Here is a 57671-nt window from a genome sequence, read left to right on the forward strand (position 1 = left end):
TTCCCATCAGCCATCGCATCAAGAAATGCGCCTGGAACGACGACTATCTCATCAATGCCATCACTCATATGCGATAGCCCTGCCCCTCGAGGGGGAGATGTCGCCGAAGGCGACAGAGGGGGTCGGTTCGACCGGGCTCGTCTTCCTGCAACGGATGGAGGCTGGCGCTCGACGCGCGGCGACCCCCTCTGGCCTGCCGGCCATCTCCTCCTCAAGGGGGGAGATCACAGCTTCACCGCCCCGCCGCTCCATAAACCGGCGTCGCAATGCCTTCCATCCTCGCCTTGATCTGCAGCGCGACGTACTTCGAATAGAAGCGCGACAGCGCCAGATTGCCGCCGTGGAACCACAGCGCTTCCTGTGCCGTCGGCTTCCACATGTTGCGCAATTCGCCTTGCCATGGACCCGGGTCGCCTTTCACGCCCGAGCCAATCCCCCAGCACGGGCCGACCTTGTTGGCGACTTCGCGCGAGACGATCGCCGCCACCGTTTCGTTCATCGAGAGATAGCCGGTGCAGGCGATGATTGCGTCGGCCGCCAGTTCGGTGCCGTCGTCGAAGAGGATGCCTGTCTGCGTCAGCGACTTGATCCCGACGCCGCTGCGGATGCCGATCTCGCCGTCGATGATCAGGTCGCAAGCGCCGACATCGATGTAGAAGCCCGAGCCGGTGCGGTAGGCCTTCATCAGGAGCCCGGTCTCGTCGTCGCCGAAATCGATGGCGAAGCCGGCGCCGCGCAAACGATCGTAGAAGGCCGCGTCGCGCGCCTTGATGATGTCGTAAAGCGCCCGCTGGCCTTGCGGCAGCAGCGCGAACGGCGTCGAGGCGACGATCATGTCGGCCTTCTCGGTGGTGATGCCGCGGGCCAGCGCCTTTTCCGAAAAGATCTCGAAACCGATCTCCATCAGCGTGTCCGACTTGACCACCGTCGTCGGCGAGCGCTGGACCATCGTCACCTCGGCGCCGCTCTCCCAGAGGTCGACGCTGACGTCATGGCCGGAACTTGCGGCGCCGATGACGGCGACCTTTTTGCCGCGGAATTTCTCGCCGCTGGAATACTGGCTGGAATGCAGGATCTCGCCGTTGAAGACATCGGCACCCGGCAGGTCGATGCGCCTGGGCGGGCCATAGGCGCCGGTCGCAAAGACGATATGCTTCGGCTTTAGCGTGATGCGCTCGCCGGCGCGATCGAGTTCGACCGTCCAGACCCTTTCGGTCTCGTCATAGGACGCGCTCACGCATGTCGTGGAGGTCCAGTAGTTGAGCTCCATGACGCGCGTATACATCTCCAGCCAGTCGCCCATCTTGTCCTTGGGCGTGAACACGGGCCAGTTCTCGGGAAACGGTATGTAGGGCAGATGGTCGTACCAGACCGGGTCGTGCAGCACGAGCGAGCGGTAGCGATTGCGCCAGGAATCGCCGGCCTGAGCGTTCTTCTCGATGACTATGGCCGGCACGGCCAATTGCCGGAGCCGGGCGCCCAGCATGATGCCGCCCTGGCCGCCGCCGATGACCAGGCAATAAGGCTGCTGGCCGGCGCCGAGTTCACGCGTCTCGCGCGCCCTCGCCTCCAGCCAGGTCTCGCGCTCCGGATCGGCCTTGTGGCGGACACCCAGCGGCCGCGCCGGGCCCTTGCGCTCCTCAAACCCCTTGAGATCGCTCATCGCGCTAAACAGTGTCCGGCATTTGCCGTCCCTGAGGCGCATGATGCCTTGGCCCCACGCCGATGACGTCTCGAAAGAAAACCAGGCTTCGATCGTGCCTTCGTCCGAAGTCGCTTCGCCGCTGAGCTGCCACCGGGCAGGTTTTGTCGTTGCCAGCGTCGCCGCCAGCATGTCGCGGATCGCGACGCGGCCCTCCATCGTCCTGACGTTCCAGGTGAAGGTCAAGAGATCGCGCCAGTAGCAGTCCTCGACGAACAAATTGGTTGCCGCCTCGACGTCGCCGGCCTCGAGCGCCCGGGCAAAGGAATCGAGCCAGGTGGCAGCCTGTTTCGTCGGTGCGATGTCGAGCATCTGTCTTGCCTAACTTCCAGTGGCCTTTGCGCTGACCTCATTCTTACCCTTTCCCGGTTCTTTGCGGGAGAGGGTAAGGGCCGTGCAAACAGTCCGGAAGCTAAGGGCGCAGCGTAGGCCGAAGCGACTGCCGCTGCCGTCAGGCCCGCGCGCGGGCCTGATCCGAACCGCTATCCAGCCATGCGAGATCGTGCGGCGAAAGTGAGATGTCGAGCGCCTGGAGGCTGTCTTCCAACTCGTCGAGCGTGCGCGGCCCGATCAGCGGGACGGACGGAAACGGCTGCGCCAGCACATAGGCGAGCGCGACGTGGATCGGGCTTTTGCCCAGCCGTTTGGCGAGCTCGATGGCGCGGTCGCGACGGCCGAAATTCCTCTCCGAATACCAGACCCGGACCAGCTCCTCATTATCGCGCCGGTCGCGCCCGGCGCGGTCGGTGAAGAAGCCGCGGCCCTGGCTCGACCAGGCGAAATTCGGCATCTGTCGGGCGGCGAGCCAGGCCTTCCATTCGTCGCTGGAGGAGGTGACGCAGCCTGCCCAGATCGGCTCCAGCATCTCGGCCAGCGAGAAATTGTTGGAAAGCGCGCCGGGCTTCTGCTTGCCGGTGCGCTCGGCATAGGCAATCGCCTTGTCCATGCGGTCCATCGTCCAGTTCGAGCCGCCGAACGGACCGCGAATGCGGCCGGCCTTGACCTCGCGGTCCATCGCATCGACGAACTCGTCGACCGGCACGTCCGGATTGTCGCGGTGCATGAAATAGACGTCGATATGGTCGGTCTGCAGCCGTTCGAGCGACTGAGTGAGCTGCTTGCCGATGACGTCGGGATAGCAGAGCGGCGAGTGCGCGCCCTTGCCGATGACCACCGACTGCTCGCGCACGCCGCGGTTCTTCAGCCACTGGCCGAGCAGCGTCTCGGTATAGCCGGAACCGTAGACGAAGGCGGTGTCGAACAGATTGCCGCCGGCCTCGAAATAGGCATCGAGCAGGATGGCGCCCGACGAAAAGGTGCGGAAATCCTCGAAGCCGAGCGCCAGGCACGAGGCCGGCCGCGGCAGGCCCGGAATGCTGCGCTTGGGGATGGCGGTTCCGCCGGAGCGCAGCTTCCGTCCGGAGATCGTGTTGACGCGCTTTGCCGGTTTCTCGATGTCGTATTCGAGCCCGATTGCGGCCCGCCATTTGTCGAGCACGCGCAGATTGCCGAGACTGTCGGCCCAGCCCATGCCGGGCCAGGCGAACTCCTGCTTTCCGCCGAGAATGGCCTCGCCGGCGGCGTCGACCTCAAATGCGTACAGCCAGCCGTCCTCCGTGACCTCGACCACCTCGGTGTCACCCGGACGGATGATGCGGATTTCGCCGGTGCCGCCTTGCTGGCCGCCGGCATACCAGAAATCCGCCACCTCGATGCGGCCTTTGCTGCCGAGAATACGCAAGACATTGTCCTGAGCGAGCGAGATGCTGCAGGACACTTCCGCGACGATGCCGCCCGGAAAATGCAACAGCGCCGACGCCCATTCGTCGACGCCGGATTGGCCGAGATGCGCAGCGCCGACGACTTTGTCCGGCTCGGCGAAGGGCTTTCCCACTGCTGCGCCGGCAATCAGCCGCGCCATCGAGACGGGATAACCGCCGACATCGAGAATGCCGCCGCCGGCGAGATCCTTGGCGTAAAGCCGGTGCTCCGGCATGAAGCCCGGCATGGCGAAGCCGAAGCTGGATTTGATCATCTTGATGTCGCCGATCGCGCCGGCCCTGATCAGCTCGACCAGCTTGGCCGTCTGCGGATGCAGCCGGTACATGAAGGCTTCGCCGAGAAAGGTGCCGGCCTTGCGCGCGGCATGGATCATGGCGTCGGCTTCGAATGCGGTCAGGCCAAGCGGCTTTTCGCAAAGCACGTGCTTTCCGGCCTCGGCCGCCTTGATCGCCCATTCGGCATGGCTCGGATGCGGCGTCGAAATATAGATCGCGTCGACATCCGGATCGCCAACCAAAGCCTCGTAGCCGTCCAGGATGCGGGCGCCGGGGAAAGCCTCGGTGAGCCCCGACTTGCCGGGATTGCGCGCCCCTAAGGCGACCAATGTGCCGGTGCGCGAATGGGCGACGCCCCCGGCAAAAGCCTTGGCGATGTTGCCGGGCCCGAGAATGCCCCAGCGAACTTTTTCTGGTTTGGACGTCATGTCAAATCTCCGTGGGGTGGCCGCGAGCAATCGCGATCGGACAAAAGAAAGATGGGTTAGCGAATGCGTGCGCCGGTGGCGTCGAAGAGAAGCGAGCGGTCGGCTTTGATCGACACCACCAGGTCGTCGCCGTTCGCGCGATGCCGCGAGGCCTCGCGCTCGATGATCAGTTCCTCGCGTCCGCCACCGGTACCGGAATTGGCATAGACATAGCTCACCGATCCCAAGTGCTCGGCGACGTCGGCCTTGAGGGTAAGGTCGCAATCGCCCTGGCCGGCGTCGAAGAAATGCTCCGGCCGCACGCCAAGCACAACATCGCCGCCTGTTGCAGGCAAGGCATCCGAAAGCGGCTTGCGCAGTCGCGCGCCGCGATGATTGACCAGTTGGACGACCGCCGCACCGTTGTCGGCCCCGACCATTTTTGCCGCCAGGAAGTTCATTTTCGGCGAGCCGACGAAGCCGGCAACGAAGCGGTTGGCGGGGTCGTCGTAGAGATCGAGCGGCGCGCCGATCTGCTCGATATTGCCGGCGTTGAGCACAACGATCCTGTCGGCCAGCGTCATTGCCTCGGTCTGGTCGTGCGTCACATAGACCATGGTAACGCCGAGTTCCTTATGAAGGCGCGATATCTCGACGCGCATCTGCACCCGGAGCTCGGCATCGAGATTGCTGAGCGGTTCGTCGAACAGGAACACTTGCGGCTCACGCACGATGGCGCGGCCGATGGCGACGCGCTGGCGCTGGCCGCCCGACAATTGCCGCGGCCGCCGCTTCATCAGCTCGGCGATACGCAGGATTTCGGAAGCCCGCTTCACCCGCCGCTCGGTATCTGCCTTGGGGTTGCCGGTCATTCTCAGGCCGAAGCTCAGATTCTGCTCGACCGTCATGTGCGGATAGAGCGCGTAGGACTGGAACACCATGGCGATGCCGCGATCGGCCGCCTCGACGTCGTTCACCACCTTGCCGCCAATGGCGATCTCGCCGTCGCTGATGTCCTCGAGTCCGGCGATCATCCGAAGCAGCGTGGACTTGCCGCAGCCGGAAGGGCCGACGAAGACGACGAATTCGCCGTCATCGATGTCGATATTGGCACCGTGGACGATCTCGAAGACGCCGAAGCGCTTGATGACGTTTTTGAGTGTGACTGCCGCCATGCTGATCCTTACTTGATGGCGCCGGCGGCGATGCCGGCAACGAAATGGCGCTGCAGAAGCACGAACACGACGAGCATTGGCGCCGTCAGCATCACCGCGCCCGCCATGATGCCGCCCCAGGACACCTTGGTGAGACCGATCAGCGTGCCGAGCGCCACGGGCGCGGTCATCGCGCCCGGCTTGGAATTGATCAGCAGCGGCCAGAGATAGTTGTTCCAGGAGGCAAGGAAGAGGATGATGGCGAGCGCCGCCAGCATCGGCCGCGCCAGAGGCAGTGCGACGAACAGGAATATCCGCCATTCCTTGACGCCCTCGACCTTGGCGGCGTCGAACAGCTCGTGCGGCATCATCGAAAAACTCTGCCGCATGAAGAGCACGCCCAGCGAATTGAACAGCGGCGGCACGATCAGCGCCACCCAGGTGTTGGCGAGCTTGAAGTCGCGCGCCACCATGATGAATTGCGGGATCAGCACGACCGCATAGGGCAGCGTGATGGTGCCGAAGATGATGGCGACGACCATGCCCTTGCCGAAGAAGTTGTAACGCGCCAGCGCCCAGCCGGCCATCGAGGTCAGCATCACCGACAGGAAGGTATAGGTCACCGCCACCGAGACGGAGATGCCGATGGCGCCGATGAAATTGGTGCCGCGCTGCAGATTGCTGACATTGTCGAGGAAATTGCCATGCGGCAAAAGCTCGATGTCGGGGCTGAAGATGCCGTTGTCGGGCATCGTCGAAAAAACCACCATCATCCATAGCGGAAACAGCCAGACCAGTGCCAGCGGCGTCAGGAACAGATGCAGCGCGATGCTGCGTCCCAATCTGGCCTGGGAGCGGCTGACTCTTGAGTGCGAGGTCATTTCGGTTCCCTCGTCAGCCATATCTGCACCAGCGAAATGGCGATCGCCAGCCCGGCCATGGTGTAGGCGACGGCCGAAGCGTAGCCGAAATTGAGCGACCGGAAGCCCTGGCGGTAAAGCAGCAGCCCGAGCGTTTCGGTGCCGCCGCCCGGCCCGCCGCGCTCGGTGATCAGGAAGGGCTCGGTGAACAGCTGCATGGTGCCGATGATCGACAGCACGGCGCAGAACACGATGATAGGCTTGAGCAGCGGCAACGTGATGTAGAAGAACTGTTTGACCTTGCTGACCCGGTCCAGGGTCGCCGCCTCGTAGACATCCTCGGGAATCGACTGCAGGCCGGCGAGCAGGATGATGGCGTTGTAGCCGGCCCAGCGCCACGTCACCGCCATCATGATCACCGCCATCGCCGGGGTGACGTTGGTAAACCAGTCGACACTGGGCAGGCCGATGCTGTTCAGCAATTTGTTGATGATGCCGTAGTCGAGATTGAACATCAGCCGGAAAACCGCCGAATAGGCGACCTCGCCGACCACGACCGGCGCGAAGAAGGCAAAGCGGAACAGGCCACGGGCCTTGAGCAGTGGCGAATTCAAAAGCACCGCCATCACAATCGCCAGCGAAATCATCACCGGCACCTGGATGACAAGGATCAGCAATGTGTTCTTCAAGGCATTGAAGAAGGCCGGATCGCCGATCAGCCGGCCCCAGTTGAAGGTCGGCGCGAAGCGCCACGGCACGGTGCGCGTCGCCTGGAACGAGATCAGGAAGGAATCGATGATCGGCCACAGCCAGAAGATCGAAAAAATCAGCAGATACGGCGCGAGGAAGCGATACGCCGTGGCGTTCTGGTAGCGCATCGTTTCCTCCTTTCTGCTTTCAAGTTCTTGCCTTCTCCCCTTGTGGGAGAAGGTAGATCGGCGCGTAGCGCCGAGACGGTTGAGGGGTGATGGCCGGAGTGCCGCCGGCGCCAAGCTGGAGCACCCCTCATCCGTCGCCTTCGGCTCCCCTTCTCCCACAAGGGGAGAAGGGGAGCCGCGCGCTCGGAGCCGCCTCGTCTAGATCACGACTTGACGGGCAGGCCGGTCGCCGCGGCGATCTGGCTTGCGGCATCGTCGAGCGCTGCCTTGGCGTCGGGATAGCCGCCGGCCAGATATTTGGTCTGCACCGCGCGGATGATGATTTCGGCGTCGCTCTGGAACGGCGTGCCGCGGCTGGGGACGACCTTGGGCAAGGTGCCGAGGATGTCCTTCCACACGGCTTGGCCACCCCAATAGGGCAGGCCCTCGGAGACATAAGGGTCGTTGAGCGCCGAGATCAGCGACGGCACCAGGCCGAAGCCTTTCAGCATGGTGATCTGGCCCTCATTCGTCGCAAGCGTGTATTTCAGATAGGCGTAGGCGGCTTCCTTGTTCTTCGACACCGAGGTGATGGCGAGCGAGGAGCCGCCGAGATTGGCGGCGCGCGGACCGTCGGCGGTCAGGCTCGGCATCAGATAGACGCCCCATTTGCCTGCCCCATCGGGCGATTCGGTGCGCACGGTGCCTTCATACCAGCCGCCATACATCTGCGTGGCGACCTTGCCGGCGGTGTTGTTGGTGATCTTGGTGCTCCAGTCGGCAGAGGAAATGATGCCGGCGTCCTTCATCTCCTTGATCTTGGTCATGGCATCGACGCATTTGGGCTGGTTGACCGTGATCGATTGCCCGTCGGCGGAGAAGTAGGCGCAACCCTGCTCGTTGGAGATCATGCGGAAGAATTCGGAATCGCCGTTGAAATCGGCGTTGGTCATCGTGACGCCGGGATTGGCGGCCTGGATTTTCTTGGCGGCGGCGATGAAGTCGTCCCAGGTCTTGATCGAGGACGGATCGACGCCAGCCTTCTCGTAGAAGTCGCGGCGGTAGAACATCGCCACTGGACCGGAATCCCAGGGCATCGCATAGGCCTTGTCGTCAACCTCGAGCTCGGTACGCTTGAAGTCGGGGAATTTTGCCTGGTCTTCCGCGGTGTAGCCGAGCGTATGCAGGTCGACGAAGCAATCCGGGAACTGGCTCCAGTAGTTTTCGGCTTCGCCGTTCTCGATCGTAACGATGTCAGGCAGCCCCTCGCCGCCGGCGGCACAGCCGGCGATTGATTTGTCGTAGGTCGGCTGGTTGCCAAGGTCCTCGACCGTCACCTTGATGTCGGGATACTGCTTGTTGAAGCCCGCTATGGTGGCCTTCAGCGACGAAGCGGCGATATTCCAGCTCCAGATCGTGATTTCACCGGACTGCGCAAAGGCCGGGCTGGAGCCCAAGGCAAGCGCGAGCGCGGCGCAGGTCAATTTTATGCGCATTGAAATCCTCCCATTTCAGTTGCTCTCTGTTTGCGAGCGTGGCTAGACTAGGCCTCGGGAAAGCCTTGTCCGCGACAAAGGGAATAAGAAATGAGCGGAAAGTAAGATGCCGGAAAGGCCGTTTTACCAGCCTGGCGCCAGCAGCGTGGAGGGCCTGCCGCTGCTGCTGCAGATGTTCCACACCCAGCCCCTGGTGATGCTAAAGCCGCATTGGCACGCCCAGGTCGAGGTGAATTTCATCGTGCGCGGCGCCGTGCATTACCGCATGGACGGGCACGGGCTTTCGCTTTCTGCGGGTGACATGTGCCTGTTCTGGGGCGGCCTGCCGCACCAGATGGACGAAGCGTCCGACGATGCCATCTATGCCGGCGCGCATTTGCCGCTGGTGCATTTCTTCCGGCTGCATTTGCCCGTCGATGTCCGCAACAGGCTGATGACCGGCGCGACGCTGGTGACCGACGCCACCGACCGGTCGGACGACCACAATTTCGAGCGCTGGAATCGCTATGCCCGCTCCGGCGACCCGGTCAAGGCCGAGCATGCCGTCAACGAGCTTTTGCTGCGGCTGGAGCGGGTGCGCTTCGAGCCTTACCGGCTGGTGCCCGAAACCCCGGTCGAACAGGAGATAGGCAGTCCCTTCGATCAGCAATCGCTGCGCAATGTCGGGCGCATGTGCGACTTCATCGCCGAGAATTTCCTCTACGAGATCGATTGCGTCGACATCGCCGCGGCGGCCGATATCCATCCCAAATACGCCATGAGCATATTCAAGAAATCGACCGGCATGACGCTCAATGAATATGTGAACTTGCTGCGCCTCAGCTACGCGCAGGCGCTGCTGATGCATCAGGATGCCAATGTGCTGCGCGTCGCCATGGAATCGGGCTTTGGCTCGCTCAGTGCCTTCAACAAGTCGTTCCGCAAGCTTTCCGGCATGTCGCCGTCGGATTTCCGCAGGGGCGTGGCCAGCGCCAGATAACGGCTGGATTCAAGCGATAATATCCAGGCGCCTCGGCAGGCGGTTCATCGGCGACGGCCCGTTGGCGGTGATCAGGAACTGGTCCTCGAGATTGAAGCTGGCGAGACCGTCGATGTAGAGCGGGATTTCGAATGCCAGCACCATGCCGGCCTCGATCACGACATTGCTGTCGGCCGAGATGAACGGCCATTGCTCGGAAAACACGGAATTGCCGACGCCGTGGCCGAAATGGCCGCGGCGATAGGAACGCAGGCCCTGGCGCGCCAGGCTTTCGCTGGCGGCGCGATGCACGGCGGCTAACGGCTTTCCGGGCATAAGCGCGGCAAGCCCGTCGGCGAAGGCGCGTTCGGCTATCGCATGCAATTCGGCCTGTTCGGGCGACGGCGGCCCGAAGGTGAAATTCCGCGACATATCCGAGGCATAGCCGTTCACGCTGCACACCATGTCGGCCTTCAGCGGATCGCCGGCGGCGGCGACGACGTCGGCGCCTTTTGGGCGAGCGCCCAGCGTGACGTATTCCGCCGTCGAGATTTGCTGCGACGACCCGGCGGCTGCATCCGCGACGCCTTGCCGGTAAAGCGCGACCAGCTCAGACTGACGCATGCCGGTCGTCGCATGCTGCTGCAGCCGCGACAGGCCGGCTTCCGACAGGGCGATGCCCTGCTGCAGAAGGTCGATCTCGCTCTGCGATTTGATTGCCCGCAGCCTGTCGAGAACCGGCGAGCCGTTGACCAGGGCAGTGCCCGGCAACATTGCCTGCATCGCGGAAAAATCGCTGGCCGAGACGAAATCCAGCTCGATGCCGAGCGTCGCACGCTCCAGCCCGAATTCTGCGAGGATCGTTTTCAGCTCGCGGACGGAGCGGGCAAGCTCGAAGGTCGCCGGACGTGAAAAACCGGGGGCGCGGCCAACCAGGCCGGCCTCGATGCGCTGCGCAACAGGCCGGTCGGCCGTCGCCGGCTCGAGCGACGCCGATTCGATCCAGATCGCATGCGTGCGCAGCACGGCGCCGGCCATCGCCGCCCGGAGCCGGGCAGCCTGGAAATCCGCCACCACGACGCCGAGCGGCAGGTCGCCTCGCTTGGAAATAACGACGAAACCGGCACCGGCCCGCCGGAACAGGCCGGCCGGGCCGATCCAGGCACCGGTGGCATATTGGAACGCCTCGGGCTCGCAAAGCACCAGCGCCTCGATGCCGGCGCGCTGCATCAGGTCAGTTGCGCGCTCGCGGTCGACAAAGCCGGCCATGGGATCTCCTCGAATGCACTCGAATCCGACGCCGATGCGGCGTCGTTTGGCCTTAGCGTAGCTTCAGTGCCGCCGTGGAGCAGCTTTTTTCTGGAAGCGCTGTTCACCTTGAGAGTTCGTCGTCGGGAAACGAAAAAGCCGCGGCGAACCACGGCTTTCAACGCGACAAGTGGTCTGTTTGGAATGCTTACTCGGTTTCGTCAGAGGTGTCGTCGGCAGTGTCTGCCGCGTCTTTCGCGGCCTTCCTGTCCAGCGCTGCCTGCAAGGCCAGCGTAGCCTGCGGTGAGGCCGGTGTCGTGGCAACGACCGCCATTGCATGAGCAACGCCGGTCGTCGACTTGTCCTTGGCCGCGGCGGAAGTGGCGGCTCCGTGTCCCTGCGAGCCGGCCCCGGCCGAGTTTCCGCCGTTACCGTTGCTGCCGCCATTGCCGTTGCCATTGCCATTGCCCCCGGGAGCAGCGAGTACCGGAGATGCGACAAGGGTGAGAGCGGCTACAGTCGCGAATAGACAGGTGCGCGTTTTCATAGTTCCTCCTTCGAGTCGCCCTCCCGCCAGGATGGGTTTCAGATGAAAAACGTCAGGACTTTCGAATCCGAAAGTCGGCTGTTACCTAGCTTTGTTCAAATACAGTATTCTACAAGACGGACCTTGGTCCGAAATCGATACGCAAAAGTCCTGGATTTTATCGACAGCGTACTTCGGACGACCGCAGCGGCGGGATTTTTGCTGCCGGCAGATCCGGCGCCGCTACAGCGCAGTGTGCGTCGGCTGACATCAGGCTAGGGTCGAGGAAACCTAGTTGCTCGACCATCGGTGAGATCATTCAAGGCGATTGAGAAACATTCCACATCTTCTGAAGTTGGGAGCGCAGGTGCGCTTTTGAGGTGCCAAAATGTTTGATGCCGGCGGGCTTTTGGGAGGAAGCCATGATCCGCGTCACGCCTGCATTTCGTGTTTCGCGCCGCCGCGCGTTGCAGTTTGGCCTGGGAGCAACGCTCGCTTCGGCCACCGGCCTTGCCCCGGTTTCCCGGGCCTATGCACAGGATGAGGTCAAAGGCGAAGACATTTTTTTCCGGTTCGCCCTCAATCTCGAATATATATGGAAGCCGAATATTACCTGCGCGGTACAACCGGAAAAGGGATCGAAGACTCGGATGCTGGCCCGAAGGCCGGCGCTGTCGTTGGCGGCAAACAGGTCAGCTTTGACACGCCTGCAATCGGCGAGTTCATGCGCCCATGGCGTCCAAAAAGCTAGTGAGTTCAATTGGCTCGCCCGAAAAGAGTCGAACTCCTGACCCCTAGATTCTGGTCTGAGAAGTCAAGATCTAGGCGGTTCGAACGCGTCCCCTACTCCGTCAACGCTCCGGCTTCCCACCGCCAAGGCACATCATGGTTTAGGAGCTTGGCTTAGACGCTCGAAGTGAAGTACCCAGCCCATATCTTATTCCATTCTGGAGTTTCCACGTTTTTCGCAGCGGTCAAGGCCGCCGAGAATCCGAGATGGTCAATACCAGTGAAATGATGCAGGTTCTTCTGGACCACGTGGCAAGCAGGCCGCTGAGCAGACGTAGCTTCCTGGTTTCAGCATATGGACCCTCTTTGTAATACGAATTGAAAATTGCGCCCTCATGTTTCAGAACAGGTCGGTAGACCCGCGAGGATGATTTCGAATCCTGCGGGTCGCTCACGGTCCTCAAGGCGAGAATTCTAAGAGACGTTCAACAATGACCCAGCACGCAGAAAACGCTCGAATTCTCATGTACAGCCACGACACGTTCGGGCTCGGCCATTTGCAGCGCTGCCGGACTATCGCGCATTCACTGGTCGAGGATTTCCGCGGACTTCAGGTGCTCATCATTTCGGGTGCGACTATAGCTGGCGCCTTCGATTACCGCGCCCGTGTCGACTTCGTGAAGATCCCCAGCGTCATCAAGCTGCGCAACGGCGAATACACCTCGCTGGAAAAGGACATCGATCTGCATGAGACGCTAAGGATGCGCCAGTCGATCATCCGCCATACAGCTGAGACCTTCCGGCCCGATATCTTCATCGTCGACAAGGAACCGCTCGGCCTGCGCGGTGAGATTGAGGACACGCTGTCCTACCTCAAGACGCGGGGCACCACGCTGGTGCTTGGCCTGCGCGAGGTGATGGATGCGCCGCATCTGCTCGAAGCAGAGTGGGCACGCAGAGACGTGATGCGCAAGATAGGCGTCTTCTATGACAAGGTCTGGGCCTATGGTCCGCCGGATTTCTACGATCCGTTGACGGGCTTGGATGTGCCCCCGGCTGTCAGGGCAAAGATGAGGTTCGTCGGGTTCCTGCAACGGAGCCTGCAGCGGAACGAGTTGCCCGGCCACCGGCCCGAGGGCGACTATATCCTCGTTACTACCGGTGGCGGCGGTGACGGCGCCGATCTGATCCACGACGTCATCGATGCCTATCAGCAGGATCCGCAATTGCAGCATAGAGCCCTGATCGTGCTTGGGCCTTACATGCCGGCGCGCAAGCGCAACAAGCTGCTCAAGAAGGGGTCCAAGATCCCTTACATCAAGATCATCGAGTTCGACAACCGCATGGAAGACCTGATTGCCGGCGCCAAGGCGGTAGTGGCGATGGGCGGCTACAACACCTATTGCGAGATACTGTCTTTCGACAAGCCGGCGCTGATCGTGCCGCGCGTCGAGCCCCGCCGGGAACAACTGATCCGCGCACGGCGCGCAGCCGAACTCGGCCTCATCGAGATGCTTTTGCCGGAAGAAGCCGAGGATTCCCGGCGGTTTGCTGATGCACTGAAGGTGCTGCCGGACCGGCCCCGCCCATCGCAGAGCAATCCGCATCTGACGCTGGAAGGGCTGCCTCATATTTCCGAAATCGTTGCGGAACTGCTCGACCGGCGGGCCGGCCATCACCTTTCGGTCATTGAAGGAATGACCTGAGTTGCAACATCGCAAGATCGTCGTGGTTCTGAAGGGTTATCCGCGGCTGTCCGAAACCTTCATCGCGCAGGAACTGCTCGGTCTTGAGCGTGCGGGGTTCGACCTGATACTCGTCGCGCTCAGGCGGCCGACCGACGAAAAACGCCACCCCGTGCATGACGAGATCAAAGCGCCCGTCCATTATCTGCCGGAATATCTGCATGAAGAGCCGCTGCGCGTGCTTCGCTCGCTGTTTGCCTATGTGCTGCGTCCGGGCTTCTGGCGCGCGCTCGGATCGCTGGCTGCCGATATGCCCCGCGACTTTACGCGCAATCGCGCGCGCCGCTTCGGGCAAGCGCTCGTGCTGGCGGCCGAATGGCCGGAAAACGCGGGCTGGCTGCATGCACATTTCGCGCACACGCCTGCATCGGTGACGCGCTATGCCAGCCAGCTTCGTGGCCAGCCCTGGACCTGCTCTGCCCATGCCAAGGACATCTGGACTTCGGCGGACTGGGATCTGGCCGGCAAGCTTTCCTCGGCGCGCTGGACGGTCACCTGCACGAAAACCGGCTTCGATCGTCTGAAAAAACTCGCTAACGGCAACTCGTCTGTGCATCTGAGCTATCATGGGCTCGACCTTGATCGCTTCGGCAGTTTCGGCGAGGCGCGAAAGCAGCATGACGGCTCGGCTCCGGACGAACCGGTTGTCGTTCTGAGTGTCGGGCGCGCCGTTGAAAAGAAAGGTTACGATACGTTGCTGGAGGCCCTTGCCCTGTTGCCCGGCGATTTGGCGTGGCGTTTCGAGCATATCGGCGGCGGCGAAGAACTGGAACGGTGCAAGGCGCTGGCGCAAAAGCTCGGCCTGGATGGTCGCGTCTCTTGGAAAGGCGCGCTTGCGCAGGAGGAGGTGCTTGAGCACTACCGCCGTGCCGACATCTTCGCCCTGGCCTGCAGGATCACCGCAACTGGCGACCGCGACGGTCTGCCGAACGTTCTGGTGGAGGCGGCTAGCCAGCGGCTTGCCTGCGTGTCGACCGATATTTCCGGCGTGCCGGAGCTTTTATCGCCGGATGAAACGGGGTTGCTGGTTCCGACGGAAGACCCGATTGCCCTGGCACAGGCGCTGGAGCGCCTGATCCGTGATCCCGTGCTCCGCGACCGCCTCGGCGACGCCGCAGAGCGGCGCGTGCGCGGCAATTTCGATCATATGGCAAGCATTGGACAGCTCAAGGAACTGTTCGAGCGGGAGTGGCGGGCCGCCGAATGAAGCGGCTGCGCGCTTTCTTCTATGTCCAGCACCTGCTCGGCATCGGCCATCTCGCGCGCGCCAGCCGCATTGCGGCGGCTCTGGTCGATGACGGGTTTGACGTTACCGTCGTGACCGGCGGAGCGCCGATCGCCGGGTTTCCGGGACTGGGTGTACAATCTGTAACTCTGCCACCTGTCACCTCCGGTGATGAAGGATTTTCGGGACTTGTCGACCTGCAAGGCAACCCGATCGACGATGATTTCAAGAAATGGCGTTCAGAGATGCTGCTGCAGGCATTCCGGGATTGCAGGCCTGATATCGTCATTGTCGAGGCGTTTCCATTTGGACGCCGGCAGATGCGTTTCGAACTCTTGCCGCTGATCGAGGCCATCGACGCGACGTCGCCCAGACCGCTGCTGGCGACGTCCGTCCGTGATATCCTCCAGGAGCGCGTCAAGCTGGGCCGAAACGAGGAAACGGTCGATCTCATCAACGGGCATTTCGATCTTGTTATGGTCCACGGCGATCCGGCTTTCGCAACCATCGACAAGACATTTCCACTGGCTGGGGCGATCAGGGCCGAGGTCACCTACACGGGGCTCGTTGCCGCGCCGCCGTCGCCCGCGGCCTCCGAGCGCTTCGACGTTCTGGTGTCAGTTGGCGGCGGGGCTGCCGGAAAGAGCCTTGTCAGATCCACCATCGCAGCGGCGCGGAATGCCAACAACGCTTGGAAATGGTGTTTGATCACCGGCCCAAACCTGCCGAAAGACGAGTTTGACGCGATCGCACGCGATGCCACGCCGGGCCTGTCCATCTTCCGGTTCCGCGAGGATTTCGCCAGCCTGCTGACCGGCGCCCGCCTGTCAGTCTCGCAGGCGGGTTACAACACGGTCTGCGATGTCCTGCGCGCGGGCTGTCGCTCCCTGCTCGTCCCATTTGCAGCCGGCGGGGAAACCGAACAGACGGTTCGCGCCCTGATGCTCGAAGAACTCGGTCTTGCAACGGTGCTGATGGAAAAGGACCTGACGCCTGAAGGTTTGGCGCAAGCGGTCGAACAAGCGCTTGTGGAACCGACGCCATCTGCGCATCGTCTCGATCTGGAAGGCGCGCGTCGCTCCGCGCAAATCCTGCGCGAGCGGCATCGAACATGGTCCCTAAACGTGGGGCCCGGTTTCGGAAAAGTTCATGATTAAACAGACGATAGATCCTAGAGCGGTTCATCGTTTCACGCAGAACCGCTCTGTCTCTTTGTTTTGACGCAATTCCGGACGGAAAGCCGTTTCCACACTTTCCTGCAAATGCCCTAACGCGCGTCGCGTCTGGTGAGATTCGTGCGACGCGCTTCAAGTCCTGTTTTTATGCGTGTCGTTGGCCCAAACCGCTACGCGCTTTTGGGCGAAATGCATTAAACAGTTCCAATCAGCATGAAGCGCGTATAATTTTTTGTCGGCAGTTCGCCGGAGAACCGCACCTCCCGTAGCGCCGCCATTTCCTCGAAGGCTGCAAGCGAAGCCACGCAGTTGATGTGCGTCGGCTCGCTGAAATAATCGTTCGATTGCAGCAGTACATTCGTGCCCGGCGGAAGCAGAGCAAGCCAGGCGCGCAGATCGGCTATGTGTTCGCAGCTCGTATTGATCATCAGATCGGGCCGCCCGGCCGCATAGTCGAGTGCGTACATATCTGCCGTCAGCGCCCGGAACCGGTCGCCGGCTTCCCGGTTGAGGGTCCGGGCGACCGGCGCGACTTCGGGATCGATGTCGATACTATCGACCGCCGCGATGTCGAAGCGGGCGTCGTTGAAAAGCATTGCCGGCAATACGCCGTACCATCCACCCAGAACCCATATGCGTCCGAAGCGGCCGCCGCCGCTTTCGAACAGCCTGTCGAGCGCCCACATCTTGCAGGCGACCTGCTTGTGGTTGAAGGCGTTGGCGATATCGGCCTTCGGATGCTTGGCGACGACCCGCGCCAGCCCTGCCACGAGAGGGCAGTTGACATAAGCAGCAATTCCCCGCGTGAGGTCTAAGGCTTGCTCGTGCCAGTCCATGGCATTGCGTGGTTGCGTGACATCCATCATAATTCGTCTTGTATGTTGGGATTTTGGGCGACACAACGCAATCTTGCCTCCCGCAAGACTGTTTGATTCCGCGGACGTGATCATGCTGCAAGCCGCTTGGCTATTGCCCGGTGCCGGAGAGAGCCTGTTGCATCTGTCCGGATCATCGGCGTCCATCCGCCAGCACCAGCCGCGCAGCTGCGGCCTCGTGCCGCTCGGCTGTTCGCCAAAGCCCTACGAAAGCCGCGGACCGTTTGGCCAGCCGCTGTCTTCGCCGATCAACAATGCCCATGTCGATGCCATCGACCATGCGTCGGAACTGGATCGCGCCGCCTCGCAGGTTTCTTGCATCGTTGAGCGCAGGACAATGTCCGTGCACAGCAGCTTCGAGCTTGTCGTTGGCGATGAAGAAATTGCCGATACGCCATTCGCCAGCAGGTGCTTTTACATCCTGCATCCTTCCAACTGAAGGGTCCACAGTCGCATATGGAAGCCAGCCTAGCCCGCTATATCTGGACGCACACCAAGAAGCAGCAACTCTGGATATTGATGATCGTCGTGCTTTCGATGATCCCGTATTTCATGTCCTTCGACCTGCCGAAGCTGATCGTCAACGGACCGATCCAAGGTCGCGGCTTCGAGCAACCGGGCGCGACCCAGCCATTCATGAGGCTACACTATAACCTGCCGTTCGTTGGAGAGGTCCAGTTCTTCTCCGGTTTTCAGCTCGACCGCAAGGAGACCCTGTTTGCCCTGAGCCTTGTGTTCCTCTTGCTAGTCGTCATCAACGGCCTGTTCAAATTCTACATCAACACCTACAAGGGCCGCCTCGGCGAACGCATGCTGCGGCGTATCCGCTTCGATCTGGTCGACCGTGTGCTGCGTTTTCCGCCGGTTTATTTCAAGCGGGTGAAATCCGCCGAAGTGGCGACCATGGTGAAGGACGAGGTGGAGCCGCTGGGCGGCTTCATCGGCGACGCCTTCCTGCAGCCGGTACTGCTCGGCGGCCAAGCGCTGACGGCCATGCTGTTCATCATGATCCAGAACGTCTGGCTCGGAATGATAGCGGTCGTGATCGTGGCGATCCAGATCGTGCTCATCCCGCGAATGCGGCGGCGGCTGATCGTGCTCGGGCGCCAACGGCAGTTGACGGCGCGCGCGCTTTCGGGCCGGGTTGGCGAAATCGTCGACGGCATCGGCGCGGTTCACGTCCACGATACATCAAACTACGAGCGCGCCGACATAGCTGCCCGGCTCGGGCTCATCTTCAAGATCCGCTTCGATCTTTACCAATGGAAATTCATGGTGAAGTTCCTCAACAATTTTCTCGCGCAGCTCACGCCCTTTCTGTTCTACATGATCGGCGGGTATCTGGTCCTTGAGGGGCGGCTGGACGTCGGCCAGCTCGTGGCCGTGATCGGCGCCTACAAGGACCTGCCCGGACCGATGAAGGAACTGATCGACTGGGATCAGGATCGGCAGGATGTCCAGGTCAAATATCAACAGGTCGTTGAACAGTTCACCGTCGAAGGTCTCATCGCGCCGAAAATCGGGGCATTGACGATCGACGATCCCGATCCGATGACCAAGCCGCTGTCGGCGATCAATCTGTCCGTAGCAGACGATGGTGGTGCAATGCTCCTCAACCGTATCTCCCTCCAGGTCAAGCCGGGTGAGACGGTGGCACTGGTCAGTACCGCAACAGGTGGAGCGGAGGCGCTTGCAGAAGCCTTCGCGCGGCTGACCTGGCCGGACAGCGGAAGGGTCGCTTCGGGCACCGACGACCTGCTTGAACTCCCCGAAGCAGTAACCGGCCGGCGCATGTCGTATGCCTCGTCGGATGTTTTCCTGTTCCAGGCAAGCCTCCGCGACAACCTGCTCTACGGGTTGAAGCATGCGCCGCTGACATCGGTGCCTTATGACGGTGCTGCGGCAGATCAGCAACGCTGGAACATTCACGAGGCGCGCCGGTCGGGCAATCCGGATCTTGATATCCACAGCGACTGGATCAACTATGCTTCCGCTGGCGCTACCGGCCCGCACGACCTCTTTGAAGCCGTGCGCCGGGTGCTCGACGCGGTTGTTCTGTCGCGTGACATTCTGGATCTCGGCTTGCGCTCTTCGGCCGACCTCACGCGTCACACGGAGCTTGCCAGGCGGATCGTCGAACTGCGTGCGGCGCTGCGGACCCGGCTGGAACAAGAGGGGCTGAGCGGACTGGTGGTTCCTTTCGAACCGGGCGCCTACAACAAGGAAGCAACGATCGGCCAAAACCTGCTCTTCGGCGCTGCCGCCGGCCCTGAACTGGCCGACAGGGCCCTGGCGGCCAATCCCTATTTTGCTTCCGTGCTGAGGCAAGCCGGCCTCGACCGAACGCTCTACGAAATGGGCTTGGAGATCGCCAAACAGGCGATCGAGCTGTTTGCCGACCTGCCGCCCGATCACCAGTTCTTCCAGCAGCTCGCCTTCATGAGCGCGGAGGAGATACCCGCCTACGAAACCTTGCTGCAACGGCTCAAGAACCGTCCCTACGAGGCGGTTTCGGAGAACGATCGCGCCATGATCGTTACCTTGAGCTTTGCCTACATCGAGCCCCGGCACCGCTTCGGCCTGCTGAGCGACGAGCTGATGAGCAAGATCGTCGCTGCACGCAACCGGTTCTATGAAGACCTGCCGCCCGAGCTGCACAATGCGGTCGAACGGTATGATCCTGCCAAATACATTGCCGCGGCCACCGTCATGGATAATGTCCTGTTCGGGCGTGTGGGCAACAATCATCCCGACGCGCCCGACCGCATACGCTCCATCGTCTATGACATTCTTGACGAACTTGGGCTTTATGGCGAACTTCTGGATGTCGGCCTGGACTTCAACGTCGGCTCCGGCGGCAGGCGGCTGACCGGTGGACAGCGACAGAAGCTCGATGTTGCCCGGGCCTTGCTCAAGCGTCCCGATTTTCTCATTCTCAACCGGCCGCTGTCGGCGCTCGACCAGCGCATGCAGGATAAGGTGCTGCGAAATGTGCTCGAGGAAGCCAGGCGCGACGGCCATTCGCCGGCAATTGTGTGGGTCGTGACGAATCCGGCAATGGCGATGATGTTCGATCGCGTTATCGTCTTCGACTCGGGTCAATTGGCGGAAGACGGAACACACGAGACACTTTTGGCAGGGAACGGTATCTTCAAGGAACTGTTGTCATAGAGCAACGGACATTCAGATGGGATCATTCTGCCGGTGCACGACATCGGGCTCGCCACCTTTCGCGTGGTTTGTCTCGCCATCCCGGAAAGAGAATTGATTCCATCTGGGCGTCCGTTGCTCTAGTCTGGCAAACGCGAATTTTGGAAGGTTTGCGACAATGCTGCTCAAGGATGAAGTTGGAATGCTGCAACGCGTTCCCTTGTTCTCTGCCATCGAGCCGACAAAGCTCAAGCTGCTTGCGTTCACATCCGATCGTGTGAGCTACAGCGCCGGCCAGATCCTTTTCCGGCAGGGCGACGAGGGAGACGCCGCCTATGTCATCCTTTCAGGCAGGGCGGATATTCTTGTCGATTCCGACAGCGGACCGATAAAAGTTGCCGAACTGGAGCCAAATTCGATCGTTGGCGAGATCGCCATATTGTGCAACAGCTCCCGCACTGCCACCGTCAGAGCGGCAAGTCCGCTGGAAGCCCTGAGAATCCGCAAGGATCATTTCCTGAGGCTTATGAGGGAGTTCCCGGAAATGACCATCGAGATATTGCGGGTTCTTGCCGATCGCCTAAGCCATACGACCGCGGATCTCATCGACGCACGAAGCGCCAAATAACGAAGGACGTGCGCTCGATCCTCGCCGTCGTGACGGCACTGTCCTCTCGCTGAGAAGATCACCCGGAGAAAGCCTGTCTCGCCTAGCAGCAGTTGTTTGGATATGATGGGCGAAGGGGTAGCATGGACGACAACGTTTTCCAGGTCAGGTTTTGGGGTGTCCGCGGCAGCATTTCGGTATCAGGGCCAGAATTCTCTCGCTATGGCGGCAACTCAATCTGCGTCGAGATGCGATGCGGCAAGCATACGCTTCTGTTCGACGCAGGCTCTGGCCTACGGCCTGCCGGCGCGGCGCTTCAGGCGTTGGGCGTGACCGATTTCGACCTGCTTTTCACCCATTGCCATTACGATCACATCATCGGGCTGCCGTCTTTTGCGCCGATCTATGACCGGGGCGCCAAGGTTACGCTTTGGTCCGGGCATCTTGCAGGACACATGACGACCCGGCAGATGGTCGATGAGTTCATGCGGCCGCCGTGGTTTCCGGTGAAATTGGAGGCCTGCAAGGCAAGCCTCGACTATCGCGATTTCGTATCCGGAGACGTGCTTCGCCCGCGCGAAGGGGTGGTGGTCCGAACCGGCAGTCTTATGCATCCGGGCGGCTGCATAGGCTACCGGGTCGAATGGGGTGGCGGCGTCGTGGCGGTGATCACAGACACTGAGCACGACCCGGACAAACTCGATCAGACGGTGCTCGGCCTGATCGAAGATGCCGACCTCGTCATCTACGATTGCACCTACACCGAGGAGGAAATGGAACGCCGCCGCGGTTACGGGCACTCGACGTGGCAACAGGGCGTCAAACTCTGTGAGGCGGCAGGTGCGCGGAGGCTTGCGCTGTTTCACCACGATCCGACACGCACCGACAAGGAACTGGACAAGATCCAGAAACTGGCCAAGGACAGGTTTACCGGCGCTTTTGCCGCGCGGGATGGCCAGACGCTCAACATTCCAGTCTCATTGCGCAAAAAGCGCTGAGCTATTTTCCTCTATCTCTTTGTCTTGACGCAATTCCGGACGGAAACCGTTCACACTTTCCTGGAATTGTTCCACCGGCGCTGCGCCCGATCAATGTCCTGATCGGAAGCCATGCGCAGGCTTCAGTCTGTGCGGTGACTGTGAACAGCCGTTCGAGGAAGAGCCAGGCCGATTCATCATGTACGAGATGGTGGGTGAGCAGGCCCACCGGTTCGCCCCTATCGAATGCATGCTGCAAGTGCGCGATGATAGCCTGAACCAACAGGCCATGATCGCGGCACCCGCGCGTGCCATGCCAATCCATGATGTCGACATTGCTGTTGATGACCGCAAGTGAAGCCGGCATTGGCGGCCCGTAGACCGACAATGCCGAAAATCCTATCGATCCAAGGTCGGATACCAAGCCGGCGTCGATCCTGTTCCAGGGTGGCACCAGCATCGGAACGGCACGTGCGCCGTGCAGGCCGGTTACGTGCGCCAGCCCGCGAGCCACATCATCGAGCACCGCCTCGCGTGGCCGATGCGCGCCGAGCTCCTGCTTCTTCTGGCCCTCGGGCGCATGATTTCGGTGCGCCCAGCCATGGATGGCGACCGTGGCATGCGGCGCCTCGTCAAGCCGAACGACAAGCTTCTCGTCAGTCAGGGCGGGAATGACGGCCAGAGTCACCGGAACCGCGAATTCACCAGTGAGGTCGAGCAACCGATCAAGCGCAGGCGTCGGATCCACGGCGTCATCGTCGCGCAGCCAGAACTCTGCCTTACGGTCCGCCCGTTGCCGGCTCGCCAGTTCCTCCACCAAGGGTTGCCAGATCTGATCGGATGTCATGAGACCGGGATCTTTGCAAGAAGTTCGGCCAGACGCGCCGCCGCAGCACCGATAGAACGTTCTTCGAGGATGAAACGTCTGGCTTCTGCGGCCATGATGGATCTTTCGTCGTTACGGGCCAGAAGCCTTTCAATGGCAGAAGCGAACGCCGCCACATCGCCCGGCGGGGTGAGAAACCCGGCCTGGCCATCCCGCACGACCTCCGGCACGCCGGCGATGTCCTGAGCCACAACCGGAAGGCCGGCGGCCTGTGCTTCAAGATAGGCAACGCCATAGGCCTCGCCGAAACCCGGCCAGACGTAAATTCCCCCACTGTAGAGGACATCCGGCACGGCGGCTGACTCAATCGCGCCAAGCCATTCGATACGGTCGGCGGGCAAGCCGGCGAATTGCGCTTTGATCTCCTCGCGGGCAGGTCCGTCCCCGACGACCGACATCGTCCAGGGCAGGTGACCGATCGAACCGAGCGCCTGCGCCAGCATGCCATAGCTTTCGACTTTGTCGCCCGGGCGCATCATGGCGACGGTAACGAGGCGCGACGGACAACCCCGCGCCGGCGTTTCCCGGAATAGCGATGTGTCGATGAAGGGCGAAAGCATGCCGAAAGCGGCGTCGGGTACCGCATCTGCCAGTCCCTGACGATCCCTTTGCGTGAAGCAGATGTTCAGCGCCGCCTGTTCGACGGCTCGCGCCACCAACGCTTGCGTATCGGCCCACAAACCGGTGTTGCGCCGCCTCGAATAGGAGGCTTCCGCTGTCACATAGGGGACACCAAAGGCCAACGCCAGTTCGGGCCCGATCAGGTCGGGTGCCTTGTAATAGGGATGATAGGTGAACCACAGATCGGGCTTGCCGTCACGATCCCAAAGCCTTGCCAGCCGCGCGGCTTCCTCCCGGGCCTCGATCTTGAGCGCATCGAAACTTTTCGAATCCGGTTCGCGTAGATAGAAGCGCAATTCGGATGCCAATTCGACGCTATGCCTTCCATGCTCCAGTGCCTTGACCAGCATCCGTGCCATCTGGCGGTCGCCGGAGGCAACGGGATGATTGGGCGACTTCAGCGGCGCGTAGAAGGCAATTCGCATCGCCGGACCCTATCATCGGAAAGCCTGCGCAAGTCAATTTCGAAGCATGATCGACTTCACCCTCAAGCACTGGAATGTGCTATTTGATGCTCATGGAAACAGCTGCCGCGTCCGATCCGTTTGTCGCTTCTCTGCCGGTCTTCGCAAAGTTCGAAAGCGTTGCCGATATCGATAACTATCGGCCTCTCCCCGATGGCTGGGCGCTGGCCACCGCAGACATCGTCGGCTCGACCAAGGCGATCGAGGCGGGGCGCTATAAAACCGTCAATATGGCCGGTGCCAGCGTCATTTCGGCGCTGCTCAATGCGCTGGGTAGGCAAGATCTTCCCTTTGTCTTCGGCGGCGACGGTGCGCTCGTGGCGTTTCCCGGCTCGGCGCTGGAGATCACCCGCAACGCGCTGGCGGCTGTCCAGAGATGGGTGGCGGACGAACTGGACCTGACCTTGCGTGCCGCAATCGTGCCGATAAAGGATATAAGAGCGCAAGGCCTCGACGTTCGCGTGGCGAGGTTCCAGGCCTCCGATGCGGTCTTCTATGCCATGTTCGCCGGAGGTGGTGGCAGTTGGGCGGAAGCCGAGATGAAAGCGGGGCGCTACCGCATCGATCCTGCGCCGGCCGGCGCGCGGCCGGACCTGACCGGCCTCTCGTGCCGCTGGAACCCGATCGAAGCTCGCCATGGCGAAATCGTCTCGATCATAGCCATACCGGGGGCGTCGCGCGACTTGCGCGGTTTTCAGTTTCTGGTTTCCGACATCATCGCCCTTGCCGGCAGGCAGGAACGCGATGGCCACCCGGTGCCGGTGAACGGGCCGGACTACAGTATGCTGCCCGCCGGCCTCGATATCGAAGCGCGAGCCACGGCGCCGGCAGGACGGCGGTGGCTGTCGAAGCTGTGGATAGTGTTCCTAATGACTCTTACGGCTGTTACGGATAGATATGGCTGGACGATCGGCAGATTCGATCCGAAGATCTACAAACGCGAAGTGGCCAGCAATTCGGATTTCCGGAAGTTCGACGATGGCTTGAAGATGACCATCGACGTTGACGCGGATGTGTTGCAACGGATCGAGGACCGGCTGAAACAGGCGGAAGAGGCGGGCATCTGCAACTATGGCCTGCACCGCCAGAAATCGGCCTTGATGACATGCCTCGTCGCATCGCCGCTGCAGCGCGATCACGTTCATTTCATCGATGGCGCCGCCGGCGGCTATGCGATGGCTGCCGCAAGCCTTAAGGCGAAGGTGCCGGTCTGACGCTTGCGGACATCGATTTTCCGCAATATGCCTCGGGGCTCTTGTGAGCGGTGAGCCTCACCATGGAAGCGGACGGCCTGTCCGAATTGACGGGAAGCAGATTTTTGGACGCCTCACGATCGACATATGACCGTCTTCTGAACCGGATTTCGACGCGTGCCGCGCAAGTCGGCGTGATCGGACTGGGCTATGTCGGGTTGCCGCTGGCGGTTGCGATCGCACGCGCCGGCTTCCCGGTTTCCGGCTTCGACATCGAAGGCCAGAAGGTCGAGAGCCTGAACAACGGCCAATCCTACATCGAGGCGGTGACGTCGACAGCTCTTGCCGGCCAGGTGGCAAGCGGACAGTTCCGCGCCACTGCGGATTTTGCCGAACTGGCCGTCTGCGATGTCATCATCATCTGCGTTCCGACACCGCTGACGAAACACCGCGAGCCGGATCTCTCCTTTGTCAGGAACACCGCAGGCACCATCGCGAAGCATCTGCGTCTCGGCCAGCTGATCGTGCTGGAATCGACCACCTATCCCGGCACCACCGACGACGTGATCAAGCCCATCCTGGAAAAAACCGGCTTGCAGTCGAGGATAGATTTCTTCCTCGGCTTCTCGCCCGAACGCGAGGATCCCGGCAACCGCAGCTTTGAAGTCGCGACGATCCCCAAGGTCGTGGCAGGTGACGGCATTGAAGCGGCGACGCTCGTGCAGGCTTTCTACCATGGCGTGGTCAAGACCGTCGTTCCGGTTTCCACCACGGCGACCGCCGAGGCGGTCAAGCTGACGGAAAACATCTTCCGCTCGGTCAACGTCGCCCTCGTCAACGAGTTGAAGATCGTGCTCGGTGCGATGGGAATCGACATCTGGGAGGTGATCGAGGCGGCAAAGACCAAGCCCTTCGGCTACATGCCTTTCTATCCCGGCCCTGGACTTGGCGGGCACTGCGTTCCGATCGATCCCTTCTACCTGACGTGGAAGGCTCGCGAATACGAACTGCCGACCCGCTTCATCGAGCTGGCGGCAGAGATCAACACGGCCATGCCGCGTCATGTGGTCGATGAACTGGCGAAGGCGCTGGACCGGCGCTGCGGCAAGGCGCTCAGCCGCTCGAGCATTCTCATCATCGGGCTCGCCTATAAGAAGAATGTGCCCGACATCCGCGAAAGCCCCTCATTGCGGCTCATTGAACTCATCGAGGAATGGGGCGGCAAGGCGGAATTCCACGATCCGCATGTTACCGAAATCCCGGCCACACGGGAGCATATGGCGATCAAGGGGCGTCGCTCGGTCGAATTGACCGAGGTGGCCTTGAAGGATTTCGACGCTGTCGTCGTTGCAACCGACCACGACGCGATCGACTATCAGGCGATCGCGGATCACGCTCTACTGATCGTCGACACACGCAATGTTTTTGGCCGCCTCGGGCTAGCCCGAGAGACGGTGGTGAAGGCCTGACGGCGTCCGAGCCGGCGAATTTGTGGCGGATCAAGGAGATTTCGAGATAGCATGAGCACAGCGCAAGCAGAAATTTCTGCCATTCTCATGGATAAGGTTGCCGATTGGCTGACCCAATCGGCGTTGGCGGGCAACGACCTGGAAACATTGGTAAGGGGCTTTTGTGAACGGCTGGCTGCTGCCGGCCTGCCGTTGAAGCGGGTGCATTTGAGCTTTTCGATGCTTCATCCGCTTTATGACGCGCTCGGCTTCACCTGGCTCCGCGGCCAGGGCCTGGAAGTGGAAGGCTTCCGCAAGGAGAACGGCGTTCATTCCGACAGATTCCTGACCAGCCCATACTACCATCTGCTCAGCCATAAGCTGGACCATCTGCGGCGCCGGCTCGACCCGTCGGTGCCGTCGGAATTTCCTGTTTTCGATGACCTCAAGCTGATGGGCGTCACCGATTACATGGCTTTTGTCCATCCCTTCAGCGGCAACACCAGTCAGGGCATGATCGGGTCTTGGTCCACCGACAGTGCTGCAGGCTTCAGCGACAGCATGATTTCGGCGCTGCTGCGTATCCAGAACCATCTCGCTATCGCAACCAAGATGGCGGTGCTCACCAAGCTTGCCGACAACATGATGACCACTTATCTCGGCGGCGACGCCGGCAGGCGCGTGCTCGAAGGCCAGATCAAGCGCGGCGAGGGTGATACAATCCGGGCGGCACTGGTCATGGGCGACATGCGCGGGTCGTCAAGACTTGCCGAAACCTCCGGCCGCGAAGTCTATATCGATACGCTGAACCAGTTTTTCGACGCCGCTGCTGCACCTTTCAATCGCAAGGGTGGGCAGATCATGAGTTTCATAGGTGATGGCTTCATTGCCGTCTACCCTTGCGCAAGGCACCGTTCACAGTCCGAGATCGCCTGCCAGGCTGCTCTTGCAGCAGCGCACAAGGCCACCGCGCGCATGATGGATCTTAATCTGCGCAGAAAGCAGCAGGGATTGAGCGACATAAACTATGGTATCGGGCTGCATGTCGGCAATGTGATGTTCGGCAATGTCGGGCTTACCGACCGGCTCACATTCTCTGTCTTCGGCTCGGCTGTAAACGAGGTCCAGCGCCTCCAGACCCTGACCAAGAAATATCCGCACAGCGTTCTCGCCAGCAAAGACTTCGCCAGCTATTGCGGCGCCAACAACTGGCTGGCGCTCGGCATGGAGGAACTGGCGGGCATCAGGCAGAAGCTAACGGTGCTTTCACCCGATTTGTCGGGTGCTCTGTCGCTCGACGAAGATGGTGCGCTGGAGCCGATTTACGACCGCATATCGGACGCCGAGCAGGTCATGCTGCTTCATCGCAATGCCGCGCGGCCGTCCGCGGGCGACCCGAGGAAGCTCCAGTAACCGCCACGCTCTGATCCGAACGCGTTTGGTATGCAGTCCGGTCGCCGGTTCCGCCAGGGAACTGGCGACTGTTCGAATCCAAGTTGCTCTAGGCTGGCAATGCGTTAGTCTCGCCTTCTGGACGTGCCAGAGTGGGGGCTGGTGTGAGAATGAATTTGGGCGTTGATCTGCTGCGGATCGAGGATGTTGGCATCTCTTTTGCCATTATAGGGGGACCGTTGCATGCTGTCAGGCGTGCAAATCTTCGCGTCCTGCCCGGCAAGGTTACCGCGCTTGTGGGCGAGTCCGGTTCCGGAAAATCGGTTCTCAGCCAGGCAGTGATGGGCATTTTGCCGAACACAGCCCATGTTCGCGGCCGTATCCTGTTTTCCGATCCAAAAAAGCCCGGTACGACGCAGGATATCCTGCAGATGCCGCGTGACGGAACCGAAATCCGGGCGTTGAGAGGCAGCCGCATCGGCAAGATATTTCAGGAGCCGATGACATCGCTGTCGCCGCTGCATACGATCGGCAATCAGGTCAGCGAATCCCTGCAGATTCATACGCCCATGGCCCGGGTGGAGCGCAAGGCGCGGACCGAGGAAATGCTCGGCCTTGTCGGCTTTCCCAACCCCAAGCGCGCCTATGACATGTATCCCTTTGAACTTTCGGGAGGATTGCGTCAACGCGCCATGATCGCCATGGCGCTTATCTGCCGGCCCGCCCTGTTGATCGCCGACGAGCCGACGACGGCGTTGGACGTGACCATCCAGGCGCAAATCCTGCAATTGCTGCGCGAGCTTCAGACGAAGCTGAACATGGCGATGCTGCTGATCACGCACGACCTTGGCGTAGTCGCCAATGTCGCCGACGAGGTGGTGGTCATGTACCATGGCGAGATCATGGAAGCGGGACCCGTGGAGGCGATATTCCGCCGGCCGGGCCACCCTTACCTGAAGGGCCTGATGGCAGCCGTTCCGCATTTCGACCTGAAGCCCGGCGAAAGGCTAAAGGCGCTCCGCGAGGTGCCGGTGAATGTCGGGAACCTGCTCGGCAAGCAGACGGCGCCGGCATCGAAGGGGCCGAACGACCTCCTGCTATCGGTCAGCGATCTGACAAAGACCTTCACGATCCGCAAGTCCGGATGGTTCGGCGGAGATCATCAAACCTCTGTTCGCGCCGTGGACGGCGTGAGCTTTGATATCAGGCGGGGTGAGTGCCTGGGTCTTGTCGGCGAAAGCGGCTCCGGCAAAACCACCGTCAGCAAGATCCTCATGCGGGCTGTCACCCCTACCGGCGGCTCTGTGATCTTCAATGGCCGCGATGGTCCGATCGACGTCTTGGAAGCCGAGGGAGACGCCCTGCGCATGCTGCGCGCGAAAATCCAGATGGTATTCCAGGATCCGGTTTCGTCGCTTTCACCCCGCATGACGGTGGAGAACATTTTGAGCGAGCCGCTGGAAATCCATCGACGTGGCAATGCCGCGTCCCGACTCGCCACGGTCAAGAGCCTGATGCAGGCAATCGGGCTCGACCCGCGCTTCATAAAGCGTTATCCGCATAGTTTCTCCGGCGGGCAGCGTCAGCGTATCGGCATCGCGCGCGCGTTGGCGCTGGGGCCTGAACTCCTGATCTGCGACGAGCCGGTTTCGGCACTCGATGTCTCTGTCCAGGCGCAGATCCTGAACCTTCTGAAGGACCTGCAGAAAGAACTGGGCCTGACCTACCTGTTCATATCCCACAACCTCGCGGTGGTGGACTACATGGCAGACCGTATCGCGGTGATGTGCGGCGGGCGTATCGTCGAGCTCGCGCCGCGCGAAATTCTGCTTAGGAAACCGGTCCACCCCTACACGCGCTCATTGGTCGCCGCAGTACCTTTCCCCGATCTCGACAGGCCGATGGATTTCAAGACGCTGAAACTCAGCGGCGCTTCCGACACCAGCGCATGGGGACCGCAATTCCGCGACGAGAGCGACGAGGATATGCTGTCGCCGCTCGATCTTGGCGGCGGCCACCTCGTGCTGGCCCGACGTTCGGCCGATTTCAGCGAGCTACGCCATTGATCAGCCGGCGCACCGTCCTTGGACTCATGGCTTCGGCATTTCTGCCGGGCACGTTGCGCGCCGGCGATCTGGAGCCGGAATTTCTTGAGCCGCAGCTGAAGGCCAGAGCGCTGCCGGCACTCGCCGAACGCCTGCCAAAGCGCCCGCGCGCGTTGAATCTCGCTGCGATGGGCCGGCAGCCCGGCCAATATGGCGGCACGCTGCGCACGATCATCGGCAGCCAGAAAGATATCCGGATGATGACGATCTACGGGTACGCTCGCCTGGTCGGCTATGACGAAAAGCTTAACCTGCAAGCCGACATTCTCGAAAGCTTCGATGTAGCGGATGATCGTGTCTTCACTTTCAAGATACGAGAAGGACATAAATGGTCTGACGGTAGCCTGCTGACGTCGGAGGATTTTCGCTATTGCTGGGAAGATGTCTGGCTGAACGATGAGCTTTCGCAAGGCGGGCTCGCCCCGGCCCTGCTGGCGGACGGCAAGCCGCCACGCTTCGAGATCGTCGATCCGTTGACAGTCCGCTATAGTTGGGATGCGCCCAATCCCGACTTCCTGCCCAAGCTCGCCGCTGCTTCGCCCCTATCGCTTGTTCTGCCGGCCGCCTATCTCAAGCAGTTCCACAAGAAATACCAAGATCCATTCCGGCTCGCCGGCCTAATGAAGGAGAACCGGGCCCAGAAATGGACGCTCTTGCATATCCGCATGTCGCGGCAGTATCGCCCGGAGAACCCGGAACTGCCGACGCTCGATCCCTGGCAGAACCGGACCAAGCCGCCGGCTGAGCAGTTCGTCTTCGAGCGGAACCCGTTCTTTCATCGAATAGACGAGAATGGCCGGCAACTGCCTTATGTCGACCGGATTGTCATGAATGTCAGCTCGTCGGCGATCATTTCCGCCAAGACCGGTGCGGGCGAGAGCGACCTGCAAGGCATGGGAATTGACTTCACCGATTACTCCTTCCTGAAGGATGCGGAGAAGCGCTACCCGGTGAAGATGCATCTCTGGAAACGCACACAAGGTTCGCGGCTGGCGCTGCTGCCCAATCTGAATTGTGCCGACCAGGTGTGGCGTGGCCTTTTTCGTGACGTGCGCGTGCGCCGCGCACTTTCGCTCGCTGTGGACAGGCGCGAGATCAATTTGGCTGTGTTCTACGGATTGGCGCAGGAAAGTGCCGATACGGTCCTGCCGGAGAGCCCGCTCTACCGGCCGGAATTCGCGAAAGCCTGGGTCGCCCATGATCCCGACCAGGCCAATGCCCTGCTCGACGAGGTCGGGCTTCAGGCGCGTGACGATGACGGCCTGCGGATACTCCCCGACGGACGCCCGGCGCAGCTCGTAGTGGAAACGGCCGGCGAAAGCACGCTGGAAACGGACGCGCTCGAGCTCATCACCGATCACTGGCGCAAGATCGGCATCGCCCTGTTCATCCGGACTTCGCAGCGCGACATCTTCCGCAGCCGCGCGCTTGGTGGCCAGATCATGATGTCGATGTGGTCGGGCATCGACAATGGCGTGCCGACCGCCGACATGAACCCCTACCAACTCGCCCCCACCGTCGATGACCAGCTGCAATGGCCGCTCTGGGGTGCTCACTACTTGTCCCGTGGCAAGGTCGGCGAAGCGCCCGATCTTCCGCCCGTGGTCGAGTTGATGGCTTTACTCAAGCGCTGGAACGCATCGACCGAAGCCACGGAGCGCGCCGAGATCTGGAATTCAATGCTGTCGATCTATACCGATCAGGTGTTTTCGATCGGCACGGTAAACGGAACGCATCAGCCGATTCTGGCATCCTCGCGGCTGCGCAATCTGCCTGACAAGGCGCTCTACGGCTACGACCCGACCGCCTATTTCGGTGTCTATATGCCGGATACATTCTGGCTTGGAGAGTCCTGAGCGTGCTTCGATATTTTGTCTGGCGTATCGCCGTGATGGTTCCAACGCTGCTGGTCATATCGGCACTGGTGTTCACGATCATCGAACTTCCCCCAGGCGACTATTTCGACAGCTATGTTGCCGAGCTTCGGGCTCAGGGCGAAGCGGTGGATTCCGATCGCATCGAGATGATGCGCAAGGAATATGGTTTCGACAAGCCACCGGTCATTCGCTACTTCTACTGGGTCGGCGGGATGCTGCACGGCGATTTCGGCTATTCCTTCGAATATGAGCTGCCGGTTCGCGACGTCGTCGGGGACCGAATGTGGCTGACGGTGCTGGTTTCCTTCGTCACGATCATCTTTACCTGGCTCATCGCCTTTCCGATCGGCATGTACTCCGCCACGCATCAATACAGCTGGGGCGACTACGGCCTGACTTTCTTCGGCCTTCTCGGCCTTGCGATTCCGAACTTCATGCTGGCGCTGATCCTGATGTATTTCGCCAACATCTGGTTCGGAACGTCTATCGGCCATCTCATGGACCAGCAATATCTCGGCGAGCCGATGAGCTGGGCCAAGGCGAAATCGATCCTCGCCCATCTCTGGATTCCGGTCTTGATCATCGGCACCGGGGGCACGGCAAGCATGATCCGGCGGCTGCGCGCCAATCTGCTCGATGAGCTACATAAGCAATATGTCGTGACCGCGCACGCCAAAGGCCTTCATCCCTTCAGGGCGCTGGTCAAATATCCGCTGCGCATGGCGCTCAATTTCTTCATTTCGGATATCGGCTCTATCCTGCCGGCCATCATCTCCGGTGCCGAAATCACGGCGATCGTGCTGTCTTTGGAAACGACCGGGCCGATGCTGATCAAGGCGCTGCAAAGCCAGGACATGTATCTCGCAGGGTCGTTCCTGATGTTCCTCGCCTTCCTGACGGTCATCGGCGTCCTGATTTCCGACCTGGCGCTGGCGCTACTTGATCCGCGAATTCGTTTGCAAGGCGGCAGCACCAAATGAACACGCAATCGCCGCTGCCCGCTCCGGGTGCCCCACTGCAACACTACGTTTCCATCGAGCCCTTTGACCTGCAGTCGGTCGAGGCGATGACGCCGGAGCAGGAGAAGGTCTTTCAGGCGTCGCAGTTGCGGCTGATGTGGTGGAAATTCCGTCGGCACCGGCTTGCCCTTGTATCCGGCATATTCCTGGCAGCGCTTTATTTCGGGATACTGATCTGCGAGTTCCTGGCGCCCTACGATCTGCACACGCGCAACATGGACTACATCTATTCGCCGCCGCAGCGGGTGCACCTGTTCCACAACGGCGAGTTCGTCGGGCCGTTCGTCTATGGCCGCCAGATGACGCTGGATATGGACACGCTCAAGCGGAACTACATCGAGAACCAGGATGATGTTCAGCGGATCCGTTTCTTCTGCAAGGGCGATAAGTACCGGTTCTGGGGCCTGATCGAAGGTGACAGGCATTTTGTCTGCCCCGCCGAAAACGGCCAGCTCTTTCTGGCCGGCACTGACAGGCTGGGGCGCGATGTGCTCTCGCGCATCATCTATGGCGCCCGCATTTCACTGACAATCGGCCTCGTCGGCATCAGTTTCAGCTTCCTGCTCGGCATTGTCATCGGCGGACTGGCCGGCTATCACGGCGGTATCTTCGACCTGATCGTCCAACGGATAATCGAAGTTCTGCAATCGATCCCCAGCATTCCGCTATGGCTGGCTCTGGCGGCGATCATGCCGATAACCTGGAGTCCGATCCTGATCTATTTCGGCATCACCGTCATCCTCGGGCTGCTCGACTGGACCGGACTGGCGCGGGCCGTGCGTTCAAAGCTTCTAGCTTTGCGCGAGGAGGATTACGTTCTGGCCGCGCAATTGATGGGCGCCAGAAGCAGCCGCATTATCGGGCGGCATCTCATTCCCGGCTTCATGTCGCATCTGATCGCGACGGCGACGATCTCCATACCCGGCATGATCCTGGGCGAGACGGCGCTGAGCTTCCTCGGGCTCGGCCTGAGGGCACCGATAACCAGCTGGGGCATCCTGCTCACCGAGGCGCGCAGCGTCAGCGTGATCGCGTTCTATCCATGGCTGCTTTTGCCGATGCTCCCCGTCGTTCTCGTCATCTTGGCGTTCAACTTCCTGGGCGACGGGTTGCGGGACGCCGCGGACCCCTACAAATGACATCGCTGTTCCGCCGCGCGCTGCGCCGCCGATTCCACCCGGTATGATCCTTGTCGGCAGCCTGTTCGCTTGTTGCAGTGTTCATCGTTCGCCTCTACACGCGGCAAGACTCGATCGGGGTTTAGCTCGTCGGCCTGGGTTTCAGCCGCGAAACGCTCTGGTCGGGGGCAGTTGATTTCGTGAACTGGTTCTGGACATACAATCGCACATGAGTCGCCTTGACAGTTTCATCCGGAGGATGACCGCACAGCGCGACATACTCGATCATGTCTGCGCCGAGGTTGCGAAGATGGAGGGCCCCGTGCTCGAGCTCGGCCTCGGCAATGGCCGGACGTTCCACCATCTGCGCGAGCGCCTGCCCGGACGCCGGATCGTAGCGTTCGATCGCGCACTTGCCGCACACGCCAGCTCAATTCCCGAAGCTGAAAACCTCGTGCTCGGCGAAATACGCGAGACGGCGAGCAGGTTCATTGGCATCGACGCCGCTCTTGTTCATGCCGACATCGGCACCGGCTATGAAGATCGCGATGCAGTGACCTCTACCTGGCTTCCCGATCTGACCGCGCGCCTGCTTCGCGTCGGCGGCATCGCGGTCAGCGGCACGCCGCTCGATCACCCGCAGTTGCAACGCCTCTCGCCGCCACCTTCGATTGCCGCCGATCGTTATTTTATCTGTAGGCGCGTGTGAGGGGCCGGGACGAGCCAACTCTTCAGGGGCCAAGCCTTCAGGGGATCGTGTATACTGCTATCTCCCGGTCAATGCCTCGCAGCGAGACCTCGTGGGGCACGGGCGTCAGCGCGTTCCTATGTAAGAGATCGGCGGTGAGATTGTCGTCGACCACCGCTCGAGTGGCGAAGATCGCCTGTGCGTTGGCAAGGTTCTGCACCCGCGAAGCAATGTTGACCGTCTGGCCGAAATAGTCCTGTCGCTCATTCATCGACACGGCGATGCAGGGGCCGGCATGGACTCCGATCTTGAGCAGCAGATCCTCGCGGCCGCTCTTGTCGTTGAGCGTACGCATGGCATCGCGCATCCTGAGGGCTGCAGCAATCGCACGATCAGGCGTCGCGAAGGTCGCCATCACCGCATCACCGATCGTCTTCACCACCGCGCCTGCCTCCGCCGTGACGATCTCGTGCAGAACCTGGAAATGCTCGCGCACGAGATCGAAGGCTGAAAGGTCGCCCACCCGCTCGTAAAGCTCGGTCGATCCGCGCAGGTCGGTGAACAGGAACGTCAGGCTGGTGATCTTCAGGCGCTGGTTGATGTCGAGTGTATCCGTGCGATAGAGATCGCGGAACGTCTGGTTGGTGAGCAGGCGCTTGGCGGTCAGGAAGGGCCGGCGTTTGCCCAGGAAATCATGCAATGTCTGGCCGGCGATGAAGACTGTCGGCAGCACGCGGGTGTCGGTCCGGTTTTCCAGCGAAATGCGCAACGGGCCGGGTTGCATCTCCAGCGTCTGGTTCTGGACATGGTCGCGGTCGAAGGCCAAAGAGAGGCTCCGGCGCTCCTTTGTTGGTTCGCCCTTCCCGTCGATGAACTGCGCTGAATGGGTGACCGGCTCGAAGACGATGATGAATTCAGACGGAAGCTGTATGGTCAGAACCGCCTTTTCACCGGGCGCAAGCTCGATATCCTCCAGCGAGAACGCTTCCAGCTTTTTCACGAAATCCTCTTCCGGCAGATCGACGCCGGACGCCCAGTAGATCTGGCGGAAATATTCCGCCACCGGCAGTTCGTGTGGATTGTGTGCGGCAATCCTGCGCACGCGGGGACTGACGGTGAATGTCACCTCGACCATCTCGTCGAGAGTCGGTGAATAGCCCTCGGAGCACAGCGCGCAGGTGTATTCGTCCTTTTGCAGGGTTTTCAGCGTGGCGTTGGTGTCGAGCACACCGCCGCAGCCGGGGCACAGAACATTCCAGGAAATGTCGAAGATGCCCACCCGCGCCGCATGGAGAAAGGCGCCTATTGCGCGCTCCTCGTCGAGGTCATGCTTGCTGGCGAAGGCTGGCGCATTGATGCGGCAAAGTTCGCGGTCCTCGCCCTCCGCGATGGTTCGCTTCATCGCGTCAATCGCCTGCGGATCGACATCGGCCGATTGTCGCAGAAGTGAGAATAGATCCTGAGCTTCGTTCATCGTGCAGGCTCCGGAAAATGCACCTCGAGGCGTTTTGACCGGACCGATCTTTGGTCCGAGTGTTCCATCTTACTTCGAAACGGACCGTACGGCCATTCGAATGGATAAGCCTGGTGACCGTTCAATTTCCATTCGGCGGATTTTAACCGGCCGCAAGCAGCACTATGATGGTCCATGGAGCATTCATCTTTGGGATTTTCTTCCATGCCGACATCAGACAATCCGCCATTTCCCGCGGTCCTGCGCCTTTTTTCTGCGGGGGTCATCGTCGTCCTGATCGTAGGCGCCGGCCTGTTTTTCATGCCTGCGCTGGTGAAACCGGGCTGGCCTTGGGCCGTCACGCCGTTCAATGCGCGCTTCCTCGGTGGCTTCTACACCGCCGAAATGGTCGTGATGGCGGCACTGCTGGTCTGGAATCGCTGGTCGCCCGGCAGGCTCGTGCTCGTCATGGCCTTCATCTTCACCGTCATCGTGTCGGTGGCTTCGTTCATCAATCTCGGCTATTTCAACTTCGAGCGCAAAGCGCCTTGGCTGTGGTTTTTGGTCTATCTTGCTTCGGCCGCGCTATCCGGGCTGTTCCTGTGGCGGGCCAGGGCCCGTCCTTCCGCAAAAGGCGTGACCTTAAATCCCGCATGGCGCGGCTACATGCCGGCGGAATCCGCGATCCTTGGGCTCTATGGCGTCGGCCTGTTGCTGTTTCCCCTGACATTCAGTGGCATCTGGCCATGGCCGATCGATGCCTTCCACGCTCAGGTCTACAGCGCCATCTTCCTCGCCGGTGCGGGCGGTATATATCTCGTCTGGAGAAGCGCGCCGCGCGAGGAACTGCTGGTGATCGGGTTGGCGCAGTTTCTGGTTGGCCTGCTTGCCATCCTCGGCGTCGTCATCACCGACGCTGCGGTGCACCGGATCGACTGGACGGCGACCGGGACATTGTGCTGGCTCGCCCTTTTCGGCTGGATAGGCATCAGCGGCGTGTTCAAACTCTACGCTGCCTCCCGGTATTTTTAGCCCGCAATCGGTATCATAGGTCAGAGACGGCTGGATTTTCAGGTGGCGTCCGGTGCATCGTACCGGGCCGATTGCCTTCGCCGGGAACGCCATGACCAGCACGACCTCGCCACCCGCCGAGAAAATCCAGCCGCTGCTGCGGTCCGTCCGGTCAAGCGATGCGGAGGCGCTTTGCGCTATCTTCAACATGCCGGGCTTCCGCTGGGGCACGCTCAGGATGCCTTTCGAGATGGTGGAGCAGGTGGCGCGGCGCATTGCCAAGTCCGGCCCGGAAACCACCTGGATCGTTGCCGAGCTGGACGGCAAGGTCGTCGGCCATGGCAGCCTGGTCGTGCAAGGTTCACCGCGCCGTTCGCACATCGGCGAGATCAATATCGGCCTTGACGATGCCTTTGTCGGCAAAGGTATCGGCTCTGCCATACTTGGCGCGCTGCTTGACGTGGCCGACAACTGGCGCGCCCTGAAGCGAGTCGAATTGACCGTCTATGCCGACAACGAAGCGGCCCTCCGTCTCTATAAGAGCCACGGCTTTGAGATCGAAGGCCGGCATGTGAAGGCCGGCTTTACCGACGGGCAGTACCACGACCTCCTGAGCATGGCCCGGCTGCGGTTCTAAGATCCGCTGTTTGCCTTAGCTGTTTGGCCAATCTGACAATTCGTGCCGAGGCAGCGAACAGGGGATTGCTCAAGGAGAACTGCGTAGGATACGGTCATTTCGTCTCACACCACCTTGATCGAATTGACGATCTATGTGGGCCGGCCGCATCCAGCAAGTCTGGTCTCGCTTGGCGTTTACACCGCAAGCGGCTAGACGGGACCAATGACCGCCGTCTTTGATCCAACCCCTACCCCTCCGCGGGAAATTCTGGCTGTGCTGTCGCTGCTCTGCCCGGAGGTCGTGCGCGACATCGAGCAGAACTGGAATGCACCGGTTTCCGATTACGCCCGCCATCTGTGGCGGCCGGTGGCAAGGCCTGCATCGGGCCCGGCGATCGCTGCCCGCTCGATCCTGCGCGAAGTCCTGCATCAGCGCCTCGGTAGGATCATGCAGCCTGAGGAGATCGGCAAAGCCCTCGACGAGTTCGAGCACAGACCGGTGATTCAGTCCGGCCTGCACTGCTTGCTTCTGATGGACCGGATCACCTTCGATGCCCTTCTGCTTGCCTGGCTCGGCGCGGTCGAAAACGGGCTGTCGGCCTTCGTCGGCTTCATGGGAACGACGATGACCATGGAGACAGTTGGCCGGGAGGGGCCGGGATGGCTCGATGTCGGCGACGACAAGGTCAACCTGTTTGGCATGGGGCGCCACAAACTGTGCCGCAAAAGCGCCTGCGTGGCCGGTCCCGTCTCCATCAACAAGCGCGCGCTCGAAGCGGTGGGCGATGAAACGGATGCCAGCCGCTGGCTGGGCACACTGCTTGCCAGCCGGGACAAGGTGTTTGAAACCGCCGCCGATGCGCTGACTGAACTGAATGAGGATCTGGTCGCCAATTGGGATCGTGCCGGCATGGCCCTGCCGGTTTTCGTCGATGATCGAGTCGCCGCGGCTGCCATGGCGCGGCATCTAGAATATGACGGCAGCCTTCTTTCCAGGCTGCTGATTGAACCCGCAAGACGCCAGCGTCTCGAACATGCCTGGCAAGAGGCCGCATCGAGCCCATTTGGCAGATTCCTGCCCAATGCCACGGACTATTTCTGGGGCATCCGCGAGGAGCGCGTGCGCAAGCTCGTTCTCGAGAACGGGCACCTGATCGAGCCCGACAGGCCGCAAGGTCTTTCCATCCCGTTCGAGCGGCCGTATCTCAGGCAGGCGCTGCTGGACGGCGTGCTGCTGCCGAACTTGTTCCTGACGTTCCTCGTCCTTGCCATATTGCCGCGCGTGCGGGTCGTGGGCGGCCTGAGACAGATTGGCTATGTAGCGCTTTTCCACTCGATCCTCCTGGCCGTGCTGGACGAAAACGTGCCGGAAGAGCGCGATCTGGCCGCGGAACTGCAGGTTCGGGAAAATGCCTGGGGCATGCGGGTCATCGATGAAAAGATCTCAGTCCGCGAGCAGCTTGCCGTCCTGCCGGAAGGAGCGCTCTTCCCGGACCTGCTCCGGCAATACCGATTGCGGACATTTGCCGAGACGACCGACGACCTGAAACTGGTTCGCGAAAACGCCAGATGGCGCAAGATCGGCCAGGCAGAGATCAAGCCGACCTGAGCCTAATTCGCAACCGCAAGCGACGGCGATCCATCGGGGAGCCTCTGGCGTCTGACCCCGCCGCACAGGCCTCACCTGTCATTGCACCACACCGCCCTTGCGGAGCCCATCCACCACGTGTTCGAAATCGACCGGTTCTTGTGGCAGACCAAGACTTTGTAGCGGTATCCAGCGAATAGTCGCGATTGACGCGAAGCACCTCCTGCCATGGCGCGCGGGCCTCGGCGAAGCGGCCCAGATGACCGTAGCTGGCGGCCAGAAACGCGCGCGAGACGTCGGTGACAGCGTTTGCGAGCCAGCCGTTGCATCAGAGGTCATGGGTAGCGGTCTGCCACCGGACCCACACGGATCGCCCGCTGCCGCTTGCCCGCCGACGGCTATCGGTGCATCCTTGTGAATAGCCTGGCCGTGAAGTGCGAGCGAGATCACGCCGTCACGGCCACTAGTGAGGTCTTGTTCGATGGACTGCTCGGGCTGCGGTTTCGAGATTGAGGGCGGTTACGCCTTCTGTCCGAGGTGTGGCAGGCGCCAGCCCGTGCCATGCGCCAGTTGCGGCTACACCTGCGCACCTGATTTCGAGTTCTGTCCGAAATGCGGGGCAAGCGTCGGTGCGCCCGCAAAAGCCGTCGAACGGCCTGCTCCGGCACCAAGCCGGACCATTGTGTCGCCTTCTCGAACTCCGTCGCTGCTTCCGAACATCGAAAGCGAAGAAGGGCTGCATCCCGTCTCTGACGCCGATCGCCGGACGGTAACGGTCCTGTTCGCCGACCTTTGCGGCTTTACGACACTCAGCGAGCAGCTCGACCCCGAGGTCATGCAAGCGCTGCAGAACAAACTGTTCAAGGAATTGACGGCGGCCGTGCGAAACTTTGGTGGGTTCGTCGACAAATTCATCGGCGATGCGCTGCTCGCTTTGTTCGGTGCGCCGGTCGCGCATGAGGACGATCCGGAACGCGCGCTTCGTGCCGCTCTCGACATGATCGCCCGGACGGCGCGGCTCGGCGAAAGCACCCCCCACTCCGGCTCGCCTCTGTTACTCCACATCGGCATAAACACTGGTCCGGTCGTTACTGGCGGATTGGGCATCGGCACCGCCAGATCCTATTCCGTGACCGGCGACACAGTGAATACGGCGCAACGCCTGCAATCGCTGGCCGCACCGGGTGAGGTGCTGGTAGGCGAGCTCACTCACAGGCTGACCCGGCATGCCTTCTCTTATGAGTCGCTGGGTGATGTCGTGTTTCGCGGCAAGGCTGGCAGCGTGCTCGTTCATCGACTGGACGCACCGCTAGCGGTGCCGCGTGCAGCGCGCGGGCTCGAGGCGCTCGGCCTCAGTGCGCCGCTAATAGGTCGTGGTGCGGAGCTCAATAGAATGATGGCGAGCCTTGACCAGGCGTGCGGCGGCTCGGCCCAACTTGTCCGCCTCGTCGGAGAAGCCGGCATCGGGAAATCGCGGCTGGTGAGTGAGTTCGTCGCCCGCGTCGGCGACGACGAGCGTTTTCGCAACGTCGCCGTGCGGCAGGCCACGTGCTCACCGCTGGGTGAACAATCTTTTGGCGCCTTGGGCGCAGTGGTGCGCAGCGCTGCCGGGATGATGCAAAACGACAATGGGGACGAAATGCGGGGGAAGCTCGCAGGCTTGCTTGCCGATCTCGGCCTGCAGGGCGAGGAGGCGAAGCGGCTGATGCCTTTGCTCTACCATGTGCTTGGCCTTGGCGACCCCGATGCCACCTTGCAGCATGTCGAGCCCGAGCAGCTGCGGCGGCAAATTCTCTACGCAGTCCGCACAATCATCGAACGGCGGCTTGCGTTGTCGCCGCTATTGATTGTCGTCGAAGACCTGCACTGGGCCGACGCCGTGTCGCTCGAGGCACTACGTTTCGTGATGGACAGGTTGGAACGCACGCGGTTGATGTTGCTGGTCACGCATCGTCCGGCGCCGGACAACGACCAGCTCGACTCAAGTCGGGTCAGTCACACAGCGCTCAGGCTTCCGCCACTCAACAATGATGACGGACGCAGCCTGCTGGCAGCGCTTTTCGGCGAGAGCTGGGTAAGCTCCGCGGGAGGGCTTCTCGACCAGATCCTCGAGCGCGCGGGCGGCAACCCCCTTTTTGTAGAGGAAATCGTTCGCGGCCTTATCGATCGCGGTGTACTGGTGCGAGAGGGCCAGCGATGGCGGACTGTGGCAGGCGAAGTCGCAACCGGCATCCCCGCCACTATCCAGGCAATGTTGCTTGCTCGCGTCGACCGGCTGCCCCAAGAGGTGCGCCGGTTGGCCCAGGAGGCCGCGGTAATCGGCCCGCGCTTCGATGCCACACTTCTGAAAACCGTGACAGCCGACCCCGGCCGGCTCGAAGCCGGCTGCGAACTGCTTTGCGATGCGGAAATCATCGAGGAAGTTGCCGGATCAGGCTCGGTCTCGTCTCAAAGCTACCGCTTTACGCAAACATTGCTGCAGGACGTGATCTACCAGAATCTGCTCCTGCAACGCCGGACCGAAATCCACGGGCGGATCGGTGCTGCCTTGGAGCAACTGTGCGGCGACGAGCCGGAACGGCTCGAGGATTTGACCGTGCTCGGTCATCATTTTGCACAGAGCGCCGAGCGGGAGAAGGGCGCGCATTACCTGCAGGCGGCAGGCGATCGCGCTCGCATGATATATGCCAACGACGACGCCCTTCGTTTCTACGAGCGAGCACTGACTGCGTTGGGCGCGATCGGGCAAACACCGCTCAAACTGGCAATTGCAGAGCGCATTGCCGATTTGAGCGGCCCGGCAGGCCGCCGCGAGATCGCGCACCACCACTATGAGACGGTGTTGCAGGCATACCGCGAGTCAGCCAATCGCGTCGCCTCGGCGCGAGTTTTGCGTAAGATCGGTCGGCTACTCTGGGATGTCGGCAAGCGGGACAAGGCAGAACCCCGCTATGCTGAGGCGGCAGCGCTCCTCGATGGAGCGGATGCCCCGATCGAGCAGGCGCATCTGTGGCAAGAACGTGGCCGACAGGCGTTCCGTAGCGGAGATCACGCTCTCGCGGCAAAATGGGCAGACGCGGCGCTGGATTGCGTAGGCACACTGACAACGGAGCATGTCTCCGAGATAAGGTGTGATGCCACTCTTGTGACCGCCGAGGCACTCAATACCAAGGCTGTCGCGCTGGCTCGCCTTGGGCGAAACCGTGAGGCCGTGCGTCAGGTTGAGCGTAGCATTGAATTGGCCGAAGCCGCCGGTCTGCTGGGCGCGGCCTGCCGCGGCTACACCAATCTCGGCGTGCTTTACACGACCATCGATCCCGCAAAGGCGATGGAGGTCTGTCGGCGCGGTCTTGAAGTGGCGCGCCGTATTGGTGATTTGGGTTTCCAGGCGCGCCTCCTCGCCAATCTGGCGGTCGCTTGTTGTACTTTCACGGATCGCTGTCCAACGGAGGGCGTACCCGCTGCCGAGAAGGCCATCGAGATCGACCGGGCGCTCGACCAGCGCGAGCACCTGCCGGTGCCTTTGATCGTGCTTGGGCAAATCCACCAGTGCAACGGCCGTCCGGACCTGGCGGTTGGGTTGTTCCACGAAGCACTGGACGTAGCTCGCGAAACGGGCGAACCCCAACTGCTGTTTCCGTGTTATGATGGTCTCGCAACGCTTAATCTCGATCTCGACAATCTGGCCGAGGCCGAACGCTACTTTTCCCTGGCGCAGGGTATATGCGCCCAGCACGGGCTCGACCCGGAAGCGCTTGTGGTGCTGCCTTTTCTCGACTAGCCGGGGTTGGAGGTTGGAAATGTCCGCGCGTAGTGACTTGGTGCCGCTTCAACCGGGCGACCGTGCGCCAAACGTGGTACTCGACGCCATTACCCAGGAAGGCAAGATCGCGCTTGACGATTTTCGCGGCCAAAAACCGGTGCTGGTCGGCCTGTTTCGAGGTCTGCATTGCGCGTTTTGCCGGCGCCATATCGCCGCCCAGGCGCGGCTTGATCCGGAGCTGCGCGAAAGGGGCGTGGAGAGCCTGACGGTGGTCAACACGCCGATCGAACGGGCGCGTCTCTATTTCCGCTACCATCCGATGCCGAATCTGCTTGCGGCCTCCGATCCTGAACGCGCTTCACATCGTGCTTTTGGACTGCCCAATCTCGAATTCACCCAAAACGAGACGAACTGGCCGTACAAGGTCTCGATGGCAGCGGCAAAGGATATGCGGGTCGACATACCAGGCGAGTTGCCCGGTCCTATGGATCCTCTTGCGGCCAGTGAAATGCTCAACAAGAGGGACCATTACGAGCTGACCGAAGCCGACGAGCAGATGCTAGCAACGGGACACGGACAATTGGTCGGTCAGTTCCTGCTGGACCGGCAGGGGATCGTCCGCTGGAGCTTCACGGAGGTTCCAGAGGGTGGGCGATACATGTTTGGGGCGCCAAGCCCGCAGGAGCTGATGTCAGCCGTATCGCAAGTCGCCCAATAGACTTGCGAACGAGGTAAGCGGGCGGGACACGGAATAAAAAGCGGAACCAATTTGTTACGAATCTAGACACTGACAAGTTCACGGTTCATGCGAGCACGGCCTCGACAACGGCAACAAAGTCATCGAGCGAACGATCCCCACGAATCTCGATGCGCGGAAGGTCGATGGGATCGCAATCGAGGTCCGCCGGTCCGTGTCTGCCGCCGAAGCCGATTCGATAGCCGCACTCCTTGGCCAGCCTGCCAAGCCGTCGGTCGGTGACAGAGAAGGGTGCCGCGAACGCCGCGGTTGGCCGACCGGTCCACCGTTCGATGAACATACGAGAGCGCAGGAGCTCGGCGGCCAAGTCAGAGCTCGACAGACCATCGATCGCGCGATGCGTCGCCAGATGGCTTCCGAAGAACGCACCTTCGCCGGCGAGGCGTCGCACCGTCCCGGCGTCCATAAGCTGCGTCGGCGGGCCGCTGTAGGCGTCCCACTGTGCACTTTCACCCACCAAGTCCGTCACCAGGAACACTTCCGCAGTCAGGTCGTTCGCGCGCAAGGCCGGCCAGGCATGGTCGGCAAAGTTCTGGAAGCCGTCATCGAAGGTGATGAGCACTGGGCGGCCAACGAAAGGCTGACGGTTGGCGATGAACCATTCCAGCTGCTCGGAGCTAATCGCGTGAAAGCCATTGGCGCGCAGCCATGTCATTTGGCTGGCGAATGCGGCGGGCGCGAGCCGAAAACGGGCGAGCGCGGCCGGACCTTGATCGGAGACACTGTGATACATGAGGACAGGGATACGCTGCCGCCGCTCGCTATGTGCGACGTCGCGGCGCAAGGCCCGCGCCCCGCCCCAGACGATATTTCGCGCGACTCCGATTTCGATGGGGGCGCGGATTGGCACATGATCTATCGTCGGTTCCGTCGCCACGTCGCCTGGTGACAGGCGGCGGAAGCGGTCTATGCGGTAGAGCTCGGTCTGGATCGATTGCTCGAGAACGAGGCCGTGGGTCGCTGCCAGCGTCTCTGAGATCGCTTGTGCACCGAATGTGTTCCAGTCGAAGCCCGTCCTTTCAACATTGTCTCGTAGCACGAATGCGTGTGCGCTGATGAAACTGCCACCAGGCGCCAACGCCTCAACAAGTTTTTTGGCGATGCGCCGCAACTCGGTGAGATCGTCCAGGTAGTAGAGCACTTCCGAACAGACGATCAGATCCATCTCGCCCGGCAGCGTGTCCGCAGAAAAATCCAGTACGCCGAACTCAACGTTCGGCTGATCACTGCATCGCGCGCCCGCCCGCCCGACGGCTACGGCGGAGATGTCAGTTGCGGTCAAATGGCCCACGCGCGGCGCCAGCTGCCGCGTGAAGTGGCCCTCCGCGCAGGCCAGCTCAAGCGCCCGTCCGATGGGACCGGCAGGCAGAATTTCGAGCTGCCGCTCATATTTTTCCTGCTCATAGGGCGAACCGTAGTTCCAGGGATCCTCGATCGCAAAATGGCGATTCCAGAAAGATGTGCGGTCATTGTCGCGCCCATCCGCGGCCCGTGCACGGCGCGGCGCTGCAAAAGGCTCTTTAGTTTCGGCGCTCGACCGAACCAGCGCCTGCGCTTCCGCGGCCAATCCCGCAAGTTTGCCGAAATGGCTGTCCTGATCAGACCGGCGTCCCGCCATGGACAACAATGCCTCGGCTGCAGACATGTTTGACTTGTCGGCACCGGCGCCCTTTTGCGGTGCATCTACAGGCGATCGCCTCGCAAGTCGCGCGGCACTGTGCATAGGCCGCTCAGAGGGCAGGAAATTCAGGATCAATTCAATCCAATGACGCCTCGTCACTCTCCCGAGTACGCCGAACTGCACGAGAGCCTCGATCTGGCCATCCATCATCAGATGGGCATAGATTTGATCGATTCCTTTCGGTACTTCGATCGAGGCCGGATTTCGCACGTCGACACGAATTCCAAGTGTCCGCGCCAGCCTGCGCGGCGCGGCAAGATCGTCGACATCGAGCAGCATTTGCTCAAAGTGATACTGCACGCGGCGAGCCGCGTCCGGATTATTCCAGACCTTGCCGAGTTCGAGGATCAACTCGGTGAGGGAAGCGCCGAACCTGTCCCACCTGGCAGCCAATTGCGCTGGCACCGACAGGCTTCCTACCATAAGGCCATCGACGGCCACCTTGGCGATCTCACGCGCCCACTTACGTCCTGCTGGGAGCGCGCGCAGGGACTGCGGGTTGATCGAGCGCGAGCCGCAGCCGCAATCCGATGCGGCGTTCCACAACGCGAACCACGCGAGTGCTTCTGAAGCGGTGTGGCCGTTCGCGTCGGTCGCTCCATTGGCGTGAGCCGATGGCGGGTGTTTGACCCTGGGATCGGCGGAAAAGCCGCGAGCGATCACGACTTCGCCATCTGCCAGCATCTGCGCCGAATTGCGGCTGAGCGCGTTGGGGCTGGCCCGATAGAAAGCGAGCGGCTCGTCGACCATCACCCAATTTTTGCCTAGACGTGCGAGGCGCTGCCACAGATCCCAGTCCTCGCAGGTGCGCAGCGACACGTCGAAACCGCCCAACTCGACAATTATCTCCCGATCGACCAGCAGCGCGTGAGTGCGGACGGCACACCGGCGGGCGAACGTTTCGAAGGGTTGAATCGCAACCTCCGTTGCGATGCTCGACGCCGTGAGTTCGCCATCGGGCATCACGCGTCGGGAACCGCAATAGGCAGCCACTGCATCGGGAGCGGATTTCAGTGCGGCCAGCATTTTGGCAAGGAAGCTGGCATCCACCCAATCGTCCGCATCCAGAAACATGAGCCAGTGGCCGCGCGCCTTCGAAATCCCGCTATTGCGCGCGCCGGCGGGGCTATGCGCGCAAGAGCTCAACATCCGAAATCGGGCATCGTGCTCTACATAACCGGCGATGATCGCAGGGGTGCGGTCCGTGGAGGCGTCGTCGACGATGATCGCCTCCCAATCCACTATTTCCTGATCAAGAAGGCAATCGAGTGAGCGCGCCAGCGTTACCTCCGCGTTGTGCGCAGGAACCACGATTGAAACCAAGGGATCATGCGCCACGCCGTCTTACCCGCGCCTGGTTCGAGGTAGAACAAGATGTGTTGATCTTTCTCGGCGTAGGCCGTCACAATCGACGCCGATCAGTCCGTCGACCCATCGTCCATCACCACTATATCCAGTATCTGGCAGGTCTGCCGGCGGATGCCGGCACGCATTGTGCCGACGGTTTGCTCGGCATTGAGCATCGGTACCACACCGCCCTGCGGTAGCATCCTGGATCATCGAGCTTTCGTTTTCTTCGGCAAGAGTTGGCAAATGTCAAAACCGGATGACGGCATCGGCTGGCAGCACTGCCCTGTCAAGATAAGGGCGAATTGGAGGCGGGCAAAAAAGACTTGAACACAGGCTGAATGGCAGCGCGCATGCCCGACGGCTTGGAGCTGGGGTCGATGCGCCAGGGCATCTCCGCTCTCGCATTTCATCTGCATAAAGATGATCGCGGGCGAAGACGCGAGCGCGAGCTGATCCGGATCGAGCCGCATGTCGAAATCTACCCGAATGGGGACGTTCGAACCGACTTAAGCCGCGAAGATTCCGGCTTGCGGGTCGACAATTTTACTGGCAAGTTTACCAGTTGCTAAATTAGCGCTGTGGCAATGTTCAAAAGAAGGGGCATGGGATGGCCAAGGAATCTTCGAGTACCGCTTCTTCGGCAAATAAAGCGGACGCAAATCTGATAAGTAATGCAGACGGAAGCGGGCTGACCTTCATGGCGGGCCAGGCTCGCGAGAGCGGAGCCCCCGGCGACGCTGTAGGTGTCGACAAGATACGTGATCTGCTGTTCGGCAACCAGATGCAGGACTATGACCGCCGCTTTTCCAAGCTTGAAGAACGGGTCTTGCAGCGCTTCAAGGATGTCGAATCCGAGGCCAAGCGCAATCTTGAAATGTACGAGTCAAATGCAAAGAAGCAGGTTGACTCGCTTGCGGCGCAATTGCGGAACGAAAAAGACGCGCGAGCCGACGCCGATAAGGAGATTGATCGGAATCTTCGCGAGCAAAATCAGGCGCTCGAAAAGCAGGTGCGCGCGTTGTCGGATCAGTTGAGCGAGCTTGAGCGGGAAGTTGCGGACCGGATAAATCGAAACGATCATTTGCTGCGTGAGGAAATCAAGCAAAAGAATGAAAGCATTCAGATGCTGATGGAGAAAATGTTTTCCGATCTTGGCAATGTCAAGACCGACCGAAATCTTTTGGCTGGCCTGTTTGTTGAGGTTGCAAAATGTCTAAATCAGGATCCCGTCGGCAGCAAGAACAACTCGGAGCGTACCTGGAAAGTGAGTTGATCGGAACTTGACGTCGACTGTCGACCCAATCAGCCTCCCTCAAAGAGCAGCTTCGAACGATACAGAGATTGATCGCGAGGCGCTGGCTCGCCTTTTGATCGAAATTGCCCGGAACGTTGATCCGGACTATCGTGCGCGTCTCGACGGAATCCCAACCGCCGACCCTCGCATGGAAACGCTGCGCCAGTTGCTGGTCGGCCGCGAAATTTCGGAGCTTTCACGAGTTACGCACCTGCTCGACGAACCCGAGCAGCTTGCGGCTGCAGTGGGGAGCGTTCTCCCCAGTGCAGCCGCACGTGCGCCTCATGCGCAACTCGGAGAGGCCCTTGCGCCAGCTGTCGAGAGGGCCGTGCAACGGTCCATCCAGAAGAGCCCGCGTACGCTGACGGATATATTGTACCCGGTGTTTCTGCCGGCTATTCGCAAGTCGATCGGCGAAAAGATCGACCAGACCTTTCAATCGTTGAATGAAACTTTAAGACATATATTTACCTGGCACGGGCTCAAGTGGAGACTTGAAGCGTGGAGAACAGGAGCAAGCTTCTCAGAAGTTGTTCTTAAGCATTCTCTTGTTTATCGTGTAGAACACGTCTTTCTAATCAATCGCAATTCCGGGCTTTTGATAGCGCATGTAACTGCCGCTAATGCAACTAGCGAAGATCCTCAACTCATTTCTTCTATGCTTAGTGCAATTCAAGATTTTGTAAAAGACTCATTTAACGAGAAAGAACAGAGCGGCCTAGATACCATTCGTTTCGGAGAGCTTCGTCTCTGGTCGGAAGTTGGACCGTTTGCGACCTTGGTTGCGGTGATCCGGGGAAATCCGCCGGAGGAATTACATGAAATAATTCGCGATGTATTGCTTCGCATCCATGATGAATGCTCACAGGCTCTAGAGCAGTTTGACGGCGACAGTTCGCAGTTGGCCGGCGTAGAGACGCAGTTGCAGACCTGCGTTGAACTGAAGCAGGAGGAATCAAACCAGGGATTTCCGTGGCTGGTCGTGGCTGCAGTCCTGCTGGTTTCGATTCCGGCAGGCGGTTGGTTCCTTCTTTCCTGGCAATCCGTGCAGCGCTGGCAGACCTATGTGTCGCGACTGGGGACCCAGCCGGGCATCATCGTTGCCGAACAAAAGGTGCGTGATGGCCAATTCTATATTGCCGGTCTGAGAGACCCGCTTGCCGCCGACCCGCAGTCGCTGTTGGCCGGAACGCAGGTCGATCCCGCCCGCGTTCATTCACAGTGGCAATTCTATCAGAGTCTTGATCCGGAGTTCGTATTGAAGCGGCTAACGGCGTCGCTGGTTCCGCCGGATTCAGTACGACTTTCGATCGTCAATGGTCGCATCGTTGCCGAGGGTGAGGCTCCCAACACCTGGATAGATCGGGCGCGCGCAGCGGCCCAACAACTTTCGGCAGGCGGACCGGAATTCGACATCTCCAGGGTTCGTGATGTGAGCCCCGAAGCACGCGCGGCGGAGCACTGGCAGACTTATGTGTCGCGACTGGAGGCCCAAGCGGGAATCATCGTCGCCCAACAAAAGGTGCGTGATGGCCAATTCTATATTGCCGGCCTGAGAGACCCGCTTGCCGCCGACCCGCAGGCTCTGCTGTCCGGAACGGAGCTAGATCCCGCCCGCGTTCATTCGCAGTGGCAATTCTATCAGAGCCTTGATCCGAAGTTCGTCCTGAAGCGGCTGATGGTATCGCTGACCCCGCCGGATTCAGTACGGCTTTCGATCGTCAAGGATCGCATCGTTGCCGAGGGTGAGGCTCCCGACATCTGGATAGACCGCGCACGCGCAGCGGCCCGACAGCTCTCGGCAGGCGGACCGGAATTCGACATCTCCAAGGTTCGTGATGTGAGCCCCGAGGCACGCGCGGCGGAGCACTGGCAGACTTATGTGTCGCGACTGGAGGCCCAAGCGGGAATCATCGTCGCCCAACAAACGGCGAGGGGGGGACATTTCTATATTTCCGGCCTGAGAGACCCGCAGGCCGCCGACCCGAAGGCTCTGCTGTCCGGAACAGGGGTCGATCCTGCTCGCGTTCATTCACAGTGGCAATTCTATCAAAGCCTTGATCCGAAGTTCGTGGTGAAGCGGCTGATGGCGTCGCTGACTCCGCCGGATTCAGTACGGCTTTCGATCATCAAGGATCGCATCGTTGCCCAGGGTGAAGCTCCTGCCGCCTGGATAGATCGGGCGCGGGTCGCCGCCCAACAGCTCTCCGCGGACGGACTCTCTCTAGAACTCTCCGAGCTGCGTGAGTTGACCCCTCCGCAACTCACTCATTTGAGGGAGGCTATTCAAGCGGTCAACATTTTCTTCGATTCTGGCAAGGCTGTACCGGGACCAGAGCAACTGCCGGTTCTCGACAAATTGGCGAATCAGTTGAAGGAATTGGCCGAGGACGCCCGCAAGGCAGGCGTAACAGCACAGTTCATGTTGACCGGCCATTCGGACGAGACGGGCCGTGAAACGGCCAAGTTGTCGATCAGCGCCGCGCGCGCGGAGACAGTTCGTGCGCTTCTCAAGAAGCGCGGCGTCAATCCGGAGTTGCTCTTGGTTCGCGGCGCGGGCACCTTTGAGCCAGCGGAGATTGAAAATAGCCGAACCGGGAACTCCGCCAACCGCAGAGTTTCGGTTACGGTAAACTTCCACTAGGCGGAGCCCAGGATATTGCAAAAGAAGATCTGCATGTTGGGCGGGTTCGCTGTCGGAAAGACGAGTCTGGTTCGCAGGTTTGTGCAAAGCATCTTTTCAGAAACCTACTTGACCACGGTGGGAGTGAAAATCGACAAGAAGAGTGTCGCATTCCCGGACAAAACCGTGGATCTGATTTTGTGGGATTTGGCCGGCGAAGACGATATCGGCTCATTCCGCGTCAGCTATGTGCGAGGTGCGAGTGGGCTCGTGCTTGTCGTCGATGGAACACGCGCTGCTACTCTTGCCGTTGCGCTCACGTTGCGCGAGCGGGCCGAGGCTGAATTCGGCGCTATGCCGTTTGTATTGCTGTTCAACAAATCCGATCTGGCCGATCGGTGGGCAATATCGGATAGTGAAATTGACGAACTGAGGCAACTTGGATGGCAAATCTATCTAACAAGTGCGCTTTCGGGCGAACATGTTGATGATGCGTTTCGTCAACTTGCTTCGATGGTCAGCAAATAAACCATGAATGTCTTGCCAAGAGAAGTTAAAAGCTGGATTTACGATTTCTTCTACAACGAGCGCTCGGTCGCATATCTGAAAATCGACGCCCAGCTTTGCATAGCTGCGAAGGGCGGTAACGTTAACCATTACGGACTCTCGTCAGTTCGCATAGGTAAGCCTGTTGCCGAGCAGCTTGAATTCATGGAAGGTTTGTTGCCCTGCCCGGAGCTTCCATATGATATGGCCATGGTCGAACTGCCCAGCGGGCGTGTCGCGGACCTCCATCTTTTTGCTGACAATGCCTGCGTGTGGCTGCTCTTTCTTGACGCCACTGCCGAACGCGACAATAGGCAGCGGCTTCAACAGAAGGCTTATGAAATGACGCTTCTGCAAGAGAGGGAGCGTCAACTCAACGAGAAATTACAATCGACAAACGAGGCGTTGAGGGCGAGCCAAGAGGGATTGTCGCGTGAATACCAGCGCGCCGAAGCCCTACTCCTCAACATTCTTCCGGCGTCGATCGCGGAGCGGCTAAAAGCGCACGAACAAATTGCAGACAACCATGCGGAGGTGAGTGTGCTTTTTGCCGACATCGTCGGCTTTACGGAAAGAGCGCGGAGCGTCGGAGCCGTGACGACGCTCGCTATTTTAAATTACTTCTTCAAGGCGGCGGATCTGCTCTCGGAGCGATACGGCTGCGAAAAGATCAAGACAATCGGCGATTGTGTGATGGTGGTCGCTGGCCTGCCCACCGCGCGATCCGATCATGCGGAAGCCCTTGCGCACTATGCACTTGAACTGCGGAACGCGGTTAAGCGCGAACGCTTCGCAGGAGAACCGATAAGACTCAGAATTGGAATTCACTCAGGACCAATCGTGGCGGGCGTCATAGGCAAAAGGCGGTTTGCCTATGACCTATGGGGCGACACCGTTAATCTCGCCGCACGTATCCAAACGTCCGCGGAGCCCGATGAAATCCGCATTTCGGATGCAACTCGTCAACTGCTTGGACCAAATTTTGCTTGCGACCCACTCCAGGAAACGGAATTGCGTGGTACAGGTCGTGTGCGAATGTGGCGGCTCCCGGCCTGATTTGCCGCATGGCAGTGCCGACCCGGAAGCGCATTGCATCTCAAGCAACATCATGGTTTCGAATGTCCGCAGCGGTGCGCGAAGCAGTTGACCACCGAGTGACCGCCAAAGGTCTGTCCTGGTCATCTCAGGAAATCAGTTCCTGAGATTTAACGTCGATGCCCAGTTCATAGAACGGCCGGAGGCCTGGGCCGAGGTCGGAATGCCCTGCCCCCGGCGGCTAAATAAACACCGCCACGTACCCGGCACAGCGGTCTGGCTCGGAACGATGACGTCTTGCACCGCAACATCGGTTTCTTCAAGGTGGGGCAACAACGGACATAGATGTCGTTGCTCGCCGATCTGATCGGAAGGTTAACAGCACGATGCCACTCATGACTCGACGATTGGGAGCCAGGAACCTGGCGCGCCCGGCACGGCGTCTCGGAGACCTGACTGCGATGTTTGCCCTGATTGCCAGGCCGCTCGTCTTTGGGATCGCCCTTTTGTTGGCTGGTCAGGCGCAAGCGCAGGCGCCGGCGACCGTCCCGCCTGAAAGGGTCAAACAATTGTTCGAGCTTCTCGACGATCCGTCAGTGAAGGCCTGGGTGGCCGAACAGCGAAATCAGGACGCCGGGTCAACGGGAGCGCCCGCCGAGAGAGGGGCTTCGCCGACCGACGCATCGTCCGGCGCCGTGGCCGCACCAGGCCAGATGAATACGATGGCATCCTCGACGCTCGATGGGATCAGGCATCATATCGAAAGAATCGTGCGAACTTTGCCCTTGCTGCCAGGCCAGTTCGCGCGCGTTCGGGCAGAGACGATGGAGGATATGTCCAGCAGGGGGCCCGCCGGCGTATTTGTGCTGATTGCAATGTTCATCGCTGCCGGCCTGGCACTCACTTGGGCAACGTTCAAGCTCACCCGTCCATTTCGTCTTTGGATTATCGCGCAACCGAAGGATACGCCCGTTGGGCGAGCCAAGAAGATTGGTGGCCGCCTGCTTTATTCCAGCATGCTGATAGTCTCTTTCGCACTGGGCAGCGCCGGCGCGTTCATGTTGTTCGACTGGCCGATGCTTATCCGCGAGATTGTACTGACATTTCTGATGGCGGCAGTCGTTACATGGGGTGTGCGCATGTACGTCATGGCCACGCTCGTCCCTTCCTTCATGAACGTCGAGAACGCCGTCGAGGTTCGTGCTTTGCCGATCACCAACGAAGCGGCTGACCATTGGTCCTATTGGCTACCCCGGATCGTCGGCGTCTTCGCCTTCTTCGGCGCCGCGTTTATCCTCTTGCCAGGTCTCGGCATCGATCAGGACGGAATGACGGTCCTGTCACTGGTCGCCGATTTCGTGCTGCTGCTGCTCCTGCTGCTCGCCATTTGGCGTCGGCCAAGAACGCAGCGAGACGGTGCGCGCCACATCGGTCACACGGAAGCGACATGGCTATTGACTGCTTATTTCGTCGTCCTGTTCCTGCAGCGTATCGCCGGCCTTTATACATACTTCTGGTTCACCTTCGCCGCATTCTTCCTGCCTTTGGCAATCGTGGTGACGCAGCGCGGGGTTAATTTCGTTCTGCGGCCAGGTTCGGAAGACGTCGGCCGGCCCACGATCCCGGCGGTGACGATCGCTGTCATCGATCGCGGAATCCGAATGATTTTCATCCTGGCGGCGGCTTACCTTCTCGCACGTGTCTGGGGTCTGGACATGCAATCCATGCGGGGCAGTGATACGACGACAACATTCATATTGCGCGGCTTGATCAATGTCGTGGTCATTGCCCTTGCCGCCGACTTCGGCTGGTCGATCATCAAAGCTTTGATCGAACGAAAGCTGGGCATCGAAACACCGCACCCTGTGATCAGCGACGAGGACGTCCCGATCCTCGATCCGCAGCAGGCGCGGCTGCATACGCTCTTGCCGATCCTCCAGAATATTCTGCTCGCATCGATCATCGTGATGGCGGTGCTTATGATGCTCGCCTCGCTGGGTATCCAGATCGGCCCATTGATCGCCGGCGCTGGCGTCGTCGGCGTCGCCGTGGGCTTTGGGGCACAAACCATTGTCAAGGACGTCATTTCAGGCGTGTTTTTTCTGCTCGATGATGCGTTCCGTGTTGGCGAATACATTTCATCGGGCAATTACAAGGGTACTGTGGAAAGCTTTTCGCTGCGCTCGGTGAAGCTGCGCCACCATCGTGGTCCGCTGTTCACAATACCTTTCGGTGAACTCGGGGCAGTCCAGAACCAGAGCCGTGACTGGGTTATCGACAAATTCAACATCACCGTTGGTTATGACACCGATATCGACTTCGCTCGCAAGCTGATCAAGCGGATCGGCCTCGAACTGGCGGAAGATCCCGAGTTCAAACACTGGGTGCTCGACCCGATCAAGATGCAGGGCGTACAGGAGTTCGGCGAATACGGCATCGTATTGAGGGTCAAGGCCACAACCAAGCCGGGAGGTGCCTTCGGTATGAAACGCAAATTTTATGTACGCCTCCGCCAGGTCTTCAAGGAACAGGGCATCGAACTCCCATTTCCGACCGTCCAGGTCCAGGGGCTACAGAACCAACATGGGGCAGAGAATGCACCGTTGGAGATCACGCCCGAGTTGAAAATGGCCGTCGCGCAGTCGCACACTATTCGGCGCAGAAAAAAAGCTAGCACAACGGAATAGAAGAGCTGTGACGCCTGCTGGTCACAGTGCGGCTTTCCGCGCATCGCTCATGGCAGGGACACTCTTTTCGCCACGTAAGCAAAAGGCGCCCCGAAAGGCGCCTCTTAATCGCTTGGTTCCCCTCAAGGAAACTGGAGCGGGTGAAGCGATTCGAACGCTCGACCCCAACCTTGGCAAGGTTGTGCTCTACCCCTGAGCTACACCCGCTCGCGCGGCTTTTGGGCCGCAAGCCGCGCCTATATGGCTGAAGAGCGCGGCGATTGCAACAGGGAATTCGCAGGCTTTTTGCTTCGTCGACAATGCGGACAAGCCTCCTGCGAGACGTCGCAAGGCAATCGCCCCCGCGTTGCGCGACGGGCTTGTCTTGGCAGCATCATTGGCCGTAAACGGCGTTAGTCGAACAAGCAGTTGAAAGCGGGCCATCAGAAGAAAGACCGATGCCGAAGACCGAAGCCGAACTTTTCGCCTTTCTCGCCGGACTCGGGATCGAGGTATCGACGCGGCGGCATCCGCCGCTGTTCACGGTCGCCGATTCGCAGGCGCTGCGCGGCGAGATTGCCGGCGGCCATACCAAGAACCTGTTCCTCAAGGACAAGAAGGACAATTTCTTCCTGGTCAGCGTCGGCGAGGAGGCGGTGGTCGATCTCAAGCACATACACCATCTGATCGGCGCTGGCGGGCGCGTGTCCTTCGGCCGGCCGGAGATGCTGATGGAGCTTCTCGGCGTCGTCCCGGGCGCGGTGACGGTGTTCGGGCTGATCAACGACACCGAGCGAAGGATCAAGGTCGTGTTGGACGAGGAGCTGATGAGCCATGCGGTGGTCAATGCCCACCCGCTGACCAACGAAGCGACGACTTCCATCGCTGCCGCGGACCTGGTCAAGTTCGTCGAGGCAACCGGACATGATGCTGTTATCTTGAAAGTCTCGGCATGATCGCCACATGGGTGACTGAAACCGGGTTCTAAAGAAGGATGTTGCGCCCGTCCCTTGGCCGGCGGCGCGACCGAAAGGCGACGAGATGAGTGATAGCAACCCCTTTGGCGGCCCATTTGGCAGCAATGGCGGCCGGTATGCCACCACCGTGCAATATGGTGGCACCGATGCCGCGCGTGAGAAGGTCGCGCTTGCGGAGGCGCCGGCCGACGTCATCAAGGACACAACGACCGCTGGATTTGCCGCCGACGTGATCCAGGAATCGCGTCACCAGCCGGTGCTGGTCGATTTCTGGGCGCCGTGGTGCGGCCCTTGCAAGCAATTGACGCCGCTGCTGGAGAAGGCGGTGAAAGCCGCCGGTGGCAAGGTCAAGCTGGTCAAGATGAATATCGACGACCATCCATCGATCGCCGGCCAGCTTGGCATCCAGTCGATACCGGCGGTCATTGCCTTCAAGGACGGCCAGCCGGTCGACGGCTTCATGGGCGCCATTCCCGAGAGTCAGATCACGCAATTCATCCAGAAGGTCGGCGGCAAGAACGGCGGTGCGCCGCAAGTTGCCGAGGCGCTGGCCGCGGCCGCCGAAGCGCGCGACGCCGGGGACGTGCAGACGGCGGCCGACATTTACGATGCCATCCTGGAACAGGCGCCGGAGACGATCGAGGCGATCGCTGGCTTGGGCGATCTGCTGTTCGAGGCCGGCGATGCCGAAGGTGCCGAGGCGGTGCTGGCGCGGGCGCCGGAAGCAAAGAAGGATGCGCCCCAGCTCGCCGCGCTGCGGGCCAAGATGGCGCTCGCCGCGCAAGCAGCAGTGCTCGGCAATCCGGCGGAACTGGAACGGCGGCTGGCCGAAAATCCCGGGGATCACCAGGCACGGTTCGAGCTTGCCATGATCCAGAACGCCAAGGGTGATCGCATGGCGGCGGCCGACAATCTGCTGGCGATCATCAAGGCCGACCGCTCGTGGAACGACGACGGCGCCAGAACCCAGTTGCTGCAGCTCTTCGAGGCATGGGGCATGACCGACGAAGCAACGCTGTCGGCACGGCGCAAACTGTCGTCGCTGCTGTTTTCCTGAGCCGGCGCAGACTGTTTTGTCGCGCGGGCTTGCGGTGGGCCGCGGCTGCGCCAGATTAGGTTTTCGGACGGCGTTCGATTTCAGGTTTCCGGTGTTGCGCCTTGTGCCGGCCGGGAGGAGACGGATTTGGTGCGCTTCCTGACAAAGCGATCGGAGGATTGAGGTGCAGGCGGGAAACGCGCATTACCGGCTCGCTGCGGACTTACCGTCGACCATGCCGATCTTTCCGCTTGAGGGCGCATTGCTGTTGCCGGGAGGCCGCATGCCGCTCAACATCTTCGAGCCGCGCTATCTGCAGATGGTCGACGAGGCGATCGCCGGGCCGCGGCTGATCGGCATGATCCAGCCCAGCCTTAACGGTGCGCTGCGTCCCGACGGCGAGCCGGAGCTCTGCAATGTCGGCTGCGCCGGGCGCATCATTGCGCTGTCCGAGAGCGGCGACGGCCGTTACCTGATTTCGCTGCAGGGCGTGTGCCGGTTCCGTATTGTCCAGGAGCTCTCGGTCAAAACACCGTTCCGGCAGTGCCGGTTGGCACCCTTTCTCGCCGATCTCGACGAGGAGCAGGCAGACGCCGAGATCGACCGGCCGGCGCTGCTCAAAGCGTTTCGCGCTTATCTGCAGGCTAACGATCTGGAGGCCGACTGGGAAAGCGTCAGCCGCGCCGAAAACGCCATGCTGGTCAACGCACTGTC

44 protein-coding genes, 1 tRNA gene and 2 pseudogenes (1 of these 47 running past the window's edge) are annotated in these 57671 nt (G+C 60.8%); 31 read left to right on the forward strand and 16 right to left on the reverse strand.

Features of this window, described 5'->3' with window-relative positions:
- Window positions 1-232: 232 nt before the first annotated feature.
- The 6 genes from NKH59_RS25430 to NKH59_RS25455 form a co-directional block, all read right to left on the reverse strand.
- The gene (locus NKH59_RS25430) at window positions 233-2014 is read right to left on the reverse strand and encodes an NAD(P)-binding domain-containing protein (RefSeq protein WP_353023449.1); all 1782 of its coding nucleotides are present in this window, start codon (window positions 2012-2014) and stop codon (window positions 233-235) included.
- A gap of 139 nt (window positions 2015-2153) precedes the next feature.
- Window positions 2154-4187, reverse strand: a complete 2034-nt coding sequence (locus tag NKH59_RS25435) for an aldo/keto reductase (RefSeq protein WP_352820761.1) — start codon at window positions 4185-4187, stop codon at window positions 2154-2156.
- Window positions 4188-4243: 56 nt separating this feature from the next.
- Entirely contained in the window at window positions 4244-5341 is a 1098-nt protein-coding gene (locus NKH59_RS25440; protein ID WP_352820759.1) for an ABC transporter ATP-binding protein, read from the reverse strand.
- A gap of 8 nt (window positions 5342-5349) precedes the next feature.
- Window positions 5350-6201 carry a carbohydrate ABC transporter permease gene (locus tag NKH59_RS25445; protein ID WP_023675945.1) on the reverse strand — a complete coding sequence of 284 codons (852 nt, stop codon included), beginning with the start codon at window positions 6199-6201 and terminating at the stop codon, window positions 5350-5352.
- The gene (locus tag NKH59_RS25450) at window positions 6198-7058 is read right to left on the reverse strand and encodes a carbohydrate ABC transporter permease (RefSeq protein ID WP_254817930.1); all 861 of its coding nucleotides are present in this window, start codon (window positions 7056-7058) and stop codon (window positions 6198-6200) included. Before NKH59_RS25450 ends, NKH59_RS25445 begins: the two co-directional genes overlap by 4 nt.
- Before the next feature lie 203 nt (window positions 7059-7261).
- A complete protein-coding gene (locus NKH59_RS25455; protein ID WP_023675947.1) occupies window positions 7262-8533 on the reverse strand; it encodes an extracellular solute-binding protein in 1272 nt (423 codons plus the stop codon).
- 106 nt (window positions 8534-8639) lie between these two features.
- Here NKH59_RS25455 and NKH59_RS25460 point away from each other — a divergent pair, with 106 nt between their 5' ends.
- The gene (locus NKH59_RS25460; protein ID WP_352491733.1) at window positions 8640-9512 is read left to right on the forward strand and encodes a helix-turn-helix domain-containing protein; all 873 of its coding nucleotides are present in this window, start codon (window positions 8640-8642) and stop codon (window positions 9510-9512) included.
- A 9-nt stretch (window positions 9513-9521) separates the two neighbouring features.
- Here NKH59_RS25460 and NKH59_RS25465 read toward each other — a convergent pair whose 3' ends face one another.
- Together NKH59_RS25465 and NKH59_RS25470 are read right to left on the reverse strand one after the other, a co-directional pair.
- Window positions 9522-10760: a M24 family metallopeptidase gene (locus NKH59_RS25465; protein WP_352834892.1), complete on the reverse strand. Its 1239-nt coding sequence runs from the start codon at window positions 10758-10760 to the stop codon at window positions 9522-9524.
- A 187-nt stretch (window positions 10761-10947) separates the two neighbouring features.
- A complete protein-coding gene (locus NKH59_RS25470; protein WP_023675950.1) occupies window positions 10948-11286 on the reverse strand; it encodes a hypothetical protein in 339 nt (112 codons plus the stop codon).
- Window positions 11287-11687: 401 nt separating this feature from the next.
- Between NKH59_RS25470 and NKH59_RS25475 the strand changes: the two are divergent.
- The 4 genes and pseudogenes from NKH59_RS25475 to NKH59_RS25490 form a co-directional block, all read left to right on the forward strand.
- Window positions 11688-11995, forward strand: a pseudogene (locus NKH59_RS25475) (ferritin-like domain-containing protein); the annotation flags it as partial.
- A gap of 490 nt (window positions 11996-12485) precedes the next feature.
- Complete coding sequence (locus NKH59_RS25480) at window positions 12486-13700, forward strand: glycosyltransferase family protein (protein WP_352450264.1); 1215 nt, start codon at window positions 12486-12488, stop codon at window positions 13698-13700.
- A gap of 1 nt (window position 13701) precedes the next feature.
- A complete protein-coding gene (locus NKH59_RS25485; RefSeq protein ID WP_352834889.1) occupies window positions 13702-14946 on the forward strand; it encodes a glycosyltransferase in 1245 nt (414 codons plus the stop codon).
- Window positions 14943-16121: a glycosyltransferase family protein gene (locus NKH59_RS25490; protein ID WP_352834886.1), complete on the forward strand. Its 1179-nt coding sequence runs from the start codon at window positions 14943-14945 to the stop codon at window positions 16119-16121. The genes NKH59_RS25485 and NKH59_RS25490 overlap by 4 nt, the downstream gene beginning before the upstream one ends.
- Window positions 16122-16333: 212 nt before the next feature.
- Here NKH59_RS25490 and NKH59_RS25495 read toward each other — a convergent pair whose 3' ends face one another.
- Window positions 16334-17002 carry a class I SAM-dependent methyltransferase gene (locus NKH59_RS25495; protein ID WP_352470917.1) on the reverse strand — a complete coding sequence of 223 codons (669 nt, stop codon included), beginning with the start codon at window positions 17000-17002 and terminating at the stop codon, window positions 16334-16336.
- Between the two features lie 85 nt (window positions 17003-17087).
- Here NKH59_RS25495 and NKH59_RS25500 point away from each other — a divergent pair, with 85 nt between their 5' ends.
- From NKH59_RS25500 to NKH59_RS25515, 4 genes are all read left to right on the forward strand, one after another.
- Window positions 17088-17453, forward strand: a complete 366-nt coding sequence (locus tag NKH59_RS25500; protein ID WP_352470896.1) for a hypothetical protein — start codon at window positions 17088-17090, stop codon at window positions 17451-17453.
- Between the two features lie 17 nt (window positions 17454-17470).
- Window positions 17471-20185: an ABC transporter transmembrane domain-containing protein gene (locus tag NKH59_RS25505; RefSeq protein WP_352770398.1), complete on the forward strand. Its 2715-nt coding sequence runs from the start codon at window positions 17471-17473 to the stop codon at window positions 20183-20185.
- Between the two features lie 157 nt (window positions 20186-20342).
- Window positions 20343-20792, forward strand: a complete 450-nt coding sequence (locus NKH59_RS25510) for a cyclic nucleotide-binding domain-containing protein (RefSeq protein WP_023675957.1) — start codon at window positions 20343-20345, stop codon at window positions 20790-20792.
- Between the two features lie 122 nt (window positions 20793-20914).
- Window positions 20915-21769 (forward strand): MBL fold metallo-hydrolase, encoded by an 855-nt coding sequence (locus NKH59_RS25515; RefSeq protein ID WP_352834883.1) that lies wholly within the window; start codon window positions 20915-20917, stop codon window positions 21767-21769.
- Window position 21770: 1 nt separating this feature from the next.
- On the opposite strand, the gene NKH59_RS25520 is transcribed toward NKH59_RS25515, so the two are convergent.
- Together NKH59_RS25520 and NKH59_RS25525 are read right to left on the reverse strand one after the other, a co-directional pair.
- Window positions 21771-22595, reverse strand: coding sequence for a polysaccharide deacetylase family protein (locus NKH59_RS25520; protein WP_352834881.1), 825 nt, complete (start codon window positions 22593-22595; stop codon window positions 21771-21773).
- On the reverse strand, window positions 22592-23680 hold the full coding sequence (locus tag NKH59_RS25525; RefSeq protein ID WP_353023451.1) for a glycosyltransferase family 4 protein: 1089 nt from the start codon (window positions 23678-23680) through the stop codon (window positions 22592-22594). Before NKH59_RS25525 ends, NKH59_RS25520 begins: the two co-directional genes overlap by 4 nt.
- Before the next feature lie 74 nt (window positions 23681-23754).
- Between NKH59_RS25525 and NKH59_RS25530 the strand changes: the two genes are divergently transcribed.
- The 8 genes from NKH59_RS25530 to NKH59_RS25565 all read left to right on the forward strand — a co-directional run bounded on the left by NKH59_RS25530 (window position 23755) and on the right by NKH59_RS25565 (window position 34580).
- Window positions 23755-24933: a DUF3095 domain-containing protein gene (locus NKH59_RS25530; RefSeq protein ID WP_352470891.1), complete on the forward strand. Its 1179-nt coding sequence runs from the start codon at window positions 23755-23757 to the stop codon at window positions 24931-24933.
- A 104-nt stretch (window positions 24934-25037) separates the two neighbouring features.
- Window positions 25038-26381, forward strand: a complete 1344-nt coding sequence (locus NKH59_RS25535; protein ID WP_352470890.1) for a nucleotide sugar dehydrogenase — start codon at window positions 25038-25040, stop codon at window positions 26379-26381.
- Between the two features lie 51 nt (window positions 26382-26432).
- Window positions 26433-27773, forward strand: coding sequence for an adenylate/guanylate cyclase domain-containing protein (locus tag NKH59_RS25540; protein WP_352470889.1), 1341 nt, complete (start codon window positions 26433-26435; stop codon window positions 27771-27773).
- 149 nt (window positions 27774-27922) lie between these two features.
- Window positions 27923-29818 carry an ABC transporter ATP-binding protein gene (locus NKH59_RS25545; RefSeq protein ID WP_353023453.1) on the forward strand — a complete coding sequence of 632 codons (1896 nt, stop codon included), beginning with the start codon at window positions 27923-27925 and terminating at the stop codon, window positions 29816-29818.
- A complete protein-coding gene (locus tag NKH59_RS25550; RefSeq protein ID WP_023675965.1) occupies window positions 29815-31713 on the forward strand; it encodes an ABC transporter substrate-binding protein in 1899 nt (632 codons plus the stop codon). The genes NKH59_RS25545 and NKH59_RS25550 overlap by 4 nt, the downstream gene beginning before the upstream one ends.
- 2 nt (window positions 31714-31715) lie before the next feature.
- Window positions 31716-32714: an ABC transporter permease gene (locus NKH59_RS25555; RefSeq protein ID WP_023675966.1), complete on the forward strand. Its 999-nt coding sequence runs from the start codon at window positions 31716-31718 to the stop codon at window positions 32712-32714.
- Window positions 32711-33892, forward strand: a complete 1182-nt coding sequence (locus NKH59_RS25560; protein ID WP_352470886.1) for an ABC transporter permease — start codon at window positions 32711-32713, stop codon at window positions 33890-33892. The genes NKH59_RS25555 and NKH59_RS25560 overlap by 4 nt, the downstream gene beginning before the upstream one ends.
- A gap of 208 nt (window positions 33893-34100) precedes the next feature.
- Window positions 34101-34580 (forward strand): class I SAM-dependent methyltransferase, encoded by a 480-nt coding sequence (locus NKH59_RS25565; protein WP_352541938.1) that lies wholly within the window; start codon window positions 34101-34103, stop codon window positions 34578-34580.
- Between the two features lie 37 nt (window positions 34581-34617).
- Here NKH59_RS25565 and NKH59_RS25570 read toward each other — a convergent pair whose 3' ends face one another.
- The gene (locus NKH59_RS25570; RefSeq protein WP_352614639.1) at window positions 34618-36033 is read right to left on the reverse strand and encodes an adenylate/guanylate cyclase domain-containing protein; all 1416 of its coding nucleotides are present in this window, start codon (window positions 36031-36033) and stop codon (window positions 34618-34620) included.
- A 204-nt stretch (window positions 36034-36237) separates the two neighbouring features.
- Here NKH59_RS25570 and NKH59_RS25575 point away from each other — a divergent pair, with 204 nt between their 5' ends.
- From NKH59_RS25575 to NKH59_RS25585, 3 genes are all read left to right on the forward strand, one after another.
- Complete coding sequence (locus NKH59_RS25575) at window positions 36238-37044, forward strand: hypothetical protein (RefSeq protein ID WP_352834874.1); 807 nt, start codon at window positions 36238-36240, stop codon at window positions 37042-37044.
- Window positions 37045-37135: 91 nt separating this feature from the next.
- Window positions 37136-37660, forward strand: a complete 525-nt coding sequence (locus NKH59_RS25580; protein ID WP_352470882.1) for a GNAT family N-acetyltransferase — start codon at window positions 37136-37138, stop codon at window positions 37658-37660.
- Between the two features lie 204 nt (window positions 37661-37864).
- Window positions 37865-39250, forward strand: coding sequence for a hypothetical protein (locus tag NKH59_RS25585; RefSeq protein WP_352500817.1), 1386 nt, complete (start codon window positions 37865-37867; stop codon window positions 39248-39250).
- A gap of 78 nt (window positions 39251-39328) precedes the next feature.
- On the opposite strand, the pseudogene NKH59_RS25590 reads toward NKH59_RS25585, so the two are convergent.
- Window positions 39329-39539: pseudogene (locus NKH59_RS25590) on the reverse strand (adenylate/guanylate cyclase domain-containing protein); the annotation flags it as partial.
- 171 nt (window positions 39540-39710) lie between these two features.
- Here NKH59_RS25590 and NKH59_RS25595 point away from each other — a divergent pair.
- Both NKH59_RS25595 and NKH59_RS25600 read left to right on the forward strand, forming a co-directional pair.
- Complete coding sequence (locus NKH59_RS25595; protein ID WP_352820744.1) at window positions 39711-43010, forward strand: adenylate/guanylate cyclase domain-containing protein; 3300 nt, start codon at window positions 39711-39713, stop codon at window positions 43008-43010.
- 19 nt (window positions 43011-43029) lie between these two features.
- The gene (locus NKH59_RS25600) at window positions 43030-43710 is read left to right on the forward strand and encodes a peroxiredoxin-like family protein (RefSeq protein WP_352470916.1); all 681 of its coding nucleotides are present in this window, start codon (window positions 43030-43032) and stop codon (window positions 43708-43710) included.
- Between the two features lie 85 nt (window positions 43711-43795).
- On the opposite strand, the gene NKH59_RS25605 is transcribed toward NKH59_RS25600, so the two are convergent.
- Window positions 43796-46768, reverse strand: a complete 2973-nt coding sequence (locus NKH59_RS25605) for a trifunctional glycosyltransferase/class I SAM-dependent methyltransferase/polysaccharide deacetylase (protein WP_352834869.1) — start codon at window positions 46766-46768, stop codon at window positions 43796-43798.
- Between the two features lie 80 nt (window positions 46769-46848).
- Window positions 46849-46980: a glycosyltransferase gene (locus tag NKH59_RS25610; RefSeq protein WP_352470878.1), complete on the reverse strand. Its 132-nt coding sequence runs from the start codon at window positions 46978-46980 to the stop codon at window positions 46849-46851.
- A gap of 138 nt (window positions 46981-47118) precedes the next feature.
- Between NKH59_RS25610 and NKH59_RS25615 the strand changes: the two genes are divergently transcribed.
- The 6 genes from NKH59_RS25615 to NKH59_RS25640 all read left to right on the forward strand — a co-directional run bounded on the left by NKH59_RS25615 (window position 47119) and on the right by NKH59_RS25640 (window position 54965).
- Entirely contained in the window at window positions 47119-47349 is a 231-nt protein-coding gene (locus NKH59_RS25615) for a hypothetical protein (protein WP_352470877.1), read from the forward strand.
- A gap of 38 nt (window positions 47350-47387) precedes the next feature.
- Window positions 47388-48053: a DUF3450 domain-containing protein gene (locus NKH59_RS25620; RefSeq protein WP_352470876.1), complete on the forward strand. Its 666-nt coding sequence runs from the start codon at window positions 47388-47390 to the stop codon at window positions 48051-48053.
- A 7-nt stretch (window positions 48054-48060) separates the two neighbouring features.
- A complete protein-coding gene (locus NKH59_RS25625; RefSeq protein WP_353023454.1) occupies window positions 48061-50718 on the forward strand; it encodes an OmpA family protein in 2658 nt (885 codons plus the stop codon).
- Window positions 50719-50733: 15 nt separating this feature from the next.
- The gene (locus tag NKH59_RS25630) at window positions 50734-51225 is read left to right on the forward strand and encodes a Rab family GTPase (RefSeq protein WP_254818889.1); all 492 of its coding nucleotides are present in this window, start codon (window positions 50734-50736) and stop codon (window positions 51223-51225) included.
- Between the two features lie 3 nt (window positions 51226-51228).
- The gene (locus tag NKH59_RS25635; RefSeq protein WP_352834864.1) at window positions 51229-52299 is read left to right on the forward strand and encodes an adenylate/guanylate cyclase domain-containing protein; all 1071 of its coding nucleotides are present in this window, start codon (window positions 51229-51231) and stop codon (window positions 52297-52299) included.
- Window positions 52300-52739: 440 nt separating this feature from the next.
- Window positions 52740-54965, forward strand: coding sequence for a mechanosensitive ion channel family protein (locus NKH59_RS25640; protein WP_352834861.1), 2226 nt, complete (start codon window positions 52740-52742; stop codon window positions 54963-54965).
- A gap of 132 nt (window positions 54966-55097) precedes the next feature.
- Here NKH59_RS25640 and NKH59_RS25645 read toward each other — a convergent pair.
- Window positions 55098-55172, reverse strand: a tRNA-Gly gene (locus NKH59_RS25645).
- A gap of 230 nt (window positions 55173-55402) precedes the next feature.
- On the opposite strand from NKH59_RS25645, the gene NKH59_RS25650 reads away from it, so the two are divergent.
- From NKH59_RS25650 to NKH59_RS25660, 3 genes are all read left to right on the forward strand, one after another.
- A complete protein-coding gene (locus tag NKH59_RS25650; protein WP_352921575.1) occupies window positions 55403-55900 on the forward strand; it encodes a prolyl-tRNA synthetase associated domain-containing protein in 498 nt (165 codons plus the stop codon).
- A gap of 85 nt (window positions 55901-55985) precedes the next feature.
- Entirely contained in the window at window positions 55986-56978 is a 993-nt protein-coding gene (gene trxA / locus NKH59_RS25655; RefSeq protein ID WP_352458335.1) for a thioredoxin, read from the forward strand.
- A 163-nt stretch (window positions 56979-57141) separates the two neighbouring features.
- Window positions 57142-57671: the 5' portion of an LON peptidase substrate-binding domain-containing protein gene (locus tag NKH59_RS25660; RefSeq protein ID WP_353023455.1), read on the forward strand. It continues 142 nt past the right edge of the window; the window shows 530 of its 672 coding nt (coding positions 1-530); its start codon is at window positions 57142-57144; its stop codon lies off the right edge, out of view.

Origin of the sequence: Mesorhizobium sp. M0998 (assembly GCF_040318885.1) — a bacterium.
Lineage (GTDB): Bacteria > Pseudomonadota > Alphaproteobacteria > Rhizobiales > Rhizobiaceae > Mesorhizobium.

Coding starts and splice junctions, on each gene's coding strand:
- NKH59_RS25430 (WP_353023449.1), bottom strand. CDS start 2,014: ATGCTCGACATCGCACCGACGAAACAGGCTGCCACCTGGCTCGATTCC.
- NKH59_RS25435 (WP_352820761.1), bottom strand. CDS start 4,187: ATGACGTCCAAACCAGAAAAAGTTCGCTGGGGCATTCTCGGGCCCGGC.
- NKH59_RS25440 (WP_352820759.1), bottom strand. CDS start 5,341: ATGGCGGCAGTCACACTCAAAAACGTCATCAAGCGCTTCGGCGTCTTC.
- NKH59_RS25445 (WP_023675945.1), bottom strand. CDS start 6,201: ATGACCTCGCACTCAAGAGTCAGCCGCTCCCAGGCCAGATTGGGACGC.
- NKH59_RS25450 (WP_254817930.1), bottom strand. CDS start 7,058: ATGCGCTACCAGAACGCCACGGCGTATCGCTTCCTCGCGCCGTATCTG.
- NKH59_RS25455 (WP_023675947.1), bottom strand. CDS start 8,533: ATGCGCATAAAATTGACCTGCGCCGCGCTCGCGCTTGCCTTGGGCTCC.
- NKH59_RS25460 (WP_352491733.1), top strand. CDS start 8,640: ATGCCGGAAAGGCCGTTTTACCAGCCTGGCGCCAGCAGCGTGGAGGGC.
- NKH59_RS25465 (WP_352834892.1), bottom strand. CDS start 10,760: ATGGCCGGCTTTGTCGACCGCGAGCGCGCAACTGACCTGATGCAGCGC.
- NKH59_RS25470 (WP_023675950.1), bottom strand. CDS start 11,286: ATGAAAACGCGCACCTGTCTATTCGCGACTGTAGCCGCTCTCACCCTT.
- NKH59_RS25480 (WP_352450264.1), top strand. CDS start 12,486: ATGACCCAGCACGCAGAAAACGCTCGAATTCTCATGTACAGCCACGAC.
- NKH59_RS25490 (WP_352834886.1), top strand. CDS start 14,943: ATGAAGCGGCTGCGCGCTTTCTTCTATGTCCAGCACCTGCTCGGCATC.
- NKH59_RS25495 (WP_352470917.1), bottom strand. CDS start 17,002: ATGGATGTCACGCAACCACGCAATGCCATGGACTGGCACGAGCAAGCC.
- NKH59_RS25500 (WP_352470896.1), top strand. CDS start 17,088: ATGCTGCAAGCCGCTTGGCTATTGCCCGGTGCCGGAGAGAGCCTGTTG.
- NKH59_RS25505 (WP_352770398.1), top strand. CDS start 17,471: ATGGAAGCCAGCCTAGCCCGCTATATCTGGACGCACACCAAGAAGCAG.
- NKH59_RS25510 (WP_023675957.1), top strand. CDS start 20,343: ATGCTGCTCAAGGATGAAGTTGGAATGCTGCAACGCGTTCCCTTGTTC.
- NKH59_RS25515 (WP_352834883.1), top strand. CDS start 20,915: ATGGACGACAACGTTTTCCAGGTCAGGTTTTGGGGTGTCCGCGGCAGC.
- NKH59_RS25520 (WP_352834881.1), bottom strand. CDS start 22,595: ATGACATCCGATCAGATCTGGCAACCCTTGGTGGAGGAACTGGCGAGC.
- NKH59_RS25525 (WP_353023451.1), bottom strand. CDS start 23,680: ATGCGAATTGCCTTCTACGCGCCGCTGAAGTCGCCCAATCATCCCGTT.
- NKH59_RS25530 (WP_352470891.1), top strand. CDS start 23,755: ATGTGCTATTTGATGCTCATGGAAACAGCTGCCGCGTCCGATCCGTTT.
- NKH59_RS25540 (WP_352470889.1), top strand. CDS start 26,433: ATGAGCACAGCGCAAGCAGAAATTTCTGCCATTCTCATGGATAAGGTT.
- NKH59_RS25545 (WP_353023453.1), top strand. CDS start 27,923: ATGAATTTGGGCGTTGATCTGCTGCGGATCGAGGATGTTGGCATCTCT.
- NKH59_RS25560 (WP_352470886.1), top strand. CDS start 32,711: ATGAACACGCAATCGCCGCTGCCCGCTCCGGGTGCCCCACTGCAACAC.
- NKH59_RS25565 (WP_352541938.1), top strand. CDS start 34,101: ATGAGTCGCCTTGACAGTTTCATCCGGAGGATGACCGCACAGCGCGAC.
- NKH59_RS25570 (WP_352614639.1), bottom strand. CDS start 36,033: ATGAACGAAGCTCAGGATCTATTCTCACTTCTGCGACAATCGGCCGAT.
- NKH59_RS25575 (WP_352834874.1), top strand. CDS start 36,238: ATGCCGACATCAGACAATCCGCCATTTCCCGCGGTCCTGCGCCTTTTT.
- NKH59_RS25580 (WP_352470882.1), top strand. CDS start 37,136: ATGACCAGCACGACCTCGCCACCCGCCGAGAAAATCCAGCCGCTGCTG.
- NKH59_RS25585 (WP_352500817.1), top strand. CDS start 37,865: ATGACCGCCGTCTTTGATCCAACCCCTACCCCTCCGCGGGAAATTCTG.
- NKH59_RS25595 (WP_352820744.1), top strand. CDS start 39,711: ATGGACTGCTCGGGCTGCGGTTTCGAGATTGAGGGCGGTTACGCCTTC.
- NKH59_RS25600 (WP_352470916.1), top strand. CDS start 43,030: ATGTCCGCGCGTAGTGACTTGGTGCCGCTTCAACCGGGCGACCGTGCG.
- NKH59_RS25610 (WP_352470878.1), bottom strand. CDS start 46,980: ATGCTACCGCAGGGCGGTGTGGTACCGATGCTCAATGCCGAGCAAACC.
- NKH59_RS25615 (WP_352470877.1), top strand. CDS start 47,119: ATGGCAGCGCGCATGCCCGACGGCTTGGAGCTGGGGTCGATGCGCCAG.
- NKH59_RS25620 (WP_352470876.1), top strand. CDS start 47,388: ATGGCCAAGGAATCTTCGAGTACCGCTTCTTCGGCAAATAAAGCGGAC.
- NKH59_RS25635 (WP_352834864.1), top strand. CDS start 51,229: ATGAATGTCTTGCCAAGAGAAGTTAAAAGCTGGATTTACGATTTCTTC.
- NKH59_RS25640 (WP_352834861.1), top strand. CDS start 52,740: ATGTTTGCCCTGATTGCCAGGCCGCTCGTCTTTGGGATCGCCCTTTTG.
- NKH59_RS25650 (WP_352921575.1), top strand. CDS start 55,403: ATGCCGAAGACCGAAGCCGAACTTTTCGCCTTTCTCGCCGGACTCGGG.
- trxA (WP_352458335.1), top strand. CDS start 55,986: ATGAGTGATAGCAACCCCTTTGGCGGCCCATTTGGCAGCAATGGCGGC.